The sequence below is a fragment of the Actinacidiphila oryziradicis genome (assembly GCF_005047355.1).
GTDB classification, from domain to species: Bacteria; Actinomycetota; Actinomycetes; order Streptomycetales; family Streptomycetaceae; genus Actinacidiphila; species Actinacidiphila oryziradicis.
On sequence record NZ_SUMC01000042.1, the window covers coordinates 1 to 56628 of the forward strand.

Consider the following 56628-nt stretch of genomic DNA (forward strand, 5'->3'; position numbering starts at 1 on the left):
CTTGCTCACCAGATTGGTGCCCTGATTCTTGCAGCGGATACGACGTAGACACTCGCATCCTCGCAGGTCAGCGGCACCATTCTGCTATCGGGGCGTCAGATCACCCAATTCCGCTGAATATCCAGGGCTAATAGCCACGGATGCAGTGCGAGCATTGACACCCTAGCCGAGAAGGCTGGACTGTCTCGCAGAGCAGCAGACAGGGCCATAAAGGCGCTCAGGGAGCATGGCCTGATCCGGAACGTGGGAACTGGATACAACTGGGTCAAGGTGTACCACCTTGGCATCCCCAAGTAGCCGAGCGGACCTCTGCCACTCCAGTCGCCTCTGCCACTTTTGGTAGTCCCCTCTGCCATTTTTGACAGAGGGGGGTGCCACTTTTGGTAGTCACCTCTGCCACTAATGGCAGAAGAACTACTTTTAGAACTACATATAAAACTACAAAAGAACTACTTAGCCAGGGCTGGTTCCAAGACCAGACCTGGTTGGGATCCTTCGGGGGATCTCAACCAGCCTAGGCGAAAGTGAGCGAGAGCGAACGAGTCGAGTTAGGCAACTTGGTTGCCAACGAGACCCAGGAGGAGTCCATACCTCCTGACGAGGGGGTTCGTACCCGAGCCTGACTGTCCCGCCCCCGCGGCGAGTCGATGTGAGGATTGCGTCGAGTACCACGCTGAACGGAACGCGATCCTCTGGAGCCGCCCGGAGGACCGGGCTGGCGCAACGCTGTACGTCACCTTCGAGCCTTGCGGCGACTGCATGAAGTTGATTAAGGGCGTCGGCATACGCCGAGTCGTTTGGTACACGCGGACTCGCTTGATGCACGAGCTGATCCTGTAGGATCATCTGAAGGACCCCCCGACACCCCCCCGTCGGGGGGTCTCTTCTTTAGTATTGCAACTGTTCGGGGATATGTAGCTCGAATTGATCTGCGTAGCAGTAGAACTTGACTCCGTTGCGGCGCATCAAGGATTCAAGTTCGGGAATCTCGCTTGTCTCCCAAAGCTCCCGCCAGGTTTTACCAAGGTTCCGGTATTCCCAGCGGTCTCCTTGGGGTCTGGTGGACAGTGTCTCGTACTCGGCGTTGAGATTATCCAATATTGCCTCCGCCTTGCCCCTCATTAGCGGCGTGCCGTATCGGCGTCCCGGCTTCATGTCCTCCATGATATGGCCTACCAGTTCGCTGATCTCGGCCATGCGGCCTTCGTTGTCTTCCCCTACAACGTAAATCCGTTCTTCCACATCCTTATCCCCGAACTCCCCCATGAGGTGATGTTCAAAGGTGACTAGAAGGCGATCAGGGGCCCATGAAGCTTGATCGCTGCACCCGTACTTTGTTCTGCCTTCGACGGTTCTAGGGTTGAAGCAGCGAAATTTAGGGTACTCGACCCTAGTTCCGTCCTTCCTGTCCCTGCGTGCGACGTGCAGGCGCATCTTCCCCTTGCAGTATCCGCATGAGATAACGTCCAGGAAGGGCGTGACGTTGGTGGGGGAGGAGATTTTGAAGGTTCGACCCTCCAAATACGCCTGGAGCTTTGCCCATTCTTCGTCGGTGAAAATCGGGTCCGCTATGCGGATCTTTTCCCCGTCGCTAGTAATGACCGGTATCGTCTCGTAATACTTCTTCCCGGGGACCGGTCTTGTTTCCATCTTCCAGCCCATGAGGGCTTCGTTTTTGAGTAGCTTACGAAGGCCGGCCGCAGTCCACTTGTATTTTCTGCCTGACTCGACTATGCGCTTTGACGGTCGGGTTCCTCGGGGAGTCGGTTCGTTGCGGTGGTTCAGGTTATCTGCGATCTCTGCGTGACTCTCTCCGGGCTGATCCTGGAGCCTTTGAGCGATTTCGTGGATGACTTTGACCTGGCGCGGGTTCTGTCTCAGGTATGCGGCCCCGTCTTCGGCCTTGTAGACCTCGTAGCCGTAGACAGGCATGCCACCAGCCCAGCGTTTCTGTTCGCGCACGCTCTCAATGAAGGACTTCACTCGCATAGACGTGTTCGTTGCCTCCATCTCCGCCAGGGCCGAGAAGAGAGCAATGATGACGTGGCGGAACGGTCCCGTCATGTCGAAGATCGGCTCTGTGACGGACGCGTAGCTCTTGTGGCCGTGGTCCTCAGCCCACCGCAGCATGTCTTGCATGTCGAGGACTTTGCGGACGAAGCGGTCCAATTTCCAAAACAGGATCAGGTCGAACTCAGGTGCCCGTTCCTTGATCCAGTGTCCCAGCTCGGCACGCTGGAACGGTGACTGCTTCGTAGCGGACACGTGCGCGTCGCGGGCGACACCCACCTCCACCCACCCGAGGTCAGCCCGCTCCGCGATGTGCCGGCGGGCGTCGGCAAGTTGGCGTTCGAGGCTCGTGGACTCGTCAGTCAGGTCACTGATGCGCAGAGCGATGAGGACCCGTACGGGCCCGGGGCGGGCTGCGGTAGGTGTAGTCACCCACGCAGTCTACACAGCAGATACAAGCGCGGCGCCTTCTACCCGTTCGCGCCCCTGCCGGGGGAGAAGCGCGACAACGCGCTCGAACTCCAGGTCAAGGCGCTGGTCACCAACGACCTACGGGTCGAGGAGGACCTGTCCCGCTGGTTCCCCGTCTGGGGCGCGCCCGGCCTGTGAGGCCAGGTTCAAGGACGAACGTTCCATGACGAGCAGGTTCTACGACGAGAAGACGCCGATGGCGTCGGGCACCGGACGCTGGGCGCCGCCCGACGGATGGTTCCTGACCGTCACACGCCTGTCACCCGGCTCGCGGGAGACCAGGGTCGAGGAGCCCCCGCCGTCGAGGTCGACGGCGGAGTTCGCACCGATGCCCCGCATCAGGGCGGCCAGCTCACTGATCGTCAGCCCGGAACCGGTCTCCGCGTCGCCGTCCAGGGCCAGCAGATAGAGCACCCGGCCGGCCGATCCGAAACCCGCGGCGGTGCGGGTGGCGGCGGTACGGGTGTCCAATCCGCTCAGCGGGCGGTCGCTGCGCAGGATCGGGAATCCGCCCACCGCGAAACGGAAGGACGTACCCCCGTCGGCGGCCAGACGGGCGAGGACCCGTACCCGGTCGCCGGTCGCCAGCCTCCGCAGTGACCGTGCTCCGGCCTCGCGCCCGACGAGGACGACGTCGCCGGGCCGTACCGCGCCGCGCCCGGGCGTGTCGGACACGGCACCCACCTTGCCGTCGTGCACCGTCACCTCGTATGTGTCCGTGCTGCACGGCGCGCCGCGCTCGGTGTCGGTGCCGCAGGTCGCGCGCACTCGTGAGGCGCTGCCCCAGGCGGAGGTGAAGGCGCCGATCCCGCCGGCCGGCAGGGCGTACTGGTTGAGGCCGCTCAGCCGCAGCCGGCCCTGCGGAGTGCTGACCGCGCCGCGCAGCACGAGACGGCCGAGCCGGGCCGTCCGGTCCGCCGACACGCCGATGACATCCTGGGCCGAGGTGCCCGGCGGCAGTGCCGGGCCGAAGCGCTGGCCGTCCGGCACGGCCGCCTTCAGCTGCCGCCCCCCGGCGATCGCCGGGCCCACCGGGGCGTAGGTGGGGTCGACTCCGGGGTGCTGGGCCTCGCTCATGTCGAAGAAGTCCCCGTTGACGGCGCCGACGGCACCCTGGGCATCGGCCAGCGCCGACACTGTCGCCCGTTTCGTCACCGCGCCCGGGTGCAGCAGATCCACCCTCACCCTCGGGTCGCGCAGATCAACCGTCAGCAGATGTCCGCGGGCCGTACCGTACGACGCCGGGTAGTCGAACTCCCGGTACGACACGCCCGGGGCGAGCCGGACCCGGTCACCATAATGAAGCCCTTCCGCGGCGCCCGCCGGGCTGGCGCCGACGAAGTTCCCGGCCAGAGTGCCCCACGCGACCAGAACGGTGAGCGCCGCGCGCACACGGACACCTCGTCGGTTCACAGTCCCCCCAGAATCTGCCCCAACTTCGCTACGACACAAAGAAGTCCACCATTCCCTGCGGCAAAAGTGCGGAAACCAATAGCGTCCAGTGCCGGAACTCTTGACGCGTCCCTGCCCACTCTGGGGTTCGGACCTCAATAATCCGTACCGTCGGCGCAGCCGTTCCGGCGCCACGCCGGTGGGAGCTCTGGGAGACACCATGGTCCGAATGGCCCGGCACCTGAGCCGCGTCGTCGCCGTCCTCGTCACCGCTGTCCTCGCGGGCGGCCTGGCCGGCGCCCCCTCGTACGCTGGACAACGAACCGCGGCCCCGCTGCGACACGCCCACGCGCACAATGACTACGAGCATGAGCGCCCGCTCGCCGACGCCCTGTCGCACGGCCTCAACAGCGTCGAGGCCGATATCTGGCTCGTCGGCGATCAGCTGCTGATCGGCCACGAGGAGTCAGACCTCACGCTCGACCGCACCCTGGAGTCCCTCTACCTCGACCCGCTGCTGGCCCAGGTCCGGGCCAACCGCGGCCGGGTGTACCGGGGCTACGAATTCGCCCTGCAGCTGCTCATCGACATCAAGACGGCCGGCGCGCCGACGTACACCGAACTTGCCGGGCACCTGGAGCGGTACCGGTCCATGCTGAGCTCCGCCACGGGCGGCCGGGTGCGCCTGCGGGCGGTCACCGCCGTCATCTCCGGCGACCGGGGCGCACGAGCGCCCATGGAGGACGCCTAGGGTCGGCGTTGACGAACGGCTCCCCGTGCCTCCTGCTGGACTACCAGTGGCGGCGCGGCGGCGACTGGCGCCGTACGGTCCTCATCTGCGGCCAGGACGGCGAGACCACCTGGTCGTCGCCTCCAAGGCCACACCTCGTGGACGTCCTCCCCCCGTACGCGGGCTACCGGGAGAAGACCGACCGCGACATCCCCGTCATCCGGCCGCGCCGTATCCGACCGGCGGACTCCTACGCCTGCGAGCGCCCCTGACCGCCTACGACGCCGACGGGACAGGGAAGGCCACCGGGCTGCGGTGGCCGTCCCGGTCCACCGCCCGCACGCCGAAGAAGGCGTTGTCCTTGGAGAGGTCCAGCGTGTACGAGGTCGTGTCGCCGACCGGGATGACGTGGGTCCACTCCGGCGCGGTGGTGTCACGCCATACGACCTCGTAGCCGGCCAGGTCCGGCTCGGTACCCGCGGTCCAGGCGAGCTCGGTCGAATTGCTGAGCGAGGCCGTACGGATTCTCACGTCCAGCGGTGTGCCCGGTGCCTGGGCGAGGGTCCACAGGGCCGCGCCGTTCACCCTGGCCACCCGGGTGATGTAGTCGAAGTCGCAGAATTCCGGTAGGTCACCGTACTGCTTGTCGTCCTCGACCCGCACGTCCTGGTGCTGGTGGGCGTAGTCCTCGTGCGGTTCGGTGAAACGGGCGGCCGGATAGCCTTGTTGGAGGAACGGGATGTGGTCGCCGCCGCGCAGATAGCGGTCCCGGCGGTAGATGACGCGGACGTCCATGCCGGTGGAGTCGTTGACGGCAACATCCCGGACGAAGCGGCCGAGCTGGCGGGACGGGGAGTCGTTCTCGCCGCCGACCGAGCGCCGGGTGTTGGCCTGCTCGGTGGTCTCGGCCGTGGGCACTCCTTCGGCGAACAACCGTATGGCGTAGGGGTCGCGGGTCCTGTCGTCGGCGGTGGCGCTGCCGATGATGTCGTTGGTGAACATCGCCTGCACATCGGTGCCGGCCGCCTTGAACACCCCGGCCATGTGCGCGGCCCCGTACAGGCCCTGCTCCTCCCCGGCGACGGCGGCGAAGACGATGGTCGCCTCACTCGGCCGGGCCGACAGCACCCGGGCCAGCTCCATGGCGACCGCGACCCCCGAGGCGTCGTCGTCGGCGCCGGGCGCGTCGCTGGTCGCGTCCATCACGTCCGAGCAGCGTGAGTCGTAGTGCCCGGAGACGACGTAGACGCGGTCCGGCGCGACCGATCCGCGCAGGGTGGCCACCACATTGGTGATGCGGGTGGCGGCCGGGATCCGGGAGGCCGGCTCCTGGACATACGACTGGAGCTCGACCGAGAGCCGGCCGCCGGAGGCCGCGGCGTAGCTACGCAGCTCGGCGTATATCCAGTCGCGGGCCGCTCCGATGCCGCGCTGCGGGTCGTCCTGGCTGGACAGGGTGTGCCGGGTGCCGAAGGCGGCGAGGCGGCGGACGGTCGCCTCGATGCGGTCCCGGTCGATCTCCCGTAGCAGCGCCCGGAGTTCGCGCGACGGCGACTGTGCGGTGGCCGGCCGGCCCGGTCGTACGTCCGTGGCGGCGGCCGCGGCCGCCGGGGTGCCGCTGATGACCGATGTGCCGGCCGCGGCTGCCGCGGCTGCGGATGCGGAGAGGAAGGACCGTCGGCTTGCTGGGCTGGGATTCGGCATGGCAATCATGGTCATGGACAGACCAAAGTGACGCAAGACTGCCGTCCGCCGGGCCGCTCAGCCATCCTTGCGGCCCACCCCGCCGTACAAGCCGTGCTCGGCCGGCTCCTTGGGTGTGGGGAGCGGGCGGTCCGGGCGCCACAGCGGGAGCTGTACGAGTCCGCGGTCCAGCAGCTCGAAGCCGTCGAAGAAGGCGGTCGAGGACCGCCCCGGGCTCGCGGACATCGGCCAACAGGAACGAGGTGTCGCCGGTGCCGGTCAGCTTGGTGCCCGCGTGGGCGGCCACAATGGGGTCGTTGTCTACATAGGCCGCGCGGACGCTGGGGGAGACCTGCGTGGCGATCTCATGGGTGTTGGGCGCGGTGGGAATTCTGGTGCCGATGTCGATGATCTGCCGGATGCCCTGGCCGGTCACGTACCGGATGGCGCGTCGGTCGACCTCGTGGTTGTCGTAACCGCCAAGGAAGTAGACGTACATACGGGCCGGATGCGCCCGGCTGGTGTCCAACGCTTCAGCCGGGAGACCCTATGTCCGTCACGGTTGGATCTCCTTGCGCACACTGTCGAGGAAGGCTTCGGTGCGGTGAGTGGGCAGGGCCTGGGCACTCATCCGGTCCAGGGCCTCACGGAAGGCGGAGACATCGTCGCGCTCATCGAGATAGACGGCGCCGACCAGGCTCTCGATGTAGACGATGTCCGGCAGTTCGGGCTGCTCCTGGAAGCGGAAGACGTGGAACGGCCCGTACATCGCCGGATGGGGGCCGGAGGCGAAGGGCATGACCTGCAGGCGGACGTTCGGCTGCGAGCAGGCCTCGATGAGGCGGTCCACCTGGGCGCGCATTACCTCCGGGCCGCCGATCGGGCGGCGGAGCACCGTCTCGTCCATCACCACCCACAGCAGTGGCGGATTCTCGCGGGTGAGCAGCGCTTGGCGCTCGGTGCGCAGGGCGACGGACCGCTCCACCTCTTGCCGTGAGGCCTGCGGGCGGCCTGCCCGCAGTACGGCGCGGGCATAGTCGTCGGTCTGCAGCAGCCCGGGGACGTAGTGCGGCTCGTACGCGCGGATGAGTTCGGCGGCCCCCTCCAGGCTGACGAAGGCGCTGAACCACTCCGGCAGGACATCGCGGAAACGGTGCCACCAGCCGGGGCGGTTGGCGTCCCGGGCGAGGGCCAGGAAGTCCTCGACCTCGCAGCTCTTGGTGATGCCGTAGGTCTGCAGCAGCTTCTCGACATAAGGGATCCGCAGGCCGACCTCGGCCTTCTCCATACGGCGAATGGTGGCGTGGGTGACATCGAGCGAGCGGGCGGCCTGCTCGTAGGAGAGCCCGGCCTTCTCCCGCAGGTACTGGAGACGTTTGCCGAGCACTACCCGCATCACGGTGGGCGCGCTCGCCGGCCGCGCTTCGCTCACGACATTCCCCTTCAATGGCCCTGCCCCGGGGACAGTCTGTCATGACGTCAGAATTGGGGCACGCACCGTTGTGACGATTGTGTAATTTGCAGATCGCACCTTGCCATCCGTCCTGGACGACGCGCATAGTAGCGGAGTGCCTTCCTCCTACGAGGCTCTCCGGCCGGAGCGCCGTGGCGGTGGTCCCGGCGTCGACAGCCGACGGGACGTCTTCCGCCTTCCCGCGCAGAGCGCCTCGGTCGCCGAAGCGCGGCGCCGGGTAGGGGCGCGGCTGTGCGCCTGGGGCGTCGACGACGAAGTGAACGACGACGCGGGGCTGGTGGTCTCGGAGCTCTTCACCAATGCCGTCCGCTACACCAGCAGCGAGTCGGTCGGCTGCGAGCTGTGGACGGACGGCGGGGTGCTGCGCCTCGAAATCAGCGACCAGGGCTACGGGCTGACCGAGCCACGGCCCCGGGTCGCCCGGGCCGACGAGGAGTGCGGACGCGGGCTGCTGCTGGTCAGCGTCCTGTCCAAGGCGTGGGGCGTGCTGGCGGCCGCGGACGGCAACGGCCGTACCGTGTGGGCGGAGTTGGGTCTCGCAGCTGATCATCACTAGCATGCCGCAATGATCACAAGAAGACGGCTGGCGGCAGGGGCGTGCGCCTTGGCGGCCACCCTGGCGGCCGGTCTGTTCCCGGCTGCCGCCGCGGCGGACGAGCCGGTAAAGGAATCACCCAAGGTCGAGCTGGTACTCGACGTCAGCGGCTCCATGCGGGCCCGCGACATCGACGGGCAGTCCCGGATGTCGGCCGCCAAACAAGCTTTCAACGACGTCCTGGACGCCGTACCCAGCGACGTACGACTGGGGATACGCACCCTCGGCGCCAACTACCCCGGCAAGGACAAGGTGACGGGCTGCAAGGACACCGCGCAGCTCTACCCCGTGGGGCAGGTGGACCGCACCGAGGCGAAAACCGCCGTCGCCACCCTGGCACCCACCGGCTGGACCCCGATCGGGCCCGCGCTGCAAGCAGCGGGCAAGGACCTCCAGGGCGGCAACGCCACCCGCCGGATCGTGCTCATCACCGACGGCGAGGACACCTGCGCCCCGCTCGACCCCTGCGTCGTGGCCCGCCAACTCGCTGCCGAGGGCACCAACCTTGTCGTCGACACCCTCGGTCTGGTGCCCAACAACAAGATCCGCACCCAGCTCAGCTGCATCGCCGACGCCACCGGTGGCACCTACACCTCGGTGACCCACACCGACGAACTCACCTCCCGCGTCAAGCAGCTCGTCGACCGCGCCGCCGACACCCAGGTGGTGACGCCGACCGCCACCGCGGGCGCCGCCAAGTGCTCCACCGCCCCGCTGCTCGGCGCCGGTCTCTACACCGACCGCGAGGAGTTCGCCGAACACCGCTGGTACCGGGTCAACGTCACCGACGGGCAGGAACTGCGCGCCTCGGTGAGCGTCGGCGCGGACCGGGCGGTCAACAACGACTACGGAGTTCTCCTGCGGGCCGTCACCAGTAACGGCAGGGAACTGGTGCGCGGCAGTGACGCCGGCAGCGGGCGCACCGATCTGCTGTCGGCCGGCCTGCGCTACGCCTGGGCCGAGAACAGCGGCACGCCCGTCTCACGGACCGTCTGCATCGAGGTCAGCAACTCCTTCTCGGCGCCCGCCTCCGTCAAGACCACCCCGGGCCTGCCGGTAGAGCTCGGCATCGGGCTGGTGTCGTCCCCCGACAACGCGTCGGATGTCGCCGCCTTCGGCCTCGGCCGCGGGTGGGTCCTGCTCCTCGTCCTGGCTGTCACCGGCCTGCTCGCCGGCGTGCTGTGGGGCTGGCTGGCCCGCTTGCGCGCAGCCATCTGGAGGACCAACTGATGCGTACCACGACACGCCTGGCCGCCGCCGCGCTCGCGGCCGGCACCGTCCTCCTCGCCGCCGGCGGCACGGCCCTGGCCGACACGGCCGGCCCCAGCCCCAGCGCGAGCGGCAGTAGCTCCGCGCCCACCGAGGCCGGCACCACCTTCCGTACGGCGACCGTGCTCAAGCAGGGACAGACCGCCACGGCGACCGCGTCCACCGGTGACTACCTCTACTGGGTCTTCCCGGCCACGGCCGGGCAGAACGCGACCGCCAACGCGACCGTCACCCTGCCGGAGTCCGCCACCCGGCACGGCTCGGTCACCTGGCAGCTCGACGTCTACGACGGACTGCGTCGCCGTCAGGCCTGCGCGTCGGGCCGGCCGAGCAGGGTGGCGTCCGTCCAGGACACCACCGTGTCACTGCGCTGCACACTGCGCACCGTACGGCCGTGGGCGGAGGCCTGGGCCAACGACCCGCTGCCCGGCGCCTACTACATGCGGCTGACGGTGGTCGATCTGCCGGAGCAGGACCTGGGCCTGCCCGTGAAGGCCGAGGTCGAGGCGACCGCCAAGGACGCCGGAGGCGCCAAGGCGGCGGGCGGCAAGCTGGCCGCCCCGCTCACCCCGGTTGCCCAGGCCGGCGCCACGCTGGACCCGAGCGCCGACCCCAGCGCGTCCCCGACGGCCTCCGCGCCCTCGACGCAGGCGTCTTCGCAGCCGGCGGCCCTTGAGGCACCGGGCGGCAGTTGGTCCCCCGGATGGTGGTCCGACCGCTGGGTCTGGACCGTGGCCGGTGGAGTGCTCGGCGCTCTCGCGGGAGTGGGCGGGTACGGCCTCGCCCGCCACCCCCGGCGCCGGACGGCCGCGTAGCGGCTGAACCGGTCCAGGGGGGCGGACCCCAGCGGCCTGGACGAGCAGGTCGACCGTGTCGATGGAGACTCCGGGACCGAGATGGGTGGTCCCGGAGGATCCGCTGACCACGGTCAGTTTCAGCACGTTGCACCGGCTCGTGTGAAGGTGACGTTGTCGCCCCGGCAGGAACCGACGGTCAGCCCTACGGCTGCTCGGTTCTGACGGGGCGGCGGTGAATTGGAAGTAGACCGGAAGGTCGTTGTTGACCTCCTTCCACCTGTGGGCGGGGAAGGCGCCGGCCGGTAGTCGGCCACCCGCAGCCCGGAGTAGTGCCTGGAGCGGGTGGTGCCGTCGGGCTTCCGGTAGGCGTCCCGCGCCGTGCACGGCCTTCACCAGGATGACGCCGCCGGGCTGCGAGATGGTGGCGGTGGAGGAGCCGAGGCCGGACTGGCCGGCGCTCCTTCGATGACGATGCCGGCCCCGATCGCGCTGGTGGCGACGAGGAACGCGCGCCGGTCCAGCCGCCGGCCCGGTCCGGAGGGTGTTGCCTGCTCATCCATGTCGCGGCGCTCCTTTGGCAGTTGGTCCCCGCAGAGCAGTGGCCGGGCGCCGCGAAAAGGTTGCCGGTCAACGGTGGTGAACTGCTGAACCACCCGTGTGCGCAAGCCCGTTGTGGCGGCTTTCACCTTGCGTTTTGCCTTTCCTTGGTCATTGCCGGGCTTGCGTTTTACTTAGGTATGCCTACATTAAGTTCCGCTCGTCGGAAAGGAGTCACCGGTGTGGGACAACGCGTTGCCCAGCTTCCTGATCGCTCTGCGTGAGGGACTGGAGGCGGGGCTCATCGTCTCCGTACTCGTTGCCACCCTGGTGCGGTCCGACCAGCGTTCCCGGCTGCCGAACGTGTGGACCGGGGTGCTCGCGGCCATCACACTGTCGCTCAGTTTCGGGGCAGTGCTCACCTTCACCGCGGCCGGCCTCTCCGGGCAGGCCCAGGAAGGGTTCGGCGGCACCCTGAGCCTGGTCGCGGTCGCCTTCGTCACCGCGATGGTGTTCTGGATGCGCCGCTCGGCCCGTACGTTCTCCGGCGAGATCAAGCAGAAGGTCACCGCCGCCCTGGCGATGGGCAGCGGTGTCCTGGTCCTCACCTCCTTCCTCGCCGTAGCCCGCGAAGGCCTGGAGACGGCGCTGTTCCTATGGACCACCGCCCAGGCGGCCAGCGGTTCGGGGGGGCCGATGGCGGGTGCCGCAGCCGGGCTGGTGCTCGCCACGGCGCTGTGCTGGGGCCTGTACCGGCGGGTACTGCACATCAACCTCACGCGCTTCTTCACGATCACCGGGGCCGTGCTGATCGTCATCGCCGCCGGGGTGTTCGGGTATGGCATGCGCGATCTGCAGGAGTCGACGCTGCTGCCCGGCAAGGCCGCGTACGCCTTCGACCTCTCGACCCACATCGACCCGGGATCCTGGTACGCCACACTCGTGCAGGGCACGCTCAACCTCACCCCGCAGATGACCTGGCTGCAGGTCGTCGCCTATGCCGGCTACCTGACCGTGGTCATGACCCTCTTCGTACGGGGCGTACGCACCCCCAAGGAGGCCCCGGCGCCCGCCCAGGCCGCGCCCGCACCCGCCCCGGTCCGCGCCGCGCGCCGGGTGCCGCGCTGGGTGGTGCCTGGGACCGTCGTCGCGGTGCCCGCCCTCCTGACGGGCGTCATCGTCGCGGTCAGCGACGGCAAACCGGCCGCCGCCGCTGTCGTCTCGGTCTCCTCCGCCGACTGCGGCAGGGGCTTCACCGCTCCCAAGCCCGGCCGCCAGACCTTCCAGGTACGCAACACCGGAAGCCGCGCCGCCGAGGTCTACCTCATCGACCCGGTCAGCAACGCCGTCTACGGAGAAGTCGAGGGCATCGCCCCCGGCACCACCCGCTCCCTGGTCGCCACCATCGGCTCCGGCTCCTACGCCTGGCGCTGCGTGCCGAACGGCGGCAAGTCCGTCACCTCGGCCGCCGTCCGGGTGAGCGGCGGCTCCACCGCGACCGCGGTGCTCCCGGTCTCCGGGAAGGACCTGGCCACGGCGCTCACCGAATACCGTACGTACGTCGAAAGCGGGCTCGCCCAGCTCCTCGCGCAGACCAGGACCCTGCAGGCCGACATCGAGGCGAAGAACCTCGGCCAGGCCCGCAAGGACTGGCTGACCGCCCATCTCCGGTACTCCTCGCTGGGCGCCGCCTACGGCACCTTCGGCGACTACGACAAGAAGATCAACGGCCGCACGGCCGGGCTGGCGGGCGGAGTGAAGGACCCGGGCTTCACCGGTTTCCACCGAGTCGAATACGGCCTGTGGCACGGTGAGCCGGCCGCCTCGCTCGCCAACCCGGCCAAGCAGCTCACCACCGATGTCGCCGCCCTGGCCAAGGCCTTCCCGCACCAGGACTTCGCCCCCGGCGACCTGCCGCTGCGCGCCCACGAGATCCTGGAGAACACCCTCGCACGGGAGCTGACCGGTGAGGCCGACTACGGCAGCGGCACGGGTCTCGCCACCACCGAGGCCAACCTCCAGGGCACCCGGGAGCTGCTGACCGTCCTGCGCCCGCTGGTCGTCAAGCGTGCCCCGAAGCTCCCGGCCACCGTGGACACCTGGACGGCGCGCACCGAGAAGCTGGTGCTCGCCCAGCGGTCCGCGGACGGCACCTGGACCCCGGTCGCCGGCCTGCCCCTGGCCACCCGCCAGGAGATCAACGGGACCGTGGGCGAACTGCTGGAGCAACTCGCCCCGATCCCGGACCTGCTCGAGATCCGCAAGGCCGCATGAACGAGAACGACGAGAAAGAGAGGCACACCCCGATGAGCTGCCCCGCCGGCCGCCGTACGTTCGTCAGGACCGCGCTCGGAGTCGGCGCGGCCGGGGCGGCCCTGGCCGGAGCGGGACTCGCCGGAGCCGAACTCACCACCGGCCGCGCCCAGGCCGCCGCCACGACGCCGGGCGGCTCGGTCCCCTTCCACGGTGCGCACCAGGCCGGCATCGTCACCCCCGCGCCCACCGCCGCCGCCTTCATCTCCTTCGACGTCATAGCGGACAGCCGCGCCGGACTCACCGACCTGCTGCGCACCCTCACCGAACGGGCGCGGTTCCTGACCGCCGGGGGCATCCCCACCGACCTCGGCGTCGGTGCCCCGCCGTCCGACAACGGCATCCTCGGCCCGGATGTGCCCGCCGACGATCTCACCGTCACCGTGGGCGTCGGTGCCTCGCTCTTCGACGACCGTTACGGACTCGCCGCGCACAAGCCCCGGCGCCTCAACCCGATGCGCACCTTCCCCAACGACAACCTCGACGCCGCCGAATGCCACGGGGACCTCTCACTGCAGATCTGCGCCGGCCACTCGGACACCGTGCTCCATGCCCTGCGCGACATCACCCGCCACACCCGGGGCGCCATGCAGATCAAATGGCGCATCGACGGCTTCCAGAACCCCTCCCGTCCCTCCGGCACCCAGCGTAACTTCCTCGGTTTCAAGGACGGCATCGCCAACCCGGACACCTCCTCTTCCCGCGAGATGAACAAGCTGATCTGGGTCACCGACGCGAGCGGCGAGCCCTCGTGGGCCGTCGGCGGCAGCTACCAGGTCATCCGGATCATCCGGATGCTCACCGAGTTCTGGGACCGCGTATCCCTCACCGAGCAGGAGAAGATGATCGGCCGCCGCCGCGACACCGGAGCCCCACTCGACGGCGCCGGCGAGACGGACATCCCGCTCTACGCCAAGGACCCCAAGGGCGAGGCCATCCCCCTCGACGCCCACATCCGGCTCGCCAACCCGCGCGACGCCAAGACCGACACCTCGCGCATCCTGCGCCGCGGCTACAACTACGACCGGGGCATCGACAAGGTCGGCAACCTCGACATGGGGCTCGCCTTCTGCTGCTACCAGCAGGACGTGGAGCGGCAGTTCGAAGCCACCCAGAAGCGGCTGATCGACGAACCGCTCGTCGACTACATAACCCCCACCGGCGGTGGCTATTTCTTCGCCCTCCCGGGCGTCAGGAACGGCTCCGACTGGCTCGGGAGTTCGCTGCTCGGGGTCTGAAAGCCACTAGGGACGGTACGGTGTCCGGATGGACCCAGCAGCAGCCGACGCGATCGGAGCAGTGGTCGTGGCCGCGGCCAACTCGGCAGCCGGCGAGGCGGGACGCCAGGCGTGGACCTCGCTCGTGGGCACCGTGCGGCGAGCCTTCGGCCGCCGCACGGTGCCCACGAGCGCCGGCGAGACGGCTCTCGTCACCGCGGCCGACCCGTCCGACGCCGAGTCGCTGCGCGACCTTGTCCTCGCCTGGGCCGGTGAGGATCCGGAGCTGCTGCGGGAGCTGGTCCGCTGGGAGTCGGAGCACCGCGGCGTCCTGGAGTCGCGCGATGACAGCGTCACCAACACCATCAGCGGGAACGCCACCATTCACGGACCGGTGATCCAGGCCCGCGATGTCAGCGGCACCTTCAATTCCGGCGGTCCTTCCTGACGTCCGCCGCCGCGTTCGCCCGTGTTCCCCGTTGTGAGGCCGGGCACGCACGCTCACCGCGTCGCACGAATCGGACGCCACCCCTCGACGGGCGGACATCCGGACAGGGCCTAGCCGTCCTCGGCCGGGCGGAGTGCGTTGAGGGCCGCCGTCAGCCGGGGGGAGCCGCAATACTGGGCGAGCCGCAGCGCCTCCTGGCCCAGTTCGTGGCCGCCGTCGGGGTCGCCGGTCCGGAACCGGGCGCTCGCAGCCCGTGCCGAGTAGATGGCGCGGTCCCGGAGATACGCCCGGTTCTGCAGCTTGAGCGCCCGCTCCAACTCGGGGCGGCCCTCATGGGCGAGCCCGAGGTCGAGCAGGGCGGTGCCGGTCTGGGCGGCCAGTTCCGCGTCGTCGAACCAGTAGAGCCACAAGGGGTCGTCGTCGGTGCCTGCTGCGTCCAGCAACTGCGCGGCCTCGTCCAGCGCGCTACGGCACGCCATCTCGTCGCCGAGCCCGGCATGGGCGCGCGCCCGGCGGGTGGCCAGCATCGCTCGGGTACGCCGGGTGGCTGCGGCGGCCACCGATCCGGCGGCGTCCACGGCGGCCAGGCCGTCCTTCGGCCGCCCGGCAAGGACGGCCTGGAGGCTGAGCCCGGCCCAGATACTGGCGGCGAGCGGCAGGTCCTGGGCGTTGTCGGCCAGCCGCAGGCCGGTGAGGAAGTGCCGCTGGGCCGTGTAGGGTCGTCCGGCGTCGGTGGCCGCCCACCCGCCGAGCTGGGCGAGGCCGGCGGCGGTCCGCAAGAGCCGGGTCTCGAGCGTACGAGCGTAGGGCCCGTGGCGGAGCAGACCGAGGGCGAGTCCGAGATCCGCTTCGACCCGGTGCTGTACGGCGGCGCCGCCGAGCCGGTCGTCGAGCCGGCGCAGTCCCAGGAGACCGGACTCCAGCCAGGACAGGGTCTGTTCGTCGACGACGCCGGGGTGCGGCCGGACCGTCGGCTCTCCGGCGCCGGTGTCCGTACCGGTGTCCGTACCGGAGTTCGTATCCGCGTCCGCGTCCAGGGCGGCTCCCCGGGCCACCGCGGCCGTCCAGTCGGCGACAGCCTCGTGCAGCGCCGGACCGACCGCGACGGGGCGGCCGGCCGGGTCGTCGTGGTCGCCGCGGGGGCCGTGGTCGAGCAGGGAGGCCAGGGCGGACAGGCTGCCCGCCCTGGTCCAGGGCAGCCCGGACGGCATCCCGTCCTGCGCCGGCAGCCACTGCGGCCAGGGCCGCGTGTCGATTTCCTCCCCCGGCACGCCGAGGGCGCGGGCCAAGGCGCGCTGGCTGTCCCGTTCGGGCACCACGCCCCAGTGCTCCCACCGCCAGATCTTTTCCCGTCGTGCCGCCATCGGGACACCCAGGGCACGGGCGTTGTCCGCGATCACCCGGGCGATGTCCTGGTAGCTCCAGCCCCGGCTCCTCCTGACGTAGGCGAGCGGATGGGTGGAAGCCTGCGCGGTCTCCCGCGTCATGGTGCGCTTCCTCTCTGCGGCCCGACGAGTTACAGACGCAGGATTCGAATACCAGTCCCGGAGGCTCCTGCGCAGGCGATCGTGCGGGTCTTGTCCGATCCGTTCCCCGGGATGCGGACGCGTGTACGAGACTACTGCGAGACAACAAATCCTATCTTGTAGCAGGGCGGTTACTACCGGTTGGCTATGCGTGATCACCTGACATCGCAGACGGCTTGCACGCGGACTCCGGTGATTTACCCCCCTCAACCGCAGTTGAATGCCCTGAACCGGGCCGGAAGTGACGTGTGCGCCGTGGAGGCAGCCCGAGAATGATGCCCCCTCCACCCCCTCTCGGTTTCGGCCGTTCCCGGGATGAGTTCCGCTTCGACCCCGCTTTCGACGACGACGCGCTCGTCGCCGCCCGCGCCGCCCTCACCCAGGGCCGCTGGGGCGCCGCCCGCGAGCTGCTCGTCGCGACCGGTGACACCTGGGACCGCCGAGGACACCGCCTCGTCGTCCTGGCCGAAAATCCGTCCTCCGCCGTCTGGGCGGAGGACTGGCAGATCGCGGAGCCCGACAGCGCTGACGCAGCGGCGCTGCTTGCCTGCGCCACCGTCTTACGTGCCACCAACGGCAAGGCGGACCCGGATGCCGCCCGCACGGCCTGCCACGCCGCCGCCCGGCTGGCGCCCGCCGACCCCACGCCCTGGCTGAGCCTTCTGATCCTCGCCCGCCACACCGGCACCGACGACGAGCAGTCACGCGCCTTCGACCAGGTACGGGGCCGCCATCGCACCCACCACCACGCCCACCACCTCATGACGGCCTGCCTGGCGGAACGTCGACTGTGCGACGGCGACGCCCTCTTCCACGAGGTCTACGAGTTCGCGGAGTGGGCGGCGGGAGACGCCCCCGACGGCTCACCGCTCGCCGTGCTGCCCGTTGTGGCGCACACCGAGCGCTACCGGGTGCTCGCCGAGGCCGGGTCGAAGCCCGGCGACCCGGCGGAGTCGGGCCACTGGACGACCTGGCGGGCCCGGCAGAGTCTCAAGAGCGCTTTCGACTGGTGGCTCGAATGGGACGGTCGGGACCACCCACGGCTCTACGTCGACCTCAACTTCCTGGCCCACGCCCACTTCTTCCAGGGGCACACGGCCGAGGCCGCCGCCCTGATCAACCGGATCGGACCGTACGTCACCCGGGCTCCCTGGGCGTACCCCGACCTCAACCCGGGAAAGGCCTTCCGTGCCGCGCGCGGCTCTGTGCTCGGTCTCGGTTCGTCTTAGGACCCCGCACGACGCTCAAGACCCGCACGACTCTCATCGCCCCCAACGGAAGGACCGACCAGTCATGCTGACGGGTAGTACGACCGGGATCAGCACATTCAAAGGCGAGGAACGGGCGCTGCGCGCGGACCGGATGGGCACGCCGAGCCTGCTGTTCTCGGTGATCGCCGCCAGCGCCCCCCTCATGGTGGTCGCCGGTGTCATGCCGAACGGATACGGCGTCATGGGCATCGTCGGGCAGCCGCTGGTGTTCGTGCTGCTCGGTGTGGTCCTGGCGCTGTTCAGCGTGGGCTACGCGGAGATGAGCCGTCACGTCCACAACGCGGGTGCCTTCTACGCCTACATCGCCCGTGGCCTCGGCGGCACCGCCGGAACCGGGGCATCCATCGTGGCGCTGGTCGCCTACGCCCCCCTGCAGTACGGCGTGTACGGCCTCTTCGGATTCGAGATCTCCAGCCAGCTCTCGGAACACGCCAATGTGACCGTCGCCTGGTGGATCCCCGCGCTCGGCGGGGTCGTGCTCATCGGGCTGCTCGGCTGGCTGAAGATCGACCTCAACGCCAAGGTGCTCGGCGTACTGCTGGTCATCGAGATCACCATGGTCGTCATCTTCGACATCTCCGGCATCCTCGACCCGTCGAAGGAGGGCCTGTCCCTGCACGCCTTCAACCCCGGTACGCTGAGCGGCGCCGGGCTCGGCAGTGCGCTGGCCCTCTGCCTCGCCGGGTTCGTGGGCTTTGAGCAGTCCCCGGTGTACGCCGAGGAGACCAGCCGCCCGCAGATCCTGGTGGCCCGGGTGACCTTCCTCGCCATCGGTTTCATCTCGTTGTTCTACGCGTTGGGCTCGTGGGTGCTGACTGTCGCCACCGGGCCGTCCCACATCGTGGGGGAGTCCGCGAAACAGGGGTCCAACCTGCTCTTCACACTCGCCCAGGACCGGCTGGGCACTGGCTTCACCGATGTGCTGCACCTCTTCTTCGTGACCGGCATGTTCGCCTGCCTGCTCAGCTTCCACAACGTTGTCGCCCGCTACGCGTTCGCCATGGGCCGTGAGGGCCTGCTGCCCTCCGCGTTCGGCCGCACCAACCGGATCACCGGTGCCCCCGCGTTCGGATCGCTGCTCCAGACCGTGATCTCGTTGGCCGCGGTCGCGGTGTTCGCGATCACCGACGGCAAGCCGGCCGGCGACCCGACGGCGCCGGTGCTGCGGCTGTTCGTCTGGTCGGGCAACATCGGCGCGCTCGGCATCATGGTGCTTCTGGCGACCACCTCGATCGCCGTCATCGTCTTCTTCGTCCGGCGCGGCGCGGCGCGTGCCCAGGCCTGGAGGATCGCCGCCTCGGCTGTCGCCTGTGCGGGCCTTGCGGTGATTATCGTCTACACCGTCAGGGACTTCGATGTCCTGCTCGGCTCCGAAGCCGGCTCCCCGCTGACCTGGATCCTGCCGGGCATCGTCGGCGCCGCGGCCGTCGGCGGTTTGGCCTACGGTCTGGTGCTGCGCTCGGTCAACCCCCAGCGGCACGCACGGATCGGCCTGGGCAACGAGGCCGTCCAGATCTCCAAGGCCCGCGCGTCCGGCGGGCCCGGCGCCCCGGACAGCGCCGCCACGTGATCCCGGCCCGCCGCTGCCTCCCGGCGCGGCGGCGGGCCGTTCCCCTTTTCCAGCACGTACGGAAGAGTTGCCTCATGTCGTCCCGCTGCCACACCGAATCCGCGGCCGCCGCCCCCCACCCCCTCGACCCGCTGTCCGCCGACGAGATCAGCGCGGCCCGCCGCATCCTCATGGAAGCAGGCAAGGTCGCCGGGTCGACCCGGTTCCCGCTGGTGCTGCTGGACGAGCCCGACCGGCATGTCGCCGCCGCCCACCTCGACGGCGACCCGGTGGCACGGCGGCTGCGGGCCACCCTCCTGGACTCCGCGACCGGGGTCTGCGCGGAGGCCCTGGTCGATGTCACCGCGGGCGTTGTCGTCTCGTTCCGCGAGCTCGATGTGGCGGTGGAGGGGCAGCCGCCGGTGACCTTCGAGGAGTTCGAGATCGTCAACGCGGTCTGCAAGGCCGACCCGGGGTGGCGCGAGGCGATGGCCGCGCGCGGCATCACCGACACCACGCTGGCCATCGCGGGCCCCCTGGGCGCGGGCGCCCTGACCTTCGACGACCGGCCCGGCGCGCGGCTGGCGCGAGCACTGACCTGGACGCGCTGCAGCGCCGACGACAGCTGCTGGGCGCACCCGGTGGCGGGCCTGGTCGCCGACGTCGATGTGATCGAACGCCGGGTCATCCGGCTCATCGACACCGGAGTCGTTCCGGTCCCGGCCGAATGCGGCCGCTGCGAGACCGAGTTCAACGGTCCGGTCCGTACCGATCTGCGCCCGCTGGAGATCAGCCAGCCCGAAGGCCCCTCCTTCGCCCTCGCCGGGAACCTCCTCAGCTGGCAGAACTGGAGCTTCCGGGTCGACTTCAACGCCCGTGAGGGGCTGGTGCTGCACCGCGTCACCCACCGTGACGGCGACCGTGAGCGCCCGGTGCTGCACCGCGCGTCCCTCGGCGAGATGGCGGTGGCGTACGCCGACACCGAGGAGACCCGCAACTGGGTAACCTTCCTCGACGCGGGGGAGTACTCGCTCGGCCGCAACGCCAACGCGCTACGGCTGGGCTGCGACTGCCTCGGCGAGATCAGCTACCTCGACGCCGTGGTCGCCGACGACCTGGGCAACCCCGAGACACTCCTCAACGTCATCTGCATCCACGAGGAGGACCACGGGCTGCTCTGGAAGCACACCGACATCTTCAACGAGATGGCTGCCGAGAGCCGTCGCTCGCGCCGCCTGGTCGTCTCCTACATCGCGACCGTCGGGCACTACACCTATGGTTTCTACTGGTACTTCCACCAGGACGGCACCGTCGGCTTCGAGGCCAAGTCAACCGGCGTGGTCCAGACCACCGCCGTCCTGCCGGGCGAAGGCTCGGCGTACGGGACCGAGGTCGCCCCCGGCCTGCTCGCTCCCTTCCACCAGCACCTCTTCTCGGTACGCCTCGACATGGCCGTCGACGGCCCGGACAACACGGTCGAGGAAGTCGACATCGTTCCCGTCCCCACCGGCCCGGACAATCCCAACGGCAACTCCTTCACCACCAGGGCCACCCCCATCACCGACAGCGCGGACGGCGGACGGCTGGCCGACCCGGCGGCGGGCCGCCGCTGGCGGATCACCAACCCGGGCTCGCTCAACCGGATGGGGCAGCCGGTCGCCTACACCCTCACCCCGCAGCCCGGCCCGGTACTGCTCGCGCAGCCCGACTCGGCGGTCGCCAAGCGCGTCACCTACGGCACCAAACACCTCTGGGTGACCCGCTACCGTCCCGACCGGCGGTATCCGGCCGGTGAATACCCCAACCAGAACGCCGGTGGCGCGGGCATCCCCGAGTGGACGGCGGCGGGGGAGTCGCTGGAGAACACCGAACTCACCCTCTGGCACACCTTCGGCCCCACCCACGTGCCCCGGCTGGAGGACTGGCCGGTCATGCCCGTGGACCACAGCGGTTTCACCCTCAAGCCCACCGGGTTCTTCGACCGCAACCCCGCTCTCGACCTGCCCCGGTGACAGGGGGTGACAGGCAGGTGATGACGCATCAGTGAAAGGACGGGATCCACAGCCGGGCCTTGTAGAACTCCGCCCCCGGGCGGGTCAGGGAGAACGCCTTCTTCCCCCCGGCGTCGAAGAAGTCGATCGTCGGGCCGCCCCAGGCACGGGGTCCCGCGTTGTCGGCCTTGGCCCGTACCCGGATCCCGGACGGCTGGCTGACATACGCCTTCACGCCGTTGGTGCCGTCCACCTCGTGGTATTCGTTCGCCTTGATGCCCAACCGGTACACGCCGTAGGAGTCGGTGAACCACAGACCGTCCGGTTCCCCGTACACCGGTTGGACATCATGACCAGTGCCTTTGAAGGCGGTGCGGCTGTGCACGGTGAGCTTGGTGGACGCACCCGTGCGTGCTGGTGGCCGATCGCCCACAGGCAGCTGTGGGCCGGGTCGTAGAGCACACCGTGTGCCATTTCCAGGGCGATGGTCCGGAACGGCTCCGTGTGCGTGGAGTCCGCGTACAGCCGCAGCTCGCCGGAAGCGCTGCTCGCGACGACGATGACCCCGCCGGCGATCCGTTCGACAGCGTGCGGATTGCCGCCGGGGACGGCATGCCACACCACCTTCTTGGAGTCCCGCCGCAGCATGCCCACCCAGCCGCCCGACGCGGCCACCAGCACCACCGGCCCGTACGCCCGCGTGCTGCGCATCCGTACGTCCGAGAGGTTGTCCCACACCGTCCCGGCACCGCCGGGTGCGCTCCACCGCCATTTCACCGCTCCGGCTGTCGCCCAGTCGGCGTCCTGGTCGAAGACGATGATGTCGTTCGTCGTCTGCTCGGTCGTGACCCCGAGATAGTTTGTCATGTCAAAATCCCCCGATTCCCGATACCTGCTGATACGCAGGGGACGGAAAAATGGCTCCCGGAGCAGTCAAGGTCCCTGCCAGGATGCCGTGTGTGAACGCAACGAAAGGGTGGGAGGTCGCCCCCCTCCCCGTCGGCCACCCGGAGTCGGCCGCCCTGATCAGGCAGTACTACGACGACATCGCCGGCCGCTACTACGGACGCCCCGTCACCACCGCCGAACTGGACGCGATAGTGGAGGAATTCACCAGCGACGATCTCACCGCGCCCACCGGGCATTTCCTCGTGGGGTGGTACGACGGCCGCTCCGCGGGCTGTGCGGGCCTGCGCGTCCTCGACACGCGAACCGCCGAGCTGACCCGCGTCTACATACGCCCCGGCGCGCGCGGCACCGGCGGTGGAGGGCAGCTGCTGGCAGCGGCCGAACTGGCCGCCCGCGATGTTCTCGGAGTGTCGGTGATCCGGCTCGACACACGAAGGGACCTGGTTGAGGCCCGCGGCCTGTACGCCAAGCACGGCTACGCCGAGATCCCCGCCTATAACAATGGCGAGTACGCCGACCACTGGTTCGAGAAGAAACTGGACTGAGCCGCCCCCGTCGGCGAGGAGCGCGGCGCCGCTGGGCCAGGCTGGGCGATAATGCACCGGACAGTCCAGCGAGAAAGCAGGTCAGTACATCGTGACGACGTCCGTTGAGCGCAGGATCGCCGAGGAGCTCGGTGTACGGGAAGGGCAGGTACAGGCGGCCGTCGACCTGCTCGACGGCGGGGCCACCGTGCCCTTCATCGCCCGGTACCGCAAGGAGGCCACCGGCACTCTCGACGACGCGCAGCTGCGCACCCTGGAAGAGCGGCTGCGCTATCTGCGCGAGCTGGATGAGCGGCGGGCCGCGATCCTGGAGTCCGTCGAGTCGCAGGGCAAGCTCGACGACGCGCTGCGGGCGCAGATCCTCGCCGCCGAGTCCAAGGCGCGCCTGGAGGACATCTACCTGCCGTTCAAACCCAAGCGCCGCACCAAGGCGCAGATCGCCCGCGAAGCCGGCCTGGAGCCGCTCGCCGACCGTCTCCTCGCCGACCCCGGCCTGGACCCGCAGACGGAGGCGGCCTCCTACGTCGACGCGGACAAGGGCGTGGAGGACCCGGCCGCCGCCCTGGAGGGGGCCAGGGCGATCCTCACCGAGCGGTTCTCCGAGGACGCCGACCTCGTCGGCGAGCTGCGCAGCCGCATGTGGTCGCAGGGGCGCCTCGTCGCCAAGGTACGGGAGGGCAAGGAGGAGGCGGGCGCGAAGTTCGCCGACTACTTCGACTTCGCCGAGCCCTTCACCAAGCTGCCCTCGCACCGGGTGCTGGCGATGCTGCGCGGCGAGAAGGAGGACGTCCTCGACCTCACCATGGAGCCGGAGGAGCCCGTGGACGGGCCCTCCAGCTTCGAGCGCGCGATCGCCCACCGCTTCGGCGTCACCGAGCGCGGCCGTCCCGGTGACAAATGGCTCGCCGACACCGTCCGTTGGGCCTGGCGCACCCGTTTCCTGGTGCGCCTCGGCATCGACCTGCGCGTCCAGCTGCGCCAGGAGGCCGAGGACGAGGCGGTACGTGTCTTCGCCTCCAACCTCCGCGACCTGCTGCTCGCCGCCCCGGCCGGCACCCGCGCCACCATGGGACTCGACCCCGGCTTCCGTACCGGCGTGAAGGTCGCCGTCGTCGACGCCACCGGCAAGGTCACCGCCACCGAGACGATCTACCCCCATGTGCCGCGCAACAAGTGGGACGAGTCCATCGCGACCCTGGCCCGGCTCTCCAAGGCCCACGATGTCGACCTGATCGCCATCGGCAATGGCACCGCCTCCCGCGAGACCGACAAGCTCGCCGCCGACCTCATCAGGCTCCACCCCGACCTGAAGCTCACCAAGGCCGTCGTCTCCGAAGCAGGCGCCTCGGTCTACTCCGCCTCCGCCTACGCCTCCGCCGAACTCCCCGAGCTGGACGTCTCGCTGCGCGGCGCCGTCTCCATCGCCCGCCGCCTCCAGGACCCGCTGGCCGAACTCGTCAAGATCGACCCGAAGTCGATCGGCGTCGGCCAGTACCAGCACGACCTGTCCGAGCTGAAGCTCTCCCGCTCCCTCGACGCCGTCGTCGAGGACTGCGTGAACGGCGTCGGCGTCGATGTCAACACCGCCTCCGCGCCCCTGCTGCGCCGCGTCTCCGGCATCACGGAGGGCCTGGCCACCAACATCGTGGCCCACCGAGACACCAATGGCCCCTTCCGGACCCGCAAAGCCATCAAGGACGTCGCCCGGCTCGGACCCAAGGCCTACGAGCAGTGCGCCGGCTTCCTCCGCATCCCCGACGGCGACGACCCGCTGGACGCCTCCAGCGTGCACCCCGAGGCATACCCGGTGGTCCGGCGGATCAGCGCCGCGGCGCGCACCGACGTCAAGGCGCTGCTCGGCAACGGCCAGGTGCTGCGCAGCCTGAAGCCGCAGGAGTTCGTCGACGACACCTTCGGACTGCCGACCGTCACCGACATCCTCACCGAGCTGGAGAAGCCGGGGCGTGACCCGCGGCCGGCCTTCCAGACAGCCACCTTCAAGGAGGGCGTCGAGCAGCTGAAGGACCTCCAGCCGGGCATGGTGCTGGAAGGTGTCGTCACCAACGTCGCCGCTTTCGGCGCCTTCGTCGATGTCGGCGTCCACCAGGACGGTCTGGTGCATGTCTCGGCGATGTCCAAAACCTTCGTCAGCGACCCGCGTGATGTGGTCAAGCCAGGCGACATCGTCCGCGTCAAGGTCCTCGACGTGGACATCCCGCGCAAGCGGATCTCCCTGACGCTGCGGCTGGACGACGAAGCGGCTCCAAAAGGCAGCAAGGACGCCAGGGACGGTGCGGACGGCAAGGAGCGTACGGAGCAGCGCGGTCCGCGCGGTGGCGGCGACCGCCGGGGCACTCCGCCCCGTCAGTCCCGTGGCGGCGGCGCCCCGGCCCCGGCAGGCGGAGCCATGGCCGACGCGCTGCGCAGGGCGGGCCTTGGCAGGGACCTGGGCGGCCGCTGACAGGCGCTCAAGGCAGCGGCTGAGGGCAGCCGCTGGAGTCGTGTGCAACCATTGGCGGCCCTGAAGTGTCATATACGACGTACGTGACACAAAGCACCATACGGGGAGCAGTATGAACATTTTGTCGTACATCGGGCACCGGGTGGCCGCCACGGGGGCTGTCGCCGTCCTGGCCGGGGCGGGGGCGCTGGCCGCCGCTCCGGCGGCTGCCGCAGCCGAACTGCCCCAGGGCAAGGTCGTGTCCCGCGTCACCCTGAGCATCCGGTCCGAACCGACGTCCAAATCCACGTTCCTGGGCGGTTTCGCTCCCGGCACGGTCGTCCCGCTGTACTGCAAGACGCACGGGCAGAAGGTGGACGGCAACGACCTGTGGTATCCGCTCGGCGGCCCCAAGCCGGGCTGGGTGGCCGCGCGCTATGTGAAGAACCTGGCGCCAGCGGGCTACTGCAATTAGCGGAACGGTCCGTTCCGTGACTGCGGGCCCGGGGTCCGGCACCGCACCGGACCCCGGGCCCGCCGGACTCACGCGGCACAACGGGCCCACCGGTTCCGCATCTTGTCCGGTAACCCCCTGTTGGCATGGCGCGGCCAACCGCTACCGTCCGCCCGTGCTCTCTCACGCGCGGGATGCCCGCATCCACTGGAAATCCGTCGTAGCGGTCGTGGTCACCGCCCTGCTCGTCCTGCTGACCGCGCCGACCGCCGCCCACGCCACCGCGCGTGGCAGCGGAACCGTACGGCAAGAACTCAGCCAACCCGACTACTCCTACGCCGACGCGATCCGCGAAGCGGTGTGGGTCGACACCGGGCTCGACGGGGACGGGGACGGGAGGACCGACCGGGTGGCCGTCGACATCGTGCGCCCCAGCGAGCCCGCCGAGGCCGGCCGCAGAGTTCCCGTGATCATGGACGCCAGCCCCTACTACTCCTGCTGCGGCCGCGGCAACGAGAGCCAGACGAAGACCTACGACGCAAGCGGCAACATCCTTCAGGCTCCGCTCTTCTACGACAACTACTTCGTGCCGCGCGGCTACGCGTCCGTCCTCGTCGACCTGGCCGGCACCGACCGTTCCGACGGCTGCGTGGACGTCGGAGGCCGTTCCGACATCCAGTCCGCGAAGGCCGTCGTCGACTGGCTGAACGGCAGGGCCAAGGGCTACCGCACCCGTACCGGAGCCACAGCGGTCAAGGCCACCTGGGCCACCGGCTCGGTCGGGATGATCGGCAAGAGCTACGACGCCACCATCGCCAACGGCGTCGCGGCCACCGGGGTCAAGGGCCTGAAGACCATCGTGCCGATCGGCGGAATCAGCTCCTGGTACGACTACTACTTCTCCCAGGGTGCCGCGCTCTACGACTCCGGCCCCGACTGGCTCTCCGGCTACGTCGAGAGCGCCGGCGCCCGCACCCGCTGCGCCGCCGTCCAGCAGAAGATCGTCGACGGTGCTCCGCGCAGCGGCGCCTGGACCAGCTTCTGGTCCGAGCGTGACTACGTGAAGGACGCCGGAAAGGTCCGCGCGAGTGTCTTCGCCGTCCACGGCATGCAGGACCTCAACGTCCGGACCAAGCACTTCGGACAGTGGTGGGACGCGCTCGCCAGAAACGGCGTCGAACGGAAGGTGTGGCTGTCGCAGACGGGCCACGTCGACCCGTTCGACTACCGGCGTACGCAGTGGGTGGACACGCTCCACCGCTGGTTCGACCACTACCTGCTCGGCGTGCCCAACGGCATCGACCACGAACCGGCCGCCGACATCGAGCGCAGCCCCGACCACTGGACGACCGACCGGACCTGGCCCCCGGCCGGCACCGCGGACACCACACTGAGCCTGTCCTCAGGCGCCACGCCGGGCGTCGGCACCCTGGGTCCCGCCCCGGCCACACCTGGCAGCACCGAGTCCTTCACCGACGACCCGGCACTGTGGGAGGAGGACTGGGCCGCCGCCGCGGACACCTCCACGCCTGCCAAGACCGCGTTCAGCACCGGCACCCTCACCAAGGACCTGCGGCTCTCCGGCAGCAGCTCCGTCACCCTCACCGCCTCCTCGTCGACGACCAGCGCCCATGTGTCGGCGGTCCTGGCCGACCTCGGCCCGCAGACCATCCGCAACTACCTCGGTAACGAGGAAGGCATCACCACCCTCACCACCCGCTCCTGCTACGGAGACAGCACGGCCTACGACAGTGCCTGCTTCCTCGACACCGCCGCCGACACCGAGAACGTGGACTACCAGGTGGTCAGCCGCGGCTGGGCCGACCTCGGCCAGGGCAAGGCGCTGACCCCCGGCAAGGCCTACCGGATCACTTTCGAGCTGGCCGCCACCGATCATGTGATCCAGGCGGGCCACCGGCTCGCCCTCATCGTCGCCGGCACCGACGCCGGGCTGATCGACCCCGCCGACACCACTCCGAAGGTCACCATCGACCTGGCCCGGTCCTGGGCACGGCTCCCGCTGAGCGGCCTGGCCGGCGGCTACGCCGCCGTGCCGAAGCAGCAGCCGCCGGCCTCGGCGACCGCCGGGTCGCTGCTGGGCCTGCCCGCCGCACGGCCGGCCATGCGGCCGGTCCCCGGAGTCTGACCGGCGCTTTTGGCCACGGCCGGGGGCTGCGCGCTCCCGGCCGTGGCTGTGTTCCTGCGCCCCTACCCCCCTACGCCCGCACAGGGGCGGCTGCGCTCTGTCGCGCGCGGCGGCCCCGGGCCCGCCAACCGATTCCGGCCGCCAACACCCCCGTCACCGCGATGAACCCCATGGCCAACAGGAACACCGGCGACCCCGGACTCGCGGCGTGGCTGCCCGCGAGGACGTAAGCGGCGGTGTTCGGCACCGAACCCAGCGCCGTGGCCAGCAGAAAGGGCGCCAGGCCCATCCGGGACACCGCGGCACCGTAATTCGCGGCGGCGAAGGGCACACCCGGGAAGAGCCGCATCGCGAGCATGCTGCGGAAGCCGTGCCGGCTCAACTGGCCGTCCAGCGAGAGCAGCAACCGGCCGCGCAGCAGCGGCCGCAGCGCGTCCCGCCCCAGCACCCGGCCCAGTACGAAGGAGAGCCCCGCGCCCAGCACCGTGCCGGCCAGCGCGGCCGCCAGTCCGGCCTGCGCGGCCAACAGAGCGCCCGCCGCCACATTGAGCAACGGCCTCGGCACGAAGGCGGTGGCGCACACTCCGTACGCCAGCCCGAAGAGCACCACGGCCGCGGCACCCGAAAGCTGTGTCGCCGGCCAGCCGTTCGCCAGCAGCCGCTGCGGCTCCCAGACGAGTACCGACGCCGCGCCGCCGGCGAGCAGCGCGACCAGCAGGGCGAAGCGGGCCCAGGGCGACAGCAACGCACGAGTGGCGCGGGCGGGGGGAGTGTCGAGCATCCTCAGGAGAGTAGCCGAGGACCCTGTCGGTCCGCCTACAGCCCGGCGAATCCCCGGACAGGACCTGGGCGAGGACGCCGGTCCGGCCGGGCCGGGGGCCCTGCGAGAATGGGCAGGTGGAAGCAATACCGGTGACGCGTGCCGTGGACTTCGGTACGGCCAGGCTGCTGCCCGACATCGACCGGCCGCGTGCCTGGCTGCTCACCGTCGACGGAGCCCCGCAGTCGTACGTGGACCTTGACGATCCGGCCTACCTGGAGTTCGAGTACGTGCGCCGTCTGGCGCATGCGCTCGACGCCGCCGCGCCGCCGGGCGTGCCGCTCGATGTACTGCACCTGGGCGGCGGTGCGCTGAGCCTGCCGCGCTACCTCGCTGTGAGCCGCCCCGGTTCCCGGCAGGGGGTCGTGGAGGCCGACCGGGAGCTGGCGGCGCTGGTCGCTGAGCATCTCCCGTTGGACGGGGCTGTCCGGATCGTCGTACACACCGAGGACGCACGGGCCTGGCTGGAGCGGGCACCGAGCGGTTCGGCGGATGTGGTGGTCGCGGACGTGTTCGGCGGTTCCCGGGTGCCCGCGCACCTCACCTCGCAGGAGTTCCTGACGCAGGCCGCCCGCGTGCTGCGGCCGGACGGACTGTATTTGGCGAACCTCGCCGACTCGGCCCCGTTCGCCTTCCTCCGTTCCCAGATCGCCACGGTGCGGGGGGTCTTCGCAGAGGTGTGCCTGATGGCTGAGCCGGGCGTGTTGCGAGGCCGCCGCTTCGGTAATGCCGTGCTGGTCGCGAGCCGTGCCGGGCTGCCGCTGGACGTACTCGCCCGCAAGGCGGCGGCCGACGCATTTCCCGCGCGTGTCGTGCACGGTACGGCGCTGACGCGGTTCGCGGCCGGGGCCCGGCCGGTCTACGACAGTGACGCGGTGCCCTCGCCCGAGCCTCCGGAGGGCGCCTTCAGCGTCGGCTGAGCGGCGGGCAGCGGATCCGGGCCCGGTCCCGGTTCCGGACGCGACTCGGCCCGGGTCAGCCGGCGGACCTCCGGGGCGAGGAGTACGGCGCCGGTCAGCAGCACCGTAAGGGCGGCGCAGCCCCAGAGCGCGCCGGACATGCCGATGGCGCCGGCGGTGGGACCGGCGGCGGCCGCGGCGAGGGGGGTCAACGAGACCGAGCCGAGGATGTCGTACGCGGCGACCCGGGACAGCTTGTCCTCGGGGATCTCCTGGTGCAGCGCGATCATCCAGGCCACGCCGAACACCTCGATCGACAGACCGCTGACGAACATCGCCCCGGTGAGCACCGGCGTCGGCAGGAGCAGGGCAAGTGCGATCGGCGGGAGGGCGAAGGGAAAAACGCCGAGCGTGCCCGCGAGCAGGATCCTGCGCGGCTTCCAACGCAGCATCAGAAGGCCGCCGAGCACAGTGCCCACGCCGAAGGCCGCGGCTGCCACGCCCCACGGCCCGGCGCCGCCCAGATGCTCATCAGCGATCAGCGGGCCGTAGACCGCCTCGACAGCGGTGAACATCGCGTTGACCACCGAGAACTGCGCCACTATGCTCCACAGCCACCGCCTGGAGACGAACTCCCGCCAGCCCTCGCGCAGTTCCCGCAGCATGCCATGGCCGGAATCCTCCCGGGGGATGTCGCCGGCCCGCAGGAAGGCCCGCAGCAGCGCGGCGACCGCGAACCCGGCCGCGTCCACGGCCAGCACCCAGCCGGGGCCGATCGCCGCGACCAGGGCGCCGCCCAGCGCGGCGCCTCCGATGATCGCGCCGTTCATGCCCACCCGGTACACGGTGAAGGCCTGCCCCGCGTGCTCCCGCTCCACCGTCGCCAGCAGCATGCCCTCGGAGGCGGGGCCGAAGAAGGCGGACGCCGTGCCGCCCACGGCTGACAGCGCCGCCATCTGCCACAGGGCAGGGCTGCCGGAGATGACGAGGGCGGCGAAGACCGCCTGCGCGGCGGCGTTGAGAACATTGGCGGCGACCATGACCCGGTTGCGCGGGATCCGGTCCGCGATCGCCCCGCCGATCAGGAGGAACACCACCAGCGGTGCGGTGCGCGCGGCGGCGACCAGGCCCACATCCGTGCCGCTGCCGCCGGACTCCAGCACTGCGAACGCGGCCGCGATCATGGCCCCGGAATTGCCGAGGTTCGTCACGACCGTGGCGGCGGTCAGCAGACGGAAATTGCGCGACGCCCACGAGGGCAGCCGGAACACGGACAAGGAAGTCACCCGGGGACTATCGCCGCGATGACGTTCCGCTGCCACTCCATTTCGGACAGCCAGCTGTCGGACAGCGCCGTATCGGCTGATCTCGCGTCAGGCGGGGTTCACACCGACCGGGGGTGGCCGATCTCCCCTACTCGTGAGTAACATGCCGTTCATGACTCCTGCCCAGATGTCGATCGGCGAGATGCTCGCCGCCACGGTCCCCATGGCGCGTACCTTGAACCTCGAGTTCCTGGAGACCACGCCGGAGCGCGCCGTCGTCCGGCTGCCCGACCAGGCCGCCTTCCACAACCACCTCGGCGGCCCGCACGCCGGGGCCATGTTCACCCTGGCCGAGTCCGCGAGCGGCGCCATCGTCCTCGCCGCGTTCGGTGACCATCTCACGCGTGCGGTGCCCCTGGCCGTACGGGCCGAGATCGGCTACAAGAAGCTCGCCAAGGGCCCCGTCACCGCCACCGCGACCCTGGGCCGTCCGGTCGCCGATGTCGTCGCCGAACTCGACGCCGGCCTGCGTCCCGAGTTCCCGGTCGCCATCGCCATCCAGCGGGACGATGAGGCGGTCACCGGCGAGATGACGGTTGTCTGGACCCTCCGCCCGAACAGCTGACGCGGGCCCCTCCATGGCCGCACCGGCAGGAGGACCGAGGCGGTCCGGCGCGTCGGATACGCTCGTCCCCAATCATCTCAGGGGAGGGAGCGGCCTTGGACGTCCAGGAATGGCTCGGGACCATCCCGCCGATCAGCATCTACCTCTTGGTGGGGCTGGTCATCGCGGTCGAGAGTCTGGGCATCCCGCTGCCCGGTGAGATCGTCCTGGTCAGCGCGGCGCTGCTGTCCTCGCAGGGGCACGTCAATCCCTGGATCGTCGGCGCCTGCGCCTCCGCCGGGGCCGTCATGGGCGACTCCATCGGCTACGTCATCGGACGCAGGGGCGGCAAGCCCCTGCTGGAGAAGCTGGGCCGTAGATTCCCCAAACACTTCTCGTCCGCTCATATCGCCTCCGCCGAGCGATCCTTCGAGCGGTGGGGGATGTGGGCGGTCTTCTTCGGGCGCTTCATCGCCCTGCTGCGGATCTTCGCCGGGCCGCTGGCCGGTGTCCTCAGAATGCGGTACTGGAAGTTCCTCACCGCCAATCTCATGGGCGGCGTCATCTGGGCGGGCGGCACCACCGCTGTCGTCTATTACGTTGGCGTGGTCGCCGACGCATGGCTCAAGCGCTTCTCCTGGCTCGGCCTGGTGGCGGCGCTGCTGGTCGGCCTCGCGTCCACGCTGATCGTACGGCGGAAACAAGCCGGCCCGGCGATCCAGGACGATCTCGGGGCCGAAGCCGGGGCCGAGGACAAAGTCGCCTAGACCGGATGCCGCCTGCCCAGCCGCCGGGGGCCTACACACACAGCAGAGGCAAGGAGTTGGAGATGGCACGACGGGCATTGATTTGCGCAGTGGGCGGGAAGGAGCCGACGGTCGCAGCGGAGGCGTTCACGGCCCCCACGTCCGTCGTGATCGGCGACGTCGTCATGGCCGCGGGATCGAGTGTCTGGTACCAGGCTGTGCTGCGGGCCGACGGTGGCCAGATCGTCCTGGGCGCAGAGAGCAACATCCAGGACAACTGCACCGTGCATGTGGATCCCGGCTTTCCGGTCACGATCGGCGAGCGAGTCTCCGTCGGGCACAATGCGGTCCTGCACGGCTGCACGGTCGAGGACGATGTCCTGATCGGCATGGGTGCCACGGTTTTGAATGGTGCGCGCATCAGCACAGGCTCATTGGTCGCTGCCCAGTCGTTGGTTCCGCAGGGAATGCAGGTGCCGCCAGGTTCGCTGGTGGCCGGGGTGCCGGCAAAGGTCAAGCGGAGCTTGACCGATGAGGAGCGGGAGGGCATCAAGTTGAATGCTGCGGTGTATGTGGACCTGGCGATTCAGCACCGGGACTTGTCTGTGAGTGACGACCGCTGAGTCAGGTCGCCGGGTCGCACGCAAGTGCGACAGTAGGAGGGTTGTACGGTGAGCGGGTGCCGAAGAACGAGAACCTGTTCTCCTCCTGGGCGGCCTGGCGCCGCCGCACCGCGTCCCGCCTGCTGCATCTCGGCTGGCGCCGTCTGCAGGAGGCCGGCGCGATCACCGCGGAGCGCCCCGGGTTGCTCCGCTTCGGCCGGATAGGCCCTGGCACCCGGCTGGCCTTCCCGCAGGGCACCGTCTTCGGTGAGCCCTGGATACACCTCGGCGACCACTGCGTCATCGGTGAGCAGGTGACCCTCACCGTCGGCATGTGGCCCGGCCTCGACCTCGGGCCTGATCCGGTACTCCGGCTCGGGAACGGCGTGGTGCTCGGCCGGGGCAGCCATGTGGTGGCCTCGCAGCCCGTGGTCTTCGGCGATGATGTCTTCTGCGGCCCGTATGTCTACGTCACCAGCGACAACCACTCCTACGAGGACCCCGACCAGCCCATCGGCAGACAGTGGCCGCGCTCCGCCCCGGTCGAGATAGGCTCCGGCAGCTGGCTCGGCGCGGGCGCGGTGATACTGCCCGGCGCGAGCCTGGGGCGCAACGTCGTCGTGGCGGCCGGCGCCGTGGTACGCGGCGAGGTCCCGGACCATGTGGTGGTCGCCGGCGCTCCGGCCCGGATCGTACGCCGCTGGGACCCGGAATCCGGCTGGCACCCTCCGCTTCGCACCCTGTCGCCGGTGCCGGTGACCGAGCTGTCCAGCCCCGACGTCGCCATCCCGCCACCACGCTGACGCCCTGTTTGTTAGCGTCCTGCGTATGCGCGCACCCATCGGCGACTTCGACGAAGCCCATCCCGCCACCGACCGCTCCGGCCTCCTCCCGCCGCCCGTCGTCGCCGCCCTCACGCCCGAGGTTCTGTACGTGGACACCGACCCCGAGCGGGCCGACACCGCGGTCTTCGCCGAGACGTACGGCCGTGACCTGCTCGACAAGTCCGCGAACTGCGTCGTCGTGGCCGGGAGACGCGGCCAGGACGTCACCCTCGCCGCATGCGTGGTGCTGTCCACCACCCGTGTCGACGTCAATGGAGCGGTACGGCGCAGGCTCGGCGCCCGCAAGGCGTCGTTCGCCCCCATGGACACCGCGGTCGGGGAGACCGGTATGGAATACGGCGGCATCACCCCGATCGGCCTGCCCCCGGGCTGGCCCCTGCTCATCGACGCGGCCGTCGCGGACGCCCCGCACCTCGTCATCGGCAGCGGCCGCCGCCGCGGCAAGCTGATCGTGCCGGGCAAGGCGCTGGCCGCCCTGCCGGGCGCGGTCGTCATCGAGGGTTTGGGGCTGCCCGTATGACATCGCCGCTGCGACGCCTGGAGGAGTACTACGACGCCGTGCCGCGGCTGGGCGCCCGGGTCGAGGAGCACGGTCCGCTCACCTTGTTCGTACGCCAGGGCGAAGGCTGGCCCTTCTACGCCCGGCCCGCCCTGGACCGTCCCGGCCCGGTGACCGCCGCCGATGTGCAGCGGGTCCGCTACCGGCAGCGCGAACTGGGAGTCCCGGAGTGCTTCGAATGGGTCGCCGAGAGCGCGCCCGCGCTCCGCACCGCCGTCGAGAAAACGGGGTTGGTGGTCCATGAGCACCCGCTGATGGTCCTCGATCCGCAAGCGCCCACCCAGGACCCAGGTCCACGGCCGGACGGCTTGTCGGTGCGGATCCTCGGCGCCGACGATCCCGCGCTGCCCACCGCGCTCGCCCTTCCCCACCTCGCCTTCGCCAGCCCCGGCACCCGCATCGGCACCGCGGGCCCGGCCGAACTGGCCGCGGCGGTGCCGGTCCATGCGAACAGCGCCGCGCTGGAGCGTGCCACCGCCCGAATCAGCTTCGGCCTGACCGTCTTCGCGGCGGCCGTCGACGGCACCACGGCCCTGTGCGCCGGCCAGCACAACCCGGTGGGCGACACCTGCGAGATCGTCGCCGTCGGCACCCTCCCCGCCGCCCGGCGCCGCGGCCTCGCTCTGGAGGTCACCGCCGCACTCGTCGCCGATGCCCGGTCACAGGGCGTACGGACGGTCTTCCTGTCGGCCGGGGACGGGGACGTGGCCCGTATCTACGCCCGGCTGGGCTTCCGCCGCGTCGGCACGGCACTGATCGCCGAACCGGGCGGCGGGTGAGGGGACTTGCGGTCCCGTGCCGCCTGCCCGGCCTGCGGCTCAGCCAAGCCGGGGAATTTCGATCGCCGGGCAGCGGTCCATGACCATGTCCGCACCGGCCGCCCGGGCGCGCTCGTACGCCGCCGTGTCGATCACGCCGAGCTGGAACCACACCGCCTTCGCCCCGGCCGCCACCGCCTCGTCCGCGACCGCCCCGGCCAGGTCCGAATTGACGAACACATCCACCACGTCCACGGGAAACGGAATCTCCGCCAGCGATTTGTACCCCTGCTCGCCGTGCACCGTTTCCGCCTTCGGATGCACCGGTACCACCCGCTTCCCGAACCGCTGCAACACCGCCGCGACCCCGTAGGCCGCCCGCGCCTGGTTGTTCGACAGCCCGACGACCGCCCAGGTGTCCCCGGACTCCGTCAGGATCTTCCGTACCGTCGCCGCGTCGCCGTACACGTCGTGACTCCTTCTGGTGGATGGGCCGGTTCAAAGTGGGCCGGTTCGCTCCGGCTCAACCGGGCGGCGGCCGGGTCCATTCCCCCGCCCCGCCCGGCATAGGCTGGCCGGATGGCGGAACGGTATGTGACGGTCGGGCGCGAGGGAACGCACGAGAGCGAGATCAAGCGCTCACGCTTTCTCTGCACTCTCGCCCCAGCCGGCAGCGAGCAGGCGGCCCGGGAATTCATCCAGCGGATCCGCAGGCAGCACCCGGGCGCGACTCACAACTGCTTCGCCTACGTGATCGGCGCCGACGGCCGCGTCCACAAGGCCGGCGACGACGGCGAGCCCGGCGGCACGGCGGGCACACCGATGCTCCAGGTACTGCTCCGCCGCGAGGTCCGCGATGTCGTGGCAGTGGTGACGCGCTACTACGGCGGCATCCAGCTCGGCGCCGGAGGGCTGGTCCGGGCCTACGGCGGAGCCGTCTCGGCTGCCCTGGACGAGCTCGGGACCGTGGAGCGGCACAAGCTCGCCCAGGTGACGGTGGCAGTCGACCACCAGCGCGCCGGGAAACTGGAGAACGACCTGCGGGCGGCCGGGCGCGCGGTGCACGGGGTCCGCTACGGGTCGCAGGTGACGATCGAGCTGAGTGTCCCGGAGGAGGAGCTGGCCGCGTTCCGTGCCTGGCTGGCCGATGCGACAGCCGGCTCGGCGGTCGCGGAAGTGACGGGCGCCGCCTACTTCTGAGGACCGCCCGGCCTGCGAGTAACTGGGGTGGCACGAGTACGGTGGGGTGGGGGGAGATTCTTCGCATTCTTCCCATTCTCTGCACCGGGACATCGCATGGAAGTCACTTCGAGCCAAGCCGCCGGATCCGCTTCGGACCGGTCCGAGCGGACGGACCGTGGAGATGCGGCCCGTACCGGTCCGGCAGTGATCGCTGCCGTTGCTACGGATACGGGTGGACCCGCGAGGCGGCGAGGTCGTGGTGGACTCCTCCCGGACGCCGAGCGCCTGATGCCCCGGGCAGTGTGACCGGACCCGAAGGAGGACCGACATGGCAATCATGACCGTCCGCTGCGAGCGGTGCGGGCGCGCCAACCGGGTGCCTGCCACCGCCGAGGGCACCCCGCGGTGCGGTAACTGCCACCAGCCGCTGCCGTGGATCGCGGAAGCCGGCGACGCCGACTTCGCCCAGGTCGCGGAGCGATCCTCGCTACCCGTGCTGGTGGACTTCTGGGCGACCTGGTGCGGTCCCTGCCGGATGGTGAGCCCGGAGCTGGAGCGCCTCGCCCGCGAGCTGGCCGGCCGGGTGAAGCTGGTCAAGGTCGACATCGACAGGTCCCCCGGGCTGGCCCGGCGCTTCGACGTCCAGGCCGTGCCGACGCTGCTGGTGCTCAACCAGGGCACGGTGGTGGCCAGGCAAGCGGGCGCGGCGCCAGCGCACGTCCTGCGCCCGTGGGTGGAGCAGGCGCTGGAGCGCGGAACCCCGGCCGGCCCCGCGGCCGCCTGACGGATTTTCCCATCCCCTGCCGGTGCCGCGACCGCGGCACGAAGGAGGCTCGCGATGACGACCTTCACCGATCCCCACCTCGCCCTGGTACGCCCTGTCCAGCCGCGCACCCCGCAGGGCTGCGAGGAGTGCCTCCAGCTGGGTTCGCCGTGGGTGCACCTGAGGCTCTGCCTGACCTGCGGCCACGTGGGCTGCTGCGACTCCTCCCCGCTCAAGCACGCCCGCGGCCACGCCTACGCCGACCAGCACCCGATCGTCCGCTCCTTCGAGCCGGGCGAGGACTGGCGGTGGTGCTACGTGCACGAGGCCATGGTCTGAGCATGACCTGAGCCCGCTGCCGTACAACCCGAGGGAGCAGCCCCATGGACGCAGCGAGGGTCACAGAGGTCGGGCGGCAGCCGCTGCCAGAAACGCCCGACCTGGACGGTGCCTACCCCCGGCTCAGCGACCAGCAGATCGAGACGCTCGCCGAGCGCGGTGAGCGGCGCCCGACCCCGACCGGCGAAGTGCTCCTGCGTGAGGGCGAGCGCAGCGACGAGTTCCTGGTGGTGCTGAGCGGCAAGGTGGCCATCGTCCAGGGATACGGGGAGGACGAGCAACTGCTGCGGGTGCACGGTCCACGCCGGTTCCTGGGGGAGCTCGGACTGCTGGAGGGCCAGCCGTCCTTCTTCACCGCCGTGGTGCACGAACCCGGCGAGATCCTGGCCGTACCGGTCGCGCAGCTGGAGGCCGTCGTGCAGCGGGACCAGTCGCTCGGGGACCTGATACTCCGTGCCTACCTGATACGCCGTACGCAGCTGATCGGGGTCGGCGCCGGCTTCCGGATCGTCGGCTCCGGCTACTCCGCCGACTGCAGGCGGCTGCTGGAGTTCGCCAGCCGCAACCGGCTCCCGTACCGGTGGATCGACCTGGAGAAGGACCCGCAGGCCGAGGCGCTGCTACGCCGCTTCGGGATCGCCGCGGACGAGACCCCGGTGGTCATCTGGCGCGGCAGCCGGGTGCTCCGCAACCCCAGCACCACCGAACTGGCGGCCCTGCTCGGGCTGCGGACGGAGGGGGCCACGGCGACCGCCTGCGACCTGCTGGTGGTCGGCGCCGGCCCGGCCGGACTGGCGGCGGCGGTCTACGGAGCGTCGGAAGGCCTCGACACGGCCGTGCTGGACTCGGTCGCCACCGGCGGCCAGGCGGCCACCTCCTCCAGGATCGAGAACTATCTGGGCTTCCCGGCCGGCATCTCCGGGGCAGAGCTCGCCGAGCGGGCCGCGATCCAGGCGCGGAAGTTCGGCGCCCGGATCAGCGTCCCCACGACGGCCACCATGATGCGCCGGCACGACGGTCATGTCACGGTCGGGTTCGACGACGGCACCGAGACCACTTGCCGCGTGCTCGTGCTGGCCACCGGAGCCCGCTACCGCAAACTCGACGTCCCCGGGATCGAGCGGCTGGAGGGGACCAGCGTGTACTACGCCGCCACCCTCTGGGAGGCGCTGATGTGCCGGTTCGACGACATCGCCGTCGTCGGCGGCGGCAACTCCGCCGGCCAGGCGGCCGTCTTCCTCTCCGACCACGTCCCACGGGTGTACCTGCTGGTCCGCCACGAGAACCTGGGCCGGGACATGTCCCGCTACCTGGTCGACCGGATCGAGCGCAATCCCCGGATCGAGGTGCTGCTCCACACCGAGGTCAGGGAAGCCGTGGGCGACACCTCGCTCGAAGCACTGGTGGTGGAGGACAACCGCACCGGTCTGCGCCGGACCCTCGGCGTACGCGCTCTGTTCGTCTTCATCGGTGCCCAGCCCCACACCGCGTGGCTCGGTGACACGGTGGCGCTCGACCCGCATGGTTTTGTGCTCACCGGACCGGACGCCGCTGGCTCTCCGGACGATGGCGGGCCGCGGGCACCGGACGGTCACCCGCTCGCCCTGGAGACCAGCGTCCCCGGAGTATTCGCCGTGGGGGATGTGAGAAGCGGCTCGGTGAAGCGGGTCGCCTCGGCGGTGGGGGAGGGCGCCATGGCCGTACGTCTTGTGCACCAGCACCTCAACGGGACCGGTGGAGCCATCGGTCCCTGACTCTCCGCCAATCCCCGTCCGATGGCGCCTGACGTGCGGCGGCGCCGCCTCAGCCGCACCGTGGACATATGACCGAGAGCCCCGGCGTCGCGCCGCCCCCGATTGTCGTCTCCCAAGTCATGCCCGGCGATCCGCCGTTTCGGATCGTGCAGATCGGGGGTCAGCAGGTCGGCAAGGCGTTCTCCCCCGTGGACGTGATCGAGTTCGCCCGCCGGGCCGGTCTGGACGATGTAGACCTCGATGATCCGTCCGTCGTCCGGTGGGTGGGCGGCGACAAGTTCAAGTGGACCCTGTGACCAGTCATTCACAAGCAACTTAAGTAAGTTGCTTGTCGAGATGCTAGCCTGGGCGACGTGAGCGAGAACCAGGAAGCCCCCCGCACGGCCGCGGCGGCGCATCGATTGATTGTGGCGATCACGCGGCTGCGGCACCGGTTGCGGGAGGAGGCGGGCCTGTACGCGACCAGGCTGTCGGTCTCGCAGCTGGCCGTGCTGACAAGCGTGGTCGAGGAGGGGCCGGTGACCGCGGTCTACCTGGCCCAGGTGCAGCATGTGAGCCCGCAGTCGATCGCGCAGAACCTGGCGGTTCTGAAGGCCGCCGGGCTGGTGCGCGGCGAGCGCGATCCGGGCGATGGCCGCAAGACGCTGATCAGGGCCGAACCGTCGGCCCCACGGCTGCTGCTCGCGCTGAACGAATCGCGTGAGTCGTTCCTGGCGAGGGCGATCGACCAGCTCGTGGCACCCGAGGAACGCGCCGACCTGGAACGGGTCATCGACCTCTTGGAGCGGTTCGCCGCGGCCGACCTGGACGACAAAGACACCGAGATATGACGGCGTCCGCCCAGCAGGCCGCACCCGCGCGAACGGGCGGCACGAACCCGTTCGCCTGGAAGTTCACCACTCCCCTGTATGTGGGCGCGGCCCTGAACCCGGTCAACAGCTCCCTCATCGCCACCGCGCTGGTGCCGATCGCCACGGCCCTGCACGTGTCGGTGGGCAGCACCACGGTGCTGGTCTCCAGCCTCTACCTGGCCAGCGCGATCGCCCAGCCCACCGCGGGCAAGCTCGCCGAGGAGTTCGGCCCGCGCCGGGTGTTCCTGACCGGCATCCTGCTGGTCCTGCTTGGCGGCCTGCTGGGCGGCTCCGGCCAGAACATGGCCATGCTGATCGCGGCCCGGGTCCTGATCGGAGTCGGCACCTCGGCCGGATACCCCTCGGCCATGATCCTGATCCGCCGCCGCGCCAACAGCGCCGGCATGAGCGCACCCCCCGGCGGTGTGCTGGGCGGCATCGCGATCGCCGGCATGGCCACCGCCGCCGTCGGACCGCCCATCGGCGGCATCCTGGTGGGCGGCCTCGGCTGGCGCTCGGCCTTCCTGATCAACATCCCCGTCGCCCTGCTGGCCCTGGGCATGGCCGCGCGGTGGGTTCCCCGCGACCCGCCCGCGGCCGGACGCCGGGGTGCCCGCGAGATCGCGGCCCGCATCGACGTCCTCGGCATCGCCGGCTTCGGCGGGGCCATGACCGCACTCCTGGTCTTCCTGATGGGCCTGCCGCGCACCAACTGGGTCGCGTTCGCCGTGGCCGTCGTGCTGGCTGCGATGCTCGTGTGGTGGGAACTGCACACCCCCACGCCGTTCTTCGACATCCGCCAGCTCGGCCGCAACGGCGCGCTGACCCGCACCTACCTGCGCTCCGCGCTCACCCTGTTGGGCACATACACCGTCCTGTACGGCGTCACCCAGTGGATGGAGGCCGGACGGGGATTCTCCACACAAGAGGCCGGCCTGTTGCTGCTCCCGATGGGCGCCCTCGCGGCGCTGCTCTCGCGCCCGCTCTCGCAGCGCAACCTGATCCGCAGCCCGCTGATCGCCGCCGCCGTCTCCATGCTCATCGGCTCGCTCGGCATCCTGATCCTGACCACCCACAGCCCGGTCGCCCTGATCGTCGTGGTCACACTGGTCTTCGGCGTCTGCGTCGCCACCACCACGGTCGGTAACCAGACCGCCCTCTACACCCAGGCACCCGCCGACCAGATCGGTACCGCCTCCGGCCTGTCCCGCACCTTCGGTTACATCGGATCCATCGCCTCGGCCACCGTCACCGGCATCGTCTTCCGACACGGCACCACCGACAGCGGCCTGCACTCCATCGCGGTCGTCCTCATCATCGCCGGAGCCATCGTGCTGGCGATGACCCTCCTGGACCGCCGCCTCAAGACCCCGGCTGCCAACACGAGTCAGCCGGACGCCATCCCCGCCAAGGAGAACACGTGAGCACCACCGCCCCCGCCCTGGACCCCAAGCACACCGCCCTGCTGGTGATGGACTACCAGGCCGGGATCCTGGCCTCGCTGCCCAGCCCGGCCCACACCGACGCCCTGCTGGGACGCGTGGAAGGCGCCATCGCCGACGTCCGAGCCCAAGGCGGCACCATCGCCTACGTTCGTGTCGGCTTCACTGAGCAGGACTGGGAGGCCGTCCCCGACAGCAACAAGATGTTCTCCACGGTTGCCAAGTACCGCGTCATGTCCCACGAGGACCCCTCCGCCGCCATCCACGAGCGCCTGACCCCCCAGGACGGCGACATCGTGGTGCGCAAGGTCCGCTTCGGCGGCATGTCCACCACCGACCTGGACCAGCAGCTGCGCGAGCGCGGCATTACCGCTCTGGTCCTCGCCGGCATCAGCACCAGCGGCGTCGTGCTGTCCACCGTCATCGACGCAGCCGACCGCGACTACCAGCTGTACGTCCTGTCCGACGGCGTCGACGACCCCGACACCGAGGCCCACAACGTCCTGCTCCAGCAGGTCTTCCCCTCGCGGGCCCACGTCATCGACACCAACGATCTGCGCACCCTGCTCGAAGTCGGCTGACCCCGCCCGCCAGCGGCCTCGGCGCCGCCATCCAGAGTCTGAGCACCCCGACCGATCAGGAACGGTGGTTGGGCCCGGATCACAGCCGACCTCGACGGTCATCCGGCACCCGATGGTGGTGGAAAACTGAGGTCTGTGGTGGAGCAGGTGCTGACGAGCGCTAGCGTGGTCGGTGCTGACATTGGACCCCGCGCTGGTTCGGTACTGGACTCATGGGGTGGAGGAAGGGTAGACGTGCAGGTCGGAGCGCCACAGTGAGAATTCTGCACACCTCCGACTGGCACTTGGGGCGGTCCTTCCACCGTGTGAACCTGCTCGACGCCCAGGCGGCCTTCATCGACCACCTGGTCGCCACGGTGCGCAGCGAACGTGTCGAAGCGGTGCTCGTCGCGGGGGACGTCTACGACCGGGCGCTGCCCGGGCTGCCCGCCGTCGAGCTCTTCGACGACGCCTTGCACCGGCTCGCCGCTCTCGGTGTTCCCACCGTCATGATCTCGGGGAACCACGACTCGGCGCGTCGGCTCGGTGTCGCGTCCGGTCTGATCGAGCGGGCCGGCGTCCACCTCCGTACCGACCCAGCAGGGTGCGACAAACCGGTCATTCTGGCCGATGAGCACGGCGACATTGCCCTGTACGGTCTCCCGTACCTCGAACCCGCCCTGGTACGGGACGAATTCGGCCTGGAGCGGGCCGGCCACACCGCTGTGCTCGCCGCCGCCATGGACAGGGTGCGTGCCGACCTCGCGACACGCCCGGCGGGCACCCGGTCCGTCATCCTGGCGCACGCTTTCGTCACCGGCGGCGCGGCGTGCGACAGCGAGCGGGACATCACCGTCGGCGGAGTGGCCGCGGTCCCGGCCGGGATCTTCGACGGCGCAGACTACGTCGCGCTCGGCCATCTGCACGGCTGCCAGACAATCACCGAGCAGCTGCGCTACTCCGGTTCACCGCTCGCCTACTCCTTCTCCGAGGCGGACCACCGCAAGACCATGTGGCTGGTCGACCTGGGCGCCGGGGGCGCGATAGCGGCCGAGCGCCTGGACTGTCCCGTACCGCGTCGGCTGGCCCGGATCCGGGGGAAACTCGACGAACTGCTGGGGGACCCGGCGCTGGCCGGACACGAGGACGCCTGGGTCGAGGCCACCCTCACCGACCCGCACCGCCCGCACGAGCCGATGGCCCGGCTCCGCAAGCGCTTCCCGCACACCCTCGCCCTTGCCTTCGACCCCGACCGCGCGGACGAGGACGCCCTCACCTCCTACGCCCAGCGGCTGCGCGGCCGCACCGACCAGCAGATCGCCGAGGACTTCGTGGCCCACGTCCGCGGTAGCGGCCCCGACCGGCGGGAGCGAGCCGTACTGAGCCAAGCGCTGGACGCGGTGCGCGCACACGCGGCCGGGACGGAGGCCAACTGATGCGCCTGCACCGCCTCACCCTCACGGCCTTCGGGCCCTTCGCCGGCACCGAGACCGTCGATTTCGACGAGCTGTCGGCGGCCGGCCTCTTCCTCCTGCACGGCGCCACCGGAGCGGGCAAGACCTCTGTCTTGGACGGGGTGTGCTTCGCGCTGTACGGCGGCGTCCCGGGCAGCCGCCCCGCCACCAGGCTGCGCAGCGACCACGCCGATCCCGGCACCCCCACCGAGGTCGTCCTCGAAGTCACCGTCGGCGGACGCCGCCTGGAGATCACCAGGCGGCCCGAGCAGCCGCGCCCCAAGAAGCGCGGTGCGGGGGAGACCAGGGAGAAGGCCGTCACCCTGTTGCGCGAGCACAAGGGCGGGCAATGGCGGGCCGGCAGCAAGTCGCACCAGGAGATCGGCGAGGAGGTGAAGCAGCTCGTCGGCATGAGCAAGGAGCAGTTCTGCCAGGTGGTGCTGCTGCCACAGGGCGAGTTCGCCGCCTTCCTGCGCGCGAGCGCCACCGACCGCGCCGTGCTCCTCCGGCAGCTCTTCGACACCCGCCGCTTCAAGGCCGCGGAGGAGTGGCTCAGGGAGCAGCGCCGCGCCGCCGAGCAGCGCATCGAAGCCGGCGACCAGGAACTGCGGGGCCTCGCCCACCGGATGCAGCAGGCGGCGCTCGACGACGTGCCGCCTCCGGACGACGACGTCGCGGACGTCCTTCCGTGGGCGGCGGTCCTGCGCTGCACCGCACGCGAGCAGGCCGGCATCGCGGCGATCGCCCTCGCCTCCGCCGAGGCCGCGCACACCGCCGCTCAGCGCCAGGCCGACTCCGTACGGGAGCTGTACGCGCTCCAGCAGCGCCACGCCGACGCCCGCCGCAGGGCCGAGGCCATCGCCGCGGACCGGGACGAGCGGGAGGCCGACCGGGGAAGGCTGGCGCGGGCCCGCCGCGCGGCCGCGGTCGAACCCGCGCTGGAACTGCGGGAGAAGGCCGCCCGTGAGCACCGGACGGCGCAGGAAGCCGAGCGGGACGCCCGCCGGTCCCTGTCCCGGGCCCTCGCCGTGGAGGCCGCCCAGCGCGTACTCGTGACATCCGGCACCGCACGCGGGATGGCACCCCACCGGCCGGAACACACGCCGCTGCCGCGGCAGGCGCGGTCCGTCCGCCAGGAGCCGCAGCGGGACGGCCTGCCCGAAGCACAGGACGTCGCCGAAGCACAGGACCTCGCCGAAGCCGCCGCCGACCAGCTGACCGCTCATGAGCGCCGCGCGCGCGAAGAACTCGGCTCGCTCGCGGCGGCCGGCCAGTTGGAACAGCGGGCCGCGGCCCTCGCGGCCGAGCGGGCCCGGCTGGAGCGCGAGGCGGGGGAGGACGACGGGCGCCTGCGTGATGCCGCCGCCTGGCTCGACGGCTGGGAGCAGCTGAAGCAACGCCACCAGCGCCGTATCGACGCCGCCCACTCGGCCGCCGCCCGGGCCGCCGGACTCGCGGCCGACCGCGACGCGGCGGCCCGGCTGCTGGGCGCGGCGCAGGAGCGGGACGCGTACGCCCGGTCCCTGGCCGCCGCCGAAGCCAGGCACAGCGACGCGCGAGAGAGCGCGGCCGACGCCCGGGAGGCCTGGCAGGACGCCCGCGAAGCGCATATAGCGGGCCTTGCCGCAGAGCTCGCCGCAGGCCTCAAGGACGGCGAGGCCTGCCGCGTCTGCGGCTCCCCCGACCACCCGGCCCCGGCCAGCCCCTCCGGCCGCCCGGTCACCCGAGCCGACGAGGAGGCCGCCTACGCCGCCTACCAGCGCGCCGCCGCCCAGCGGGACACGGCGCAGCAGGAGCTGAGCCACGCCCGGGCCGGCCGCGACGCGGCGCTGGCGGTGGCGGGGGAGATCTCCGTGCCCGAACTCGCCGCCGGGCACGCGGCGCTGGAAGCCGAGTACGCGGTCAACGAGCAGGGCGCCCACGATGTGCGGGCGGCCCGTGAGGCACTGGAGCTGGCCGAGTCCGAACACGCGCGCCGTACCGCGCTGCGCCGCGATGCGGAGACCCGGGCCGCCGCCCGGACCTCCTCCCGCGACGCCATCGACCAGCAGCTCACCGATCTCGCCGGGCAGCTGGAGCGGGCCCGTGGCGGCTTCGCCACCGTCCCGGACCGCCGCACACATCTCGAAGCCAGGGCTGACGCTCTGGCCCGTACCGCCCGCGCCGTACAGGCGGGACAGGAGAGTGCCCGGCGGCTGAAGGAAGCGGACTCAGGCCTCGCTGACGCCGCTTACCGCGCGGGTTTCGACACGCCCGAGGCAGCCGCACAGGCGCTCCTGGCGTCCGACGGACACCAGCGCCTGGAACAGCGCGTCCAGCAGTGGCAGCACGAAGAAGCCGCCGTCGCCACCGACCTCGCCCACCCCGGCCTCCTTGCGGCGGCGGCCCGTCCGCCCGCCGACCCCGCGCTGGCCCAGGCCGGAGTCGACACCGCCACCCGACACCTGCGGGACGCCTCCGCCGGGCACGAGGCCGCCCGTACCCGCTGCACCGAACTCGACCGCCTCGGCGGACAGGCCGCCGCCCGCGCCGCCGAACTCGCCCCGGCGCGCGCCGAGTACACCCGGCTGAGGCGCCTCGCCGACCTCGCGGCCGGCACCTCCACCGAGAACAAGCTGCGCATGGAGCTGGAGACCTATGTCCTCGCCGCCCGCCTCGAACAGGTCGCGGCCACCGCGAGCGTCCGCCTCCGGCGCATGTCCTCCGGCCGTTACACCCTCGTCCACAGTGACGCCAGGGCATCCGGCCGTACGAAGTCCGGGCTCGGCCTGATGGCGGTCGATGCCTGGACCGGCACTGAGCGCGACACCGCCACCCTCTCCGGCGGCGAGACCTTCTTCGCCTCACTGGCCCTCGCGCTGGGCCTCGCCGACGTCGTCACCGACGAGGCGGGCGGCATGCGCCTGGACACCCTCTTCATCGACGAGGGGTTCGGCAGCCTCGACGAGCAGACCTTGGACGAAGTCCTCGACGTCCTGGACGCGCTACGCGAACGCGACCGGGCCGTCGGAATCGTCAGCCACGTCGCCGATCTGCGGCAGCGCATCCCCGCGCAGCTCCAGGTGGTGAAGGGCCAGGCCGGCTCTGCAGTGCGGCAGCGGACGGCGACGGCCCGGCCGCCCCAGGGGTGAGCGGGTGGCGGGGGAGCGGCGAGGAGCAGACCACGCCCGTCGTCACCGGGCCGAGGCCCGCGATCCGGCCGGCGCTCTGGACCGGATGCCGCATCGACCGGGCAGCGACCTTGAGCACGAAGCAGTCCTCGCCCGTGGCGGGGTGCGCCTCGGGACCGCCGACGGCCCGGCCGGCGCCCCGCCGACCCCCTCACCGCCCCCGCGGGTACGGACGCCCGCGTTTGCTGACCACGATGTGAGACGCTGGGCCACCATGACCGGTCCGCTCCGCCTCGAAGTGTCCCCGCCGCTCACCGACGCCGCCCTCAACGCGCTGTTCAGCGGCGCATGGCCCGGCCACACGCCCACCGCCTTCGCGCCACGGCTGGCCCGCAGCCTGGCCTGGATCGCCGCTTTCCGGGGCGACCGACTCGTCGGTTACGTGAACGTTGCCGGTGACGGCGGCGTGCACGCCTTCTTGCTCGACACCACCGTCCACCCCGGCGAACGGCGCCGGGGGCTCGGAACCCGGCTGGTGGAAGCCGCATCCGGGGAGGCGGCACGCCTCGGCGCCGAGTGGCTGCATGTCGACTACGAGCCCGAACTGGCACCCTTCTACGCGGAGTGCGGCTTCGGCCCCACGGCGGCCGGGCTCAGGCGGCTGCGCTGAGCCGGCCCGGCCGCCGTACCGATAAGGCGGCCGGTGCCGGACCGGCGGCAACGTCAGAGCCGGGACAGCTCGTCGACCAGGTCGTCCAGGCCCAGTGAGCCCTGCGACAGGGCGGCCATGTGCCAGGCCTTGGCGTCGAAGTCCGCCCCGTGCGCCGCGCGGGCGGCTTCGCGGCCGGCCAGCCAGGCCCGTTCGCCGAGCTTGTAGCCGATGGCCTGGCCGGGCAGACCGAGGTAGCGGATCAGCTCGCTGTCGAGCATCTCGGCGGACAGGCCGTTGTACAGTCCGAAGAACTCCCGCCCCAGTTCAGGGGTCCAGCGCTCGCCGGGCTGGAAGGGGCTGTCCGCCGGGATGCCGAGCTCCAGGTGCATGCCGATGTCGAGGACGACGCGGGTGGCGCGGAGCATCTGGGCGTTGAGGTACCCGAGCCGGCGGCCGGGGTCGGTGAGGAAGCCGAGCTCGTCCATGAGGCGTTCGGCGTAGAGCGCCCACCCCTCGACGTTGGCGCTGACCTGGCCGAGGGTGGCCTGGTAGCGGGACAGCCGGTCGGCGACGTAGGCCCACTGGGCGATCTGCAGATGGTGGCCCGGGACGCCCTCGTGGTACCAGGTGCTGACCAGGTCCCACACGGGGAAGCGGTCCTTGCCGAGGGTGGGCAGCCAGGTGCGGCCGGGACGGGAGAAATCCAGCGACGGGCCCGTGTAGTACGGCGCGGCGGCGCTGCCCGGCGGCGCGATCCGGGACTCGACACGCTTGACCGGCTCGGCGAGGTCGAAGTGGGTGCCGTCGAGGGTGGTGATCGCCTCGTCCATGAGCGCCTGGAGCCACTCCTGGACGGCGTCGACGCCCTCGATGGCCTCACCGGCCACGTCCAGGTGCCGCAGGGCCTCCAGCGGGGTGGCGCCGGGCAGCACCTTCTCCGCCTCGGCACGCATCTGGGCGTCGAGGCGGTGGAACTCCTCCCAGCCCCAGGCGTACGCCTCGTCCAGGTCCAGGTCCGACCCTGTCCAGTAGCGCACCCACCGGGCGTAGCGTTTGCGACCCACTGCGTCCGGCTGGTCGGCCACCTCCGGGGCGTAGCTGTCGCGCAGCCAGTCGCGCAGCGCCGCGACGGCGCCCGTTGCGTCGTCGGCGGCGGCGTCGAGTTCGTCGCGCAGCGGCTGCGGGCCGTCCTCGGCGAACTCGGCGAACCAGCTGCGGCCGCCCTCCTTGTCCCCGCCGAGCCATTCACCCAACTGCTCCACCACGGTGGTGACCTGGCGGGGAGCGGCGAACAGCTTGCGGGAGAGGCCCTCGAGGAGCGCGGCCCGGTAGCCGGTGAGCGCTTCGGGAACCGCCCGCAGCCGGGCGGCGACCGCTGCCCAGTCCTCGTCGGTCTCGGTGGGCATGATGGTGAAGACGCTGCGTACGGAATGCACAGGGGACGAGAGGTTGCTGACGGCGCGCAGGCCCTCGCCCGCCTCGTGCACGGCGATTTCGGCGGTGAGCCGTTCGCGCAGCAGCCGGGCGCAGCGCCGCTCGGCGTCGTCGGGGGCGTCGGCGGCGTCGAGTTCGGCGAGCGTGCGCCGGGCCAGGTCGGCGACCGCGTCCAGGCCCGCGGGGGAGAAGTCGGGAAGCCGGTCCTGGACGGAGCGCACGCCCAGGTAGGTACCGGTGATCGGGTCGAGTTCGGTGACCGCGTCGACATACGCGTCGGCGATCTGGCGGGGCAGCGGGCTGCCAGGGGTGTCGGACATGCGTACATCCTGTCCGACGCGGTAGGCCGCGTCACCACGATCGGTGATCACGTACCTGACGCAGGCGCCGCCACGCCCGCCGACGACACGGTCGCGGTGATGACGAGAGTGCCGTCCTCGACCTGGTAGTCCAGCGGCAGGCCCAGCGTGCGCATGGTCGCGACCATGCCGGTGTTGGTGGCCTGCGTCACCGCGTAGACACTGTCGCGGCCCGCCTCAGTGGCGAGGGCGACGAGCTTGCGGAGCAGCTCGGCGCCGATGCCGCGGCGCTGCCAGGTGTCCTCCACCACGACGGCGACCTCGTTCTCCTCCCCGTCCCAGAGCAGATGCGCCAGGGCGACGAGGCGGCCCGAGGCGGTCTCCACGGCGAGGGTCTGCCCGAACCGCGGGCTGAGCAGGTGCACCAGATAGCGGTCGGCATCGCCGACCGGGCCGTGGTAGCGGCGGGAGAGGGTGGCGGGGGAGCAGCGCTCGTGCATGGCACGGGCAGCGGGCAGGTCCTGGGGCCCGGCCCGGCGGATGGTGATCTCGCTGCCCTCGGGGAGGGTCAGTACGTCCTTGCTGTTCGGCATCCGCACGCCGAGCTGCGCGTCGAGCTCTATGAGGGCACGGGCGCGGGCGAACTCGGTCGGCGTGAAAGGCAGATGCGCGCGCTCCACGGTGATGGTGCCTCCGGACGGGTCGCGCAGCCGCATCGTCGTCCCCTCCAGCACGTCCTCGGGCGCCGGGGAGCCCGAGTGGGCCGCGGGAACGGAGCGGATGGTGCAGCGGCCGAAGAGCTGGCGCAGCGCGAGCGGCAGCTCGGCGGCATCCATGGCGGTGCGGGTCGCGAGAGTCAGCATCCTGGTCGGGGTGTCCACCAGATCGTGGGCGTCAGCCCGCTCCAGCCAGGTGTCGCGTCCGCCCGCTGCCGCCACCGCACGGGTGAGGGTGCCGCCCGCCAGCGCGGCCGGGACGCGGAGCAGGAACTCGTCCACCGTGCCGTCGGCCAGCGGATGTGTCTGCAGGGTGAGGATGTCGATGCTGTGGCCGGCGAGGGCGGTGCACAGGGCGGCCAGGCTGCCGGGAGTGTCGCGTACGGTGGTCCGCAGCCGCCACAGGGCGCTGCCGCCCTGGGCGCCCGCGGATTCCTGGGGCGGCCCGGTCCCGGGCGCGGCCTCGCTCCCGGTGTCCGGCGGCGAATGGCTGTGGCGGCGTGCCCACCAGGTGTGGAATCCCGCGGTGGCGATCAGCGCGACCGCGGACGCCGCGAGGAGTGCCGGCCCGTCCGGGCCGTGCGCCACGAGGTTGGCGACCATGTCGGCGGTGGCAACCGCCGTGAAGAGGGCGGCGAGCTCGATCACATCGCGTCGCCAACGGTGATGGCGGGATGTGGTGTTCGTGGAAGTCAGGTGAGGCATATGAAACACCCTGCCTGACGCTTGTTGCGTGATCACGAACGCTCTATGACCGATGGGTAAAGGGTGCATCGTGTCGGTTAACTCCCATTTCTGGTGATTATCTGCTGGGTGACCCGCCGCAGTGAATGCCCGTACCAGCGGGCCATCGCTCCCTGCGAGAGCCGCCCGAGCGGACCGGCGGCCCGCACATACCAGCTCCCGGCCCGGCTGAACGCGATCACGCTCAGCCACACCGAACCGTCCGGGTCGCGCTCGACCACGAACGACTCCTCGCCGCGCTCCGGGTGCCCGGCGAGCGTGCCGTACGCGAAGCCGGTGCGATGTTCCTCACGCACCGTCCACACGACCTCGCAGGGCGCCCGCAGCCGCCACCGCCCGACGCCGAGGCCGATCACCACCCGGACGCCGCGTGCGGCCTCCGGCGCGCCCGCGTCGACCGCCAGCCCCGCGCCACGGTGCATCCGCCAGCCCAGGACGGCCTGCCCGGCGGCCGCCAGGACCTCCGGCCCGGCGCCGAGCCGGACCCGGCACCGCAGCAGGCGGTAGCCGGGCGGCGGCAGGGACCCAGGGTCCTGGGTCGCCCCCACTTCCCGGTACGTGAATCCATCCATCCCTTGATCTTCGCAGGGAATCCCGGCCTTCAGGCCGGGCGGGAATGCGATCCCTGGCTCGGAGGCGCGGAGCGCTGGAGCTCTCTACGCATCCGGGGTGACGGTCAGGCTGGTCGCTTCTGGTTCTCGATGTAGTCCTTGACGATGCTCAGCGGTGCGCCGCCGCAGGACCCCGCGAAGTACGACGGGGACCAGAAAACCGACCCCGTGCCGATCTGGTTGATCCGGCCGGTGTACTCCGCCCGCAGGTAGCGGGAACTGACGCCCTTGAGGGAGTTGACCAGTTTGGACAGGGCGACCTTCGGCGGGTAGTGCACGAGCAGGTGGACGTGATCGCCTTCACCGTTGAACTCGCGCAGCTCGGCCTCGAAGGACTGGCACACGTCCCGCATGATCGCCTCGCAGCGAGTCAGCATCTCGTCGTTGAAGATCTCACGCCGATACTTGGTGACGAACACCAAGTGAGCATGCAGGTGATAGATGACATGGTTTCCCCTTCGGACATCGGGATCTGGTTCCCAGCGTGGTGACATGCGCCAAGTGTAGTAGAATCAAGAGGACTTGACCGGAGGGGGTGGGCTGGATGATCCGTGCGTACAAGTTCCTGATGCGGCCCACCGTGGGCCAGCAAGTCGCGCTCGGCGAGATACTGCGGGATCACTGCTCCCTCTACAACGGGGCCTTGCAGGAACGCCGCGACGCCTACCGCCACCCGTCGAAGACGAGTGTCAAGTACGGCACGCAGTCCGCGCAGCTCAAGGACATCCGGGCCTTCGACCCGGAGCGTCAGGGCCGCTGGTCGTTCAGCTCGCAACAGGCGACGCTGCGCCGCCTGGACAAGGCGATGCAGGCGTTCTTCCGCCGGGTCAAATCCGGTGACACACCCGGCTACCCCCGTTTCCGGGGGGTGAACTGGTTCGACACGGTGGAGTTCCCCAAGGACGGCGACGGCTGCCGCTGGGACTCCACCCCGCACGACCCCGTCACCCGCGTCCGATTCCAGGGCGTCGGGCACGTCAAGGTCAACCAGCACCGTGCCGTGACCGGCAAGGTCAAGACCGTGTCGGTGAAGCGTGAGGGCCGTAGGTGGTTCGTCGTGCTGACCGCCGAGCAGGACCGGCCCGAGCCGCTGCCGCCGACCGGGTCCGTAGTCGGCATCGACCTGGGCATCGCCAGCTTCCTCGCCGATTCCCACGGCGGGTTCGTCCCCAACCCACGCCACGGCCGTACCGCGGCCGCGAAGCTGGAGACCGCGCAGCGGGCCCTGTCCCGGTTCCCTCGTGTCCGCCGGGACAAGCGCACCGGCAACCACCGACGGGCGGTGGAGAAGGTCACCAAGCTGCACGGCAGGGTACGGCGTCAGCGTCTGGACCACGCGCACAAGACCGCCCTCGGCCTGGTCCGCGTGCATGACTTCATCGCGCACGAAGACCTCAAGATCCGCAACATGGGCAAGGCCCCCGCACCGAAGCCCGACCCCGACCAGGCAGGTGCGTTCCTGCCCAACGGGGCCGCCGCGAAGGCCGGACTCAACCGCAGTATCGCCGATGCCGGATGGGGGGTGTTCCTGACGATCCTGCACGCCAAGGCTGTAAGCGCCGGACGGGAAGTGATCGCCGTGGACCCCCGCAACACCTCCCGCGAGTGCCCCGAATGCGGGCACACCGCCAAGGAGAACCGGCCCACTCAGGAGAAGTTCCACTGCGTCGCCTGCGGTCACACCGCGCACGCAGACACAGTGGGAGCCACCAACGTTCTACGGGCCGGGCTGGTCCGTCGCGACGCCAACCCGGCATAGCGAGAAGCCCCCGGCTTCAGCCGGGGGAGGAGTCACGGATACGAACGACCGGTGAACAGCCACCGCCCGCCACCCGGAACGCGAGGCGCCCACCGGCTGCCCAAACCGCTGCCGCGTCCGTCCCGCAGCCCTACGATGGGGCCCCGCCCGCCTCCGCGATCACCCGATCGCCCTACCCGTGCCGACTGCCCCTGCCGATCGGCGGGTCCGCCACCGGCGCAGCGACAGCGACACATGACCGCCGATCACTCCCACGCCCCGTACACCTTCCAAGCCGGCCCGCGCGCTCTGGCGGACCTGCGTGCGCTCATGCCGGGACGCGTCCCCGCCGCCGCGGCGCGAAGCGGCGGACTTCCGGTGCCGGGTCCCGGGCTCGCGGTGGCCGGTGAAGGGCGCGCGGGGACGGGAGCGCCGACGGGGGCCCCGCCCGACCGCGCGTCCCGCCGACTGCCGCAGTGGGCCACCCGCCGCGCCGAACAGGAGAACGGCCGATGAGCCATGCCCCCCGCGACACCGACGCCCTGCGACAGGCCCTCGCCGAGAACCGCGACGAACCGGAGGGCCCGGCGCGCAACGCCGGTGCCGAGCTGCTCGTCCAGCAGGCCGAGACAACCGGCGATGCCCCGCTGCTGGTCGACACCCTGTTGTCACCGTGGGGCGGGAAGTGCCGGTCGTAGCAGATGTAGACGCCCACCTCGCCGACCGCGGTGTCGAACACCGGCACCGCGATGACCATGCTGAGCTCCTTGGCAGGCGCCTGCATCCGTACGATCGTCGGACCGTCCGGTACCGGTTCCGCCCACCGGTAGTGCTCGGGTTCCTGGACCTGGCAGAAGTACGGCGCGTTGAGGACCTCCTGGAAGCCGATGATCTGCGCCCCCTGCGGCGCCGCCTCCCGGGCGTATCGCTCGTGCAGTTCGGTCATCGACTCCTTGTCGCCGGTCCACTTGGTCTGGACGAGCGCCGCGCGCACGATTCGATTCCCTGGCTCCGGATCGCTGTTCCGGCAAGGCGCGGAGGGAGAATTCCTGCGGGGAGTCCGCGCGGTCAGCGAGCGCGGGATCGGCGCGAGGCGCCGATGCCTCACGCGCGTGGGTCACGTCACACAGGTGGGCGCGAACGGCTGGGAACTCCGGTGGGACGCCATCAGTTGCACAGGACGGGCCGGAGCACACAGCCGGCCCGGCCAAGACGGCTCCGACCGGGTACCCCCGTCCCGGTCGGAGCCTTTGGCTGTCGCGGGCTATCTGACGCCCAGCAGCTGCTCGACCGGATCGATCGCGAAATACACCAGGAAAAGCGCCGAGGTGGCCCACAGCAGCCAGTGCACCTCACGGGCCTTGCCGAGTACGGCCTTGAGCACCACGTAGGCGAGGAATCCGGCGCCGATGCCGTTGGTGATGGAGTACGTGAACGGCATCACCGCGATCGTCAGGAACGCGGGGACCGCGATCTCGTACTTGTCCCAGTCGATGTGCCGCACGTGCGTCATCATCAGGAAGCCGACCGCGACGAGTGCCGGAGCGGCGGCCTGCAACGGCACGATGGTCAGCAGCGGGCTGAGGAAGAGCGCGACGGCGAACAGCCCACCGGTGATCACATTGGCGAAGCCGGTGCGGGCACCCTCGCCGACTCCGGAGGCCGATTCGATGAAGGCGGTGTTGGAGGAGGCGGAGGCGGCGCCGCCCGCGACGGCCGCGGCACCGTCGATCAGCAGCACCCGGCCGAGGTTGGGCACATTGCCCTCTTCGTCCAGCAGCCCGGCCTCGGCGCTGATGCCGACGATGGTGCCCATGGCGTCGAAGAAGTCCGACAGCACCAGGGTGAAGATCAGCAGCACCACGGTGATCGCCGAGGTTCTGCTGAACGCCCCGAAGAGACTGAAGTGTCCGACGAGGCCGAAGTCCGGCGTGGAGAAGACGTCACTGGGGAGCTTCGGTGTCGTCAGGCCCCAGCTCTTGATGTCGGCGATGGAGTTGATGATGATCGCGAGGATGGTCATCGCCACGATGCTGATCAGAATCGCGCCTTTCACTCTGCGCGCGAGCAGGGCGATGGTCAGCAGCACGCCGAGGCAGAAGACCAGTATCGGCCACCCCGACAGGGTTCCGCTGCCGCCCAGTTGCACGGGCACGGTCGTGTTCGAGACATCCGGGACACGGGTCACGAAGCCGGCGTCGACGAAGCCGATGAAGGCGATGAACAGGCCGATGCCGACGCTGATCGCCTGTTTCAGCGGTGTCGGAATCGCGCGCATGATCGCCTCACGGAGGCCGGTGACCACCAGGACGCAGATGAGCAGGCCTTCGAGGACAACGAGTCCCATCGCGTCGGGCCAGCTCATGAGCGGAGCCAGCTGGAAGGCCACCACTGCGTTCAGGCCCAGCCCCGCCGCGATCGCCAGTGGCAGATTGCCTCCCAGGCCCATGATCACGGTCATCACAGCCGCCGCCAGGGCGGTGGAGGTGGCAAGTTGGCCGGTGGAGAGCGAGTGCCCGAACTTGTCCTTTGCGCTACCGAGGATGATCGGGTTCAGCACGAGGATGTACGCCATCGTAAAGAAGGTGGCGAATCCGCCACGTATCTCACGGGCGAGGGTCGAGCCGCGCTCGGCGATCCGGAAGTAGCGGTCGAGCTGACTGCCAGGTGTGGGAGGTGGAACCTTCGCCGTGTCAGCGGGCTGGGCGGGCATGGAACTCCTCGGTTTTCAACAGTAAGTCAACTTTGGCGCTCCGGGGATTGTGTACGCGCCGTGGGTCCTCCAGGTTTTCGGCATGTTTCCTCGTGTTAACGAAACCATGCGTACATAAGACGATGGCGGCTTGCCTCGGCACCGCCGAACTCACTGCCGGAGCCGTCCATTGCTGTGCGGCTCGCGGCCCGCCGGTAACGCGCGGCACTGTGCGCGTGGGGTGACGAGGCCTGCGGATCGCCGACGATCTGTCCGCGCTGTACGGGGTCGGCCCGCGCGGCGCGTATTGGTCTTGACCAAGTCGGACGCCCGGGCCTATCGTCGCGTAGTAGTGCAAGGACCTTTAATAAATACTGATGCGGAAAAGACCGGAGGACAGGGTGGCGACGACACAGCTCGAGCCGGTGCAGGAGCCCAAGTACTGGCACCTCAAGACCGTCCTCCAGGAGGCGCTCGACTCCGAATTCTCGGTCGGTGAGATCCTGCCCAATGAGCGTGACCTCGCGGCTCGTTTCGGAGTGGCCCGGGCCACCCTCCGGCAGGCGCTGGAACAGCTGGAGCTGGAAGGACGCCTCCAGCGCCGCCGTGGCGTCGGCACCACCGTCGCCCCGCCCCGGATGGGCATCGCTGTCGGCACTACCGGTGCGTCAGAGGGCGCGTGGCCGGGTAGCGGCAGCGAGTCGTGGCGCACGGTCGGCTGCGCGGAAGCCGTCCCGCCCGCCGCTGTCGCCGCGGTTCTCGGCACCGGCACGGACGAGCTGGTGCACACCGTCCGCCGGGTGCGGATGATGCAGGGCCAGTCCGTCGCCACCGAACTGATCTTTGTGCCGTCGGGGTCCGTGCCCGCTCTGCCCGCGCTGCTCACCCCGGCGGCGCACGCCCCCGCCGTCCTGCGCGAGCTGCACGCCATGGCCCTGGAGAGCGAGGACCGAGCCGTGGAGCTGGGCTCCGCCCGCGCCGAGGACGCCAAGCAGCTCGATCGGCTGCCCGGCGCGCCCGTCCTGGTCGTCACCACCCGTTACCGCACGGGCCAAGGCGTTGCCGCGGTGTCCGTGGCCACGTACCGGGCCGACACCTGCCGGCTCACGTTCGGCGAGACGGGCACGGTGCAGATCAGCCACCACGAGCAGGAGGAGCGCCGCGAGGCCTCCTGACCTGGCCGGCGGCGATCCCGTCGGCTGCCGTCAGTACAAGTGCCCTGTGTTCGCGTCCGATGCCCCCGCCCGGCCGGTCGGCACGGGGGCGGGGTGCCCTTCGCACCGCACATCCGCGTCGTCCACTGTTCCTTTGACGAGGTAGCGGTCGACCGATGCGCTGACGCACGGGTTCCAGATGCTGACCAACCCGTGCGAACCCGCGCCGGTCTCGGTGATCAGCCGCGACCCGGGCAGCCTGCTGTGC

Annotated in this window: 55 protein-coding genes and 4 pseudogenes (1 of these 59 only partly in view); 38 read left to right on the forward strand and 21 right to left on the reverse strand. The window is 70.5% G+C overall.

Translation table 11 applies throughout. The features are described from left to right. Window positions 1-117: 117 nt before the first annotated feature. Complete coding sequence (locus FCI23_RS63990) at window positions 118-297, forward strand: helix-turn-helix domain-containing protein (protein WP_136727721.1); 180 nt, start codon at window positions 118-120, stop codon at window positions 295-297. 264 nt (window positions 298-561) lie between these two features. Beyond that, complete coding sequence (locus FCI23_RS63995) at window positions 562-840, forward strand: cytidine/deoxycytidylate deaminase family protein (RefSeq protein WP_136727666.1); 279 nt, start codon at window positions 562-564, stop codon at window positions 838-840. A 48-nt stretch (window positions 841-888) separates the two neighbouring features. Here FCI23_RS63995 and FCI23_RS32825 read toward each other — a convergent pair whose 3' ends face one another. Beyond that, entirely contained in the window at window positions 889-2442 is a 1554-nt protein-coding gene (locus tag FCI23_RS32825) for a recombinase family protein (RefSeq protein ID WP_136727667.1), read from the reverse strand. A 21-nt stretch (window positions 2443-2463) separates the two neighbouring features. Between FCI23_RS32825 and pspAB the strand changes: the two are divergent. Continuing rightward, window positions 2464-2619, forward strand: a pseudogene (gene pspAB / locus FCI23_RS64000) (PspA-associated protein PspAB); the annotation flags it as partial. A 39-nt stretch (window positions 2620-2658) separates the two neighbouring features. Here the strand turns inward: pspAB and FCI23_RS32835 are convergent. Continuing rightward, window positions 2659-3873: a phosphodiester glycosidase family protein gene (locus FCI23_RS32835; RefSeq protein WP_246144277.1), complete on the reverse strand. Its 1215-nt coding sequence runs from the start codon at window positions 3871-3873 to the stop codon at window positions 2659-2661. Window positions 3874-4102: 229 nt separating this feature from the next. Here FCI23_RS32835 and FCI23_RS32840 point away from each other — a divergent pair. Both FCI23_RS32840 and FCI23_RS32845 read left to right on the forward strand, forming a co-directional pair. Then, a pseudogene (locus FCI23_RS32840) lies at window positions 4103-4615 on the forward strand (hypothetical protein); the annotation flags it as partial. 17 nt (window positions 4616-4632) lie between these two features. Continuing rightward, the gene (locus FCI23_RS32845; RefSeq protein ID WP_136727671.1) at window positions 4633-4875 is read left to right on the forward strand and encodes a hypothetical protein; all 243 of its coding nucleotides are present in this window, start codon (window positions 4633-4635) and stop codon (window positions 4873-4875) included. 4 nt (window positions 4876-4879) lie between these two features. Here the strand turns inward: FCI23_RS32845 and FCI23_RS32850 are convergent, their stop codons facing one another. The 4 genes and pseudogenes from FCI23_RS32850 to FCI23_RS32860 all read right to left on the reverse strand — a co-directional run bounded on the left by FCI23_RS32850 (window position 4880) and on the right by FCI23_RS32860 (window position 7682). Further along, entirely contained in the window at window positions 4880-6307 is a 1428-nt protein-coding gene (locus tag FCI23_RS32850) for a M20/M25/M40 family metallo-hydrolase (RefSeq protein ID WP_136727672.1), read from the reverse strand. Between the two features lie 57 nt (window positions 6308-6364). Beyond that, window positions 6365-6532 (reverse strand): SAM-dependent methyltransferase, encoded by a 168-nt coding sequence (locus tag FCI23_RS64005; RefSeq protein ID WP_407646063.1) that lies wholly within the window; start codon window positions 6530-6532, stop codon window positions 6365-6367. Between the two features lie 31 nt (window positions 6533-6563). Next, window positions 6564-6785 (reverse strand): annotated as a pseudogene (locus tag FCI23_RS64010) (SAM-dependent methyltransferase); the annotation flags it as partial. Window positions 6786-6842: 57 nt separating this feature from the next. After that, a complete protein-coding gene (locus tag FCI23_RS32860) occupies window positions 6843-7682 on the reverse strand; it encodes a helix-turn-helix domain-containing protein (protein ID WP_407646064.1) in 840 nt (279 codons plus the stop codon). 172 nt (window positions 7683-7854) lie between these two features. Here FCI23_RS32860 and FCI23_RS32865 point away from each other — a divergent pair, with 172 nt between their 5' ends. Genes FCI23_RS32865 through FCI23_RS32875 form a run of 3 tightly spaced genes read left to right on the forward strand, consistent with a single transcriptional unit; the run spans window position 7855 to window position 10439 of the window. Further along, the gene (locus FCI23_RS32865) at window positions 7855-8316 is read left to right on the forward strand and encodes an ATP-binding protein (protein ID WP_136727674.1); all 462 of its coding nucleotides are present in this window, start codon (window positions 7855-7857) and stop codon (window positions 8314-8316) included. Window positions 8317-8325: 9 nt separating this feature from the next. Then, entirely contained in the window at window positions 8326-9585 is a 1260-nt protein-coding gene (locus tag FCI23_RS32870; RefSeq protein WP_136727675.1) for a VWA domain-containing protein, read from the forward strand. After that, window positions 9585-10439, forward strand: a complete 855-nt coding sequence (locus FCI23_RS32875) for a hypothetical protein (protein WP_136727676.1) — start codon at window positions 9585-9587, stop codon at window positions 10437-10439. The genes FCI23_RS32870 and FCI23_RS32875 overlap by 1 nt, the downstream gene beginning before the upstream one ends. 371 nt (window positions 10440-10810) lie before the next feature. On the opposite strand, the gene FCI23_RS56900 is transcribed toward FCI23_RS32875, so the two are convergent. Continuing rightward, on the reverse strand, window positions 10811-10981 hold the full coding sequence (locus tag FCI23_RS56900) for a hypothetical protein (protein WP_169317039.1): 171 nt from the start codon (window positions 10979-10981) through the stop codon (window positions 10811-10813). 217 nt (window positions 10982-11198) lie between these two features. Here FCI23_RS56900 and efeU point away from each other — a divergent pair, with 217 nt between their 5' ends. The 3 genes from efeU to FCI23_RS32890 are packed head-to-tail and all read left to right on the forward strand — an operon-like array spanning window position 11199 to window position 14936. Then, window positions 11199-13232: an iron uptake transporter permease EfeU gene (efeU, locus tag FCI23_RS32880; RefSeq protein ID WP_136727677.1), complete on the forward strand. Its 2034-nt coding sequence runs from the start codon at window positions 11199-11201 to the stop codon at window positions 13230-13232. After that, window positions 13229-14509, forward strand: coding sequence for an iron uptake transporter deferrochelatase/peroxidase subunit (gene efeB, locus FCI23_RS32885; protein WP_136727678.1), 1281 nt, complete (start codon window positions 13229-13231; stop codon window positions 14507-14509). The genes efeU and efeB overlap by 4 nt, the downstream gene beginning before the upstream one ends. 28 nt (window positions 14510-14537) lie before the next feature. Continuing rightward, window positions 14538-14936 (forward strand): hypothetical protein, encoded by a 399-nt coding sequence (locus FCI23_RS32890; protein ID WP_169317040.1) that lies wholly within the window; start codon window positions 14538-14540, stop codon window positions 14934-14936. A 110-nt stretch (window positions 14937-15046) separates the two neighbouring features. Here the strand turns inward: FCI23_RS32890 and FCI23_RS32895 are convergent, their stop codons facing one another. Next, entirely contained in the window at window positions 15047-16423 is a 1377-nt protein-coding gene (locus FCI23_RS32895) for a hypothetical protein (RefSeq protein WP_136727680.1), read from the reverse strand. Between the two features lie 311 nt (window positions 16424-16734). On the opposite strand from FCI23_RS32895, the gene FCI23_RS32900 reads away from it, so the two are divergent. The 3 genes from FCI23_RS32900 (at window position 16735) to FCI23_RS32910 (ending at window position 21294) form a co-directional block, all read left to right on the forward strand. After that, window positions 16735-17691 carry a hypothetical protein gene (locus tag FCI23_RS32900; RefSeq protein ID WP_211265545.1) on the forward strand — a complete coding sequence of 319 codons (957 nt, stop codon included), beginning with the start codon at window positions 16735-16737 and terminating at the stop codon, window positions 17689-17691. A 64-nt stretch (window positions 17692-17755) separates the two neighbouring features. Then, a complete protein-coding gene (locus FCI23_RS32905) occupies window positions 17756-19303 on the forward strand; it encodes an APC family permease (protein ID WP_136727682.1) in 1548 nt (515 codons plus the stop codon). Between the two features lie 74 nt (window positions 19304-19377). Further along, window positions 19378-21294, forward strand: coding sequence for a primary-amine oxidase (locus FCI23_RS32910; RefSeq protein WP_136727683.1), 1917 nt, complete (start codon window positions 19378-19380; stop codon window positions 21292-21294). A gap of 28 nt (window positions 21295-21322) precedes the next feature. Here FCI23_RS32910 and FCI23_RS32915 read toward each other — a convergent pair whose 3' ends face one another. Together FCI23_RS32915 and FCI23_RS32920 are read right to left on the reverse strand one after the other, a co-directional pair. Next, on the reverse strand, window positions 21323-21526 hold the full coding sequence (locus FCI23_RS32915) for a hypothetical protein (RefSeq protein WP_169317041.1): 204 nt from the start codon (window positions 21524-21526) through the stop codon (window positions 21323-21325). Next, a complete protein-coding gene (locus FCI23_RS32920) occupies window positions 21505-22140 on the reverse strand; it encodes a DUF6528 family protein (protein WP_136727685.1) in 636 nt (211 codons plus the stop codon). The genes FCI23_RS32915 and FCI23_RS32920 overlap by 22 nt, the downstream gene beginning before the upstream one ends. An 83-nt stretch (window positions 22141-22223) precedes the next feature. Here FCI23_RS32920 and FCI23_RS32925 point away from each other — a divergent pair, with 83 nt between their 5' ends. The 4 genes from FCI23_RS32925 to FCI23_RS32940 all read left to right on the forward strand — a co-directional run bounded on the left by FCI23_RS32925 (window position 22224) and on the right by FCI23_RS32940 (window position 27767). Continuing rightward, window positions 22224-22727: a GNAT family N-acetyltransferase gene (locus FCI23_RS32925; RefSeq protein WP_136727723.1), complete on the forward strand. Its 504-nt coding sequence runs from the start codon at window positions 22224-22226 to the stop codon at window positions 22725-22727. 91 nt (window positions 22728-22818) lie between these two features. Then, window positions 22819-25188, forward strand: a complete 2370-nt coding sequence (locus tag FCI23_RS32930; protein ID WP_136727686.1) for a Tex family protein — start codon at window positions 22819-22821, stop codon at window positions 25186-25188. A gap of 112 nt (window positions 25189-25300) precedes the next feature. Next, on the forward strand, window positions 25301-25642 hold the full coding sequence (locus FCI23_RS32935) for an SH3 domain-containing protein (protein ID WP_136727687.1): 342 nt from the start codon (window positions 25301-25303) through the stop codon (window positions 25640-25642). A 154-nt stretch (window positions 25643-25796) separates the two neighbouring features. Beyond that, window positions 25797-27767 carry a Xaa-Pro dipeptidyl-peptidase gene (locus FCI23_RS32940; protein WP_246144279.1) on the forward strand — a complete coding sequence of 657 codons (1971 nt, stop codon included), beginning with the start codon at window positions 25797-25799 and terminating at the stop codon, window positions 27765-27767. Window positions 27768-27837: 70 nt separating this feature from the next. On the opposite strand, the gene FCI23_RS32945 is transcribed toward FCI23_RS32940, so the two are convergent. Then, on the reverse strand, window positions 27838-28548 hold the full coding sequence (locus FCI23_RS32945; protein ID WP_136727688.1) for a TVP38/TMEM64 family protein: 711 nt from the start codon (window positions 28546-28548) through the stop codon (window positions 27838-27840). A gap of 116 nt (window positions 28549-28664) precedes the next feature. Between FCI23_RS32945 and FCI23_RS32950 the strand changes: the two genes are divergently transcribed. Further along, window positions 28665-29507, forward strand: coding sequence for a spermidine synthase (locus FCI23_RS32950; protein WP_136727689.1), 843 nt, complete (start codon window positions 28665-28667; stop codon window positions 29505-29507). Here FCI23_RS32950 and FCI23_RS32955 read toward each other — a convergent pair. Continuing rightward, complete coding sequence (locus tag FCI23_RS32955) at window positions 29447-30772, reverse strand: MFS transporter (RefSeq protein WP_136727690.1); 1326 nt, start codon at window positions 30770-30772, stop codon at window positions 29447-29449. The genes FCI23_RS32950 and FCI23_RS32955 overlap by 61 nt on opposite strands. Before the next feature lie 166 nt (window positions 30773-30938). On the opposite strand from FCI23_RS32955, the gene FCI23_RS32960 reads away from it, so the two are divergent. The 6 genes from FCI23_RS32960 to FCI23_RS32985 all read left to right on the forward strand — a co-directional run bounded on the left by FCI23_RS32960 (window position 30939) and on the right by FCI23_RS32985 (window position 34886). Beyond that, complete coding sequence (locus tag FCI23_RS32960) at window positions 30939-31376, forward strand: DUF4442 domain-containing protein (protein WP_136727726.1); 438 nt, start codon at window positions 30939-30941, stop codon at window positions 31374-31376. A gap of 95 nt (window positions 31377-31471) precedes the next feature. Beyond that, window positions 31472-32122 carry a DedA family protein gene (locus FCI23_RS32965; RefSeq protein ID WP_136727691.1) on the forward strand — a complete coding sequence of 217 codons (651 nt, stop codon included), beginning with the start codon at window positions 31472-31474 and terminating at the stop codon, window positions 32120-32122. A 62-nt stretch (window positions 32123-32184) separates the two neighbouring features. Continuing rightward, entirely contained in the window at window positions 32185-32724 is a 540-nt protein-coding gene (locus FCI23_RS32970; protein ID WP_136727692.1) for a gamma carbonic anhydrase family protein, read from the forward strand. A 56-nt stretch (window positions 32725-32780) separates the two neighbouring features. Further along, entirely contained in the window at window positions 32781-33506 is a 726-nt protein-coding gene (locus FCI23_RS32975; protein WP_136727693.1) for an acyltransferase, read from the forward strand. Window positions 33507-33531: 25 nt separating this feature from the next. After that, entirely contained in the window at window positions 33532-34068 is a 537-nt protein-coding gene (locus FCI23_RS32980; RefSeq protein WP_136727694.1) for a YbaK/EbsC family protein, read from the forward strand. Then, on the forward strand, window positions 34065-34886 hold the full coding sequence (locus FCI23_RS32985) for a GNAT family N-acetyltransferase (RefSeq protein ID WP_136727695.1): 822 nt from the start codon (window positions 34065-34067) through the stop codon (window positions 34884-34886). The genes FCI23_RS32980 and FCI23_RS32985 overlap by 4 nt, the downstream gene beginning before the upstream one ends. Before the next feature lie 39 nt (window positions 34887-34925). Here the strand turns inward: FCI23_RS32985 and FCI23_RS32990 are convergent, their stop codons facing one another. Beyond that, window positions 34926-35333 (reverse strand): CoA-binding protein, encoded by a 408-nt coding sequence (locus FCI23_RS32990; RefSeq protein WP_136727696.1) that lies wholly within the window; start codon window positions 35331-35333, stop codon window positions 34926-34928. A 111-nt stretch (window positions 35334-35444) separates the two neighbouring features. On the opposite strand from FCI23_RS32990, the gene FCI23_RS32995 reads away from it, so the two are divergent. The 10 genes from FCI23_RS32995 to FCI23_RS33040 all read left to right on the forward strand — a co-directional run bounded on the left by FCI23_RS32995 (window position 35445) and on the right by FCI23_RS33040 (window position 46341). Next, the gene (locus FCI23_RS32995; protein WP_136727697.1) at window positions 35445-36065 is read left to right on the forward strand and encodes a YigZ family protein; all 621 of its coding nucleotides are present in this window, start codon (window positions 35445-35447) and stop codon (window positions 36063-36065) included. 310 nt (window positions 36066-36375) lie between these two features. After that, window positions 36376-36831 (forward strand): thioredoxin, encoded by a 456-nt coding sequence (gene trxA, locus FCI23_RS33000; RefSeq protein WP_136727698.1) that lies wholly within the window; start codon window positions 36376-36378, stop codon window positions 36829-36831. A 54-nt stretch (window positions 36832-36885) separates the two neighbouring features. After that, complete coding sequence (locus FCI23_RS33005) at window positions 36886-37149, forward strand: UBP-type zinc finger domain-containing protein (protein ID WP_136727699.1); 264 nt, start codon at window positions 36886-36888, stop codon at window positions 37147-37149. A 44-nt stretch (window positions 37150-37193) separates the two neighbouring features. Continuing rightward, window positions 37194-38903 carry an FAD-dependent oxidoreductase gene (locus FCI23_RS33010; protein ID WP_136727700.1) on the forward strand — a complete coding sequence of 570 codons (1710 nt, stop codon included), beginning with the start codon at window positions 37194-37196 and terminating at the stop codon, window positions 38901-38903. A gap of 68 nt (window positions 38904-38971) precedes the next feature. Continuing rightward, window positions 38972-39199 carry a hypothetical protein gene (locus FCI23_RS33015; RefSeq protein ID WP_136727701.1) on the forward strand — a complete coding sequence of 76 codons (228 nt, stop codon included), beginning with the start codon at window positions 38972-38974 and terminating at the stop codon, window positions 39197-39199. 57 nt (window positions 39200-39256) lie between these two features. Beyond that, the gene (locus FCI23_RS33020) at window positions 39257-39733 is read left to right on the forward strand and encodes a MarR family winged helix-turn-helix transcriptional regulator (protein ID WP_136727702.1); all 477 of its coding nucleotides are present in this window, start codon (window positions 39257-39259) and stop codon (window positions 39731-39733) included. Further along, window positions 39730-41178 (forward strand): MFS transporter, encoded by a 1449-nt coding sequence (locus FCI23_RS33025; RefSeq protein ID WP_136727703.1) that lies wholly within the window; start codon window positions 39730-39732, stop codon window positions 41176-41178. Before FCI23_RS33020 ends, FCI23_RS33025 begins: the two co-directional genes overlap by 4 nt. Beyond that, window positions 41175-41777 (forward strand): cysteine hydrolase, encoded by a 603-nt coding sequence (locus FCI23_RS33030; protein ID WP_246144281.1) that lies wholly within the window; start codon window positions 41175-41177, stop codon window positions 41775-41777. Before FCI23_RS33025 ends, FCI23_RS33030 begins: the two co-directional genes overlap by 4 nt. 254 nt (window positions 41778-42031) lie before the next feature. Next, complete coding sequence (locus FCI23_RS33035; protein ID WP_136727704.1) at window positions 42032-43192, forward strand: exonuclease SbcCD subunit D; 1161 nt, start codon at window positions 42032-42034, stop codon at window positions 43190-43192. Beyond that, window positions 43192-46341 (forward strand): AAA family ATPase, encoded by a 3150-nt coding sequence (locus tag FCI23_RS33040; protein WP_136727705.1) that lies wholly within the window; start codon window positions 43192-43194, stop codon window positions 46339-46341. The genes FCI23_RS33035 and FCI23_RS33040 overlap by 1 nt, the downstream gene beginning before the upstream one ends. Here FCI23_RS33040 and FCI23_RS64015 read toward each other — a convergent pair. Next, window positions 46340-46492: pseudogene (locus tag FCI23_RS64015) on the reverse strand (Lrp/AsnC family transcriptional regulator); the annotation flags it as partial. The gene FCI23_RS33040 and the pseudogene FCI23_RS64015 sit on opposite strands and share 2 nt — an antisense overlap. Window positions 46493-46594: 102 nt before the next feature. On the opposite strand from FCI23_RS64015, the gene FCI23_RS33050 reads away from it, so the two are divergent. Next, window positions 46595-46990, forward strand: coding sequence for a GNAT family N-acetyltransferase (locus tag FCI23_RS33050; protein WP_136727706.1), 396 nt, complete (start codon window positions 46595-46597; stop codon window positions 46988-46990). Window positions 46991-47043: 53 nt separating this feature from the next. On the opposite strand, the gene FCI23_RS33055 is transcribed toward FCI23_RS33050, so the two are convergent. From FCI23_RS33055 to tnpA, 4 genes are all read right to left on the reverse strand, one after another. Continuing rightward, window positions 47044-48726, reverse strand: a complete 1683-nt coding sequence (locus tag FCI23_RS33055; protein WP_136727707.1) for a DUF885 domain-containing protein — start codon at window positions 48724-48726, stop codon at window positions 47044-47046. Between the two features lie 47 nt (window positions 48727-48773). Then, window positions 48774-50126 carry a GNAT family N-acetyltransferase gene (locus FCI23_RS33060; protein WP_136727708.1) on the reverse strand — a complete coding sequence of 451 codons (1353 nt, stop codon included), beginning with the start codon at window positions 50124-50126 and terminating at the stop codon, window positions 48774-48776. Window positions 50127-50203: 77 nt separating this feature from the next. Further along, window positions 50204-50737, reverse strand: coding sequence for a DUF1990 family protein (locus FCI23_RS33065; protein WP_136727709.1), 534 nt, complete (start codon window positions 50735-50737; stop codon window positions 50204-50206). Between the two features lie 104 nt (window positions 50738-50841). Then, window positions 50842-51270, reverse strand: coding sequence for an IS200/IS605 family transposase (tnpA, locus tag FCI23_RS33070; protein WP_136727710.1), 429 nt, complete (start codon window positions 51268-51270; stop codon window positions 50842-50844). A 50-nt stretch (window positions 51271-51320) separates the two neighbouring features. Here tnpA and FCI23_RS33075 point away from each other — a divergent pair, with 50 nt between their 5' ends. Beyond that, a complete protein-coding gene (locus tag FCI23_RS33075; RefSeq protein ID WP_136727711.1) occupies window positions 51321-52535 on the forward strand; it encodes an RNA-guided endonuclease InsQ/TnpB family protein in 1215 nt (404 codons plus the stop codon). 307 nt (window positions 52536-52842) lie between these two features. Here the strand turns inward: FCI23_RS33075 and FCI23_RS33080 are convergent, their stop codons facing one another. Then, a complete protein-coding gene (locus FCI23_RS33080; RefSeq protein WP_265737785.1) occupies window positions 52843-53511 on the reverse strand; it encodes a nitrilase-related carbon-nitrogen hydrolase in 669 nt (222 codons plus the stop codon). Window positions 53512-53778: 267 nt separating this feature from the next. Continuing rightward, window positions 53779-55227, reverse strand: coding sequence for an NCS2 family permease (locus FCI23_RS33085; protein WP_136727712.1), 1449 nt, complete (start codon window positions 55225-55227; stop codon window positions 53779-53781). Window positions 55228-55607: 380 nt separating this feature from the next. Between FCI23_RS33085 and FCI23_RS33090 the strand changes: the two genes are divergently transcribed. Further along, entirely contained in the window at window positions 55608-56381 is a 774-nt protein-coding gene (locus FCI23_RS33090) for a GntR family transcriptional regulator (RefSeq protein ID WP_136727713.1), read from the forward strand. Between the two features lie 30 nt (window positions 56382-56411). On the opposite strand, the gene FCI23_RS33095 is transcribed toward FCI23_RS33090, so the two are convergent. Beyond that, window positions 56412-56628: the 3' end of an alpha/beta hydrolase gene (locus FCI23_RS33095; protein ID WP_246144283.1), read on the reverse strand. It continues 1391 nt past the right edge of the window; the window shows 217 of its 1608 coding nt (coding positions 1392-1608); its start codon lies beyond the right edge, outside the window — the gene reads right to left on this strand; its stop codon occupies window positions 56412-56414.

Coding starts and splice junctions, on each gene's coding strand:
- FCI23_RS33085 (WP_136727712.1), bottom strand. CDS start 55,227: ATGCCCGCCCAGCCCGCTGACACGGCGAAGGTTCCACCTCCCACACCT.
- FCI23_RS33005 (WP_136727699.1), top strand. CDS start 36,886: ATGACGACCTTCACCGATCCCCACCTCGCCCTGGTACGCCCTGTCCAG.
- FCI23_RS32970 (WP_136727692.1), top strand. CDS start 32,185: ATGGCACGACGGGCATTGATTTGCGCAGTGGGCGGGAAGGAGCCGACG.
- FCI23_RS32980 (WP_136727694.1), top strand. CDS start 33,532: ATGCGCGCACCCATCGGCGACTTCGACGAAGCCCATCCCGCCACCGAC.
- FCI23_RS33015 (WP_136727701.1), top strand. CDS start 38,972: ATGACCGAGAGCCCCGGCGTCGCGCCGCCCCCGATTGTCGTCTCCCAA.
- FCI23_RS32925 (WP_136727723.1), top strand. CDS start 22,224: ATGCCGTGTGTGAACGCAACGAAAGGGTGGGAGGTCGCCCCCCTCCCC.
- FCI23_RS32875 (WP_136727676.1), top strand. CDS start 9,585: ATGCGTACCACGACACGCCTGGCCGCCGCCGCGCTCGCGGCCGGCACC.
- FCI23_RS33010 (WP_136727700.1), top strand. CDS start 37,194: ATGGACGCAGCGAGGGTCACAGAGGTCGGGCGGCAGCCGCTGCCAGAA.
- FCI23_RS32905 (WP_136727682.1), top strand. CDS start 17,756: ATGCTGACGGGTAGTACGACCGGGATCAGCACATTCAAAGGCGAGGAA.
- FCI23_RS32900 (WP_211265545.1), top strand. CDS start 16,735: ATGATGCCCCCTCCACCCCCTCTCGGTTTCGGCCGTTCCCGGGATGAG.
- FCI23_RS32960 (WP_136727726.1), top strand. CDS start 30,939: ATGTCGATCGGCGAGATGCTCGCCGCCACGGTCCCCATGGCGCGTACC.
- FCI23_RS33025 (WP_136727703.1), top strand. CDS start 39,730: ATGACGGCGTCCGCCCAGCAGGCCGCACCCGCGCGAACGGGCGGCACG.
- FCI23_RS32890 (WP_169317040.1), top strand. CDS start 14,538: ATGGACCCAGCAGCAGCCGACGCGATCGGAGCAGTGGTCGTGGCCGCG.
- FCI23_RS33040 (WP_136727705.1), top strand. CDS start 43,192: ATGCGCCTGCACCGCCTCACCCTCACGGCCTTCGGGCCCTTCGCCGGC.
- FCI23_RS33065 (WP_136727709.1), bottom strand. CDS start 50,737: ATGGATGGATTCACGTACCGGGAAGTGGGGGCGACCCAGGACCCTGGG.
- FCI23_RS33050 (WP_136727706.1), top strand. CDS start 46,595: ATGACCGGTCCGCTCCGCCTCGAAGTGTCCCCGCCGCTCACCGACGCC.
- trxA (WP_136727698.1), top strand. CDS start 36,376: ATGGCAATCATGACCGTCCGCTGCGAGCGGTGCGGGCGCGCCAACCGG.
- FCI23_RS32995 (WP_136727697.1), top strand. CDS start 35,445: ATGGCGGAACGGTATGTGACGGTCGGGCGCGAGGGAACGCACGAGAGC.
- FCI23_RS32895 (WP_136727680.1), bottom strand. CDS start 16,423: ATGACGCGGGAGACCGCGCAGGCTTCCACCCATCCGCTCGCCTACGTC.
- FCI23_RS33055 (WP_136727707.1), bottom strand. CDS start 48,726: ATGTCCGACACCCCTGGCAGCCCGCTGCCCCGCCAGATCGCCGACGCG.
- FCI23_RS32945 (WP_136727688.1), bottom strand. CDS start 28,548: ATGCTCGACACTCCCCCCGCCCGCGCCACTCGTGCGTTGCTGTCGCCC.
- FCI23_RS32910 (WP_136727683.1), top strand. CDS start 19,378: ATGTCGTCCCGCTGCCACACCGAATCCGCGGCCGCCGCCCCCCACCCC.
- efeB (WP_136727678.1), top strand. CDS start 13,229: ATGAACGAGAACGACGAGAAAGAGAGGCACACCCCGATGAGCTGCCCC.
- FCI23_RS32985 (WP_136727695.1), top strand. CDS start 34,065: ATGACATCGCCGCTGCGACGCCTGGAGGAGTACTACGACGCCGTGCCG.
- FCI23_RS32920 (WP_136727685.1), bottom strand. CDS start 22,140: ATGACAAACTATCTCGGGGTCACGACCGAGCAGACGACGAACGACATC.
- FCI23_RS64005 (WP_407646063.1), bottom strand. CDS start 6,532: ATGTCCGCGAGCCCGGGGCGGTCCTCGACCGCCTTCTTCGACGGCTTC.
- FCI23_RS32850 (WP_136727672.1), bottom strand. CDS start 6,307: ATGCCGAATCCCAGCCCAGCAAGCCGACGGTCCTTCCTCTCCGCATCC.
- FCI23_RS32860 (WP_407646064.1), bottom strand. CDS start 7,682: ATGCGGGTAGTGCTCGGCAAACGTCTCCAGTACCTGCGGGAGAAGGCC.
- FCI23_RS32870 (WP_136727675.1), top strand. CDS start 8,326: ATGATCACAAGAAGACGGCTGGCGGCAGGGGCGTGCGCCTTGGCGGCC.
- FCI23_RS32935 (WP_136727687.1), top strand. CDS start 25,301: ATGAACATTTTGTCGTACATCGGGCACCGGGTGGCCGCCACGGGGGCT.
- FCI23_RS33060 (WP_136727708.1), bottom strand. CDS start 50,126: ATGCCTCACCTGACTTCCACGAACACCACATCCCGCCATCACCGTTGG.
- FCI23_RS56900 (WP_169317039.1), bottom strand. CDS start 10,981: ATGGATGAGCAGGCAACACCCTCCGGACCGGGCCGGCGGCTGGACCGG.
- FCI23_RS33075 (WP_136727711.1), top strand. CDS start 51,321: ATGATCCGTGCGTACAAGTTCCTGATGCGGCCCACCGTGGGCCAGCAA.
- tnpA (WP_136727710.1), bottom strand. CDS start 51,270: ATGTCACCACGCTGGGAACCAGATCCCGATGTCCGAAGGGGAAACCAT.